This is a genomic window from Aliiglaciecola lipolytica (genome assembly GCF_018860635.1).
Taxonomy (GTDB): Bacteria; Pseudomonadota; Gammaproteobacteria; order Enterobacterales; family Alteromonadaceae; genus Aliiglaciecola; species Aliiglaciecola lipolytica_A.
The window spans coordinates 57,672-100,703 of record NZ_JAHKPT010000032.1 but is presented as its reverse complement, the minus strand read 5'-3'; the positions used below and the strand labels follow the sequence as shown (position 1 = coordinate 100,703).

Below are 43,032 nucleotides of genomic sequence, written 5' to 3'. Positions count from 1 at the left end.
CGTTGCTCGACCCAGCCTCGTCTATGTTCATAACTTTGCCCCGTAAATTCATCTTCACCGCACAAAAACGAGCGACGAACACAACGGGAGACGCAATGATAATAGGACGTATCAATAAGACTAATTTGAGATTTTCGTGACTGAGGCATAACTAACCATCCATGGTTGTTGAGTAACTGTAAGCCTAGAACATCTAGAAAAAATTACCAAATAATCATGGATGTCCATTTTATATTCTTTATAACATCTCCGATAAATTGGTAATTGAATTGGTAATACAATCACTTGCGCGTTTGGTAATATAATTGTTAACAATTGGTTGATATATTGGTTTTCATTGAGTATATTGCTTTGTAACAATAAGGCAACATCATTATAACAAGCGATCCGCAACCATATGACCTCACAAAAACCATCGGAGAACTCGATATGTCGTTGATATCAGGGCACAACACAAAATTAATTTATCAAAAAGAGCTTTTTACACTTACACCTATTGCAAAATGGGTAAAAGCTGCAGTTTTTGCTTCTGTAGCTGGCTCATTTGCGTTTTCAGCAACAGCACAAAATGCACCTACTGAAAATGAAAACAATGCAGACGACGTCGAAGTTATTAATGTCGTTGGTACTCGAAAAACAATTCAAGACCAAATCGCCATCAAACGTGAGGCAACGACTGTTGTTGACGGTTTATCTGCTGAAGACATAGGTGACTTACCTGCACTTTCAATTGGTGAGGCATTGGAATCAATTACCGGTGCTGCATCTCACCGTGAAAACGGCGGAGCGACTGAAATCACGATTCGCGGATTAGGCCCCTTCTTAAGTGCGACCCATATTAATGGTCGTGAAGCGACAAACGGTAGTGGTGACCGTTCAGTTAACTTCTCTCAGTTCCCGTCAGAATTAATGAAGAAAGTAGCGATATATAAAACCCAAGACGCCTCTATGATTGAAGGTGGTGTTGCTGGTGTCATTACATTAGAAACTCTGAAACCGCTAGATTACGGAAAACAAAGTTTTCAGGCAGAAGCTAAACTTAACTACAACCCTGACGAAGCAGACATCGAAAATTCTCTACAAGGCGACTTAGGCTACCGTGGGACTATAAGTTATGTTGACCAGTTTGATTTTGATAACGGTGCAGCCGTAGGTATATCGGTGGGTTGGCAACGTCAAGATATCAGTCAGCCAGAAGCTGAATACCGTAGTTCCAGTCCTTCAGGTACCTCTTTGTGGGCTTGTTTAAATGATCCAACTAACATGAATGAAGGGTTTTTCCGTGGCGCAGCTGGTGATTGTGAAGACCAAGTTAGCGGCAGCAGTAACCAAGGTTACAACACAGAAATTGATCCAGAAACTGGCCGAGCAATCGATGCCGATACGCCTTATGCTTGGACTGGGTCCAGCCGTAGCTTCCGTCAAAATGAAACCTCAGATGAAAGAGATGCGTTGTTTTTTGCAGTACAATTTCAACCAACAGAAGCGTGGGACATCAACTTTGACGCGCAAATTTCAGATCGTAACCAAGCCGAAGCGCGTCACGATCTAATCTTCCTACAAAAACGTGTTACCCCTGGAGTAACTGGTGAAAACCTAATTACTAACAGTGTAGGTAGTATTTTACATTGGGAAGGTGAAGATCGTATTGAATCTGCTGGTGAGCAATTCTCTCGTGAAGAAAACTATCGTGGCTACGGTTTAAACGTTGAACATTATGTGAATGATCAATTAACCATTCGTGGCGATATTTCTTACTCGCAAACAAAACGTGAAGAATTACAAATATCTAACCGAGGTAGAACCGCTGCATACCAGTCTTTTTCTTGGGACATGGGTGAGCAAATTCCTAACTTTACTCTCTCCGATTTTGACGTGACCGATATTTCAAACTTTACTGACAGTCTACGTACTCGTCTTGACCGTGAAAACGTGCGCGAAAATGAAATCACCTCTGCCCGTGTTGATTTCGATTATGCATTAAATGATGGTGCCTTCACTAGCATACAAGGTGGTTTGCGTGTTTCTGAACTGTCTTTTATCCAATACGGTGGTAGCAATGGAAACGGTTCAAGAACTGAGGTTGAATTAGATGAAACCGCAGCTAACGCAATCGACGTCCTCGAAAGCTGCCAAATTAACTTTCCAGAGTCCGGCTTCTTATCGGGAGTTTCTGACGGTGATATTGTTACTAATGTAGATAGTGACGGTAATGTTATTAGCAGTGGCACGGGCAATTCATGGGCAACATATGACAACGTATGTTTCTCACAAGCACTCACCTCCGCTGGCGGTGTAGAATTTGGATACCCTGATGTAGAGTACGAAAATCAGGGCACTATCGATGTAACTGAAAAAACCACTGCGGCCTACATGATGGCTAACTACGACACTGAAATGATGGGTAAATTCATTCGTGGTAACTTCGGTGTGCGTGTAGTCAAAACAGAAGTCAGTTCCGTTGGTTTTAGACAAGGTTACGTCTTCACACAAGACCCATTAACAGACTTATGGAGCTCTTCAGAAGCGGGAGATATTACCCGTACTGTGGCAGAAAGTGATTACACCGAAGTATTACCTAGCTTCAACTTAGTGATTGATTACAGTGAAGACATTCTATTCAGAGCCGGCGTATATCGTGGTATGTCTCGCGTAGACCCAGCAGATCTGAGTTATGATCGCACGATTGAAACCGATGATGAAGCTGAAGCAGCAACACGAGAAGAATTGCTAACGGGCGTGGATGGCTCTGGTAACCCAAGCACTAAACCTCTAATGTCATGGAACTATGATGTGGCGGTAGAGTGGTATCCTAACGACGATTCAATTTTCGCGTTTGGTTTCTATTACAAACAATTTAACGGTGGTTTCCAACAACAAACCGTATTAGAAAACTTCGTAATTGACGGTGTAGAAGTTGGATTACCGATCACTAACTCTGTCACAACAGATGAAAGTAGTGACCTGTTTGGTATAGAGATGTCGTTAGCTTACCGTTGGGATAACGGCTTTGGTGTGAAGATTGGCTATAACTACGCAGACTCAGATTATGAGTTTGAAGATGGTCTATATGGAGACACCTTCGTCACAGATCTAGATGGAGTAACGACTCAGCTTACAGAAGGTATCGTTGAGCCAGGAAACGTACCTGGATTCTCTGAGCATGTATTCAGTGGTCAAGTGTATTACCAAATCGGAGACTTCGATACCGCGCTAATCTACAAGTATCGTAGCGAGTACTTTCAGCCGTACACAAGTAACGGTACTAGACTTCGTTTCGTTGATGAAGCTGGAGTTTGGGAAGCCCGCGCGTCATACAAAATCAATAAACATTTCCGTGTAAAAGTTTCTGCAATTAACTTGTTCAGTGAACCTAAGTCTCAGGACTTCTTCACGATAGGCAACACAGGTGAAGTGAACGACTACGGTCCGCGCTTATTCGCAGGTATTAGCTTTAAATATTAATCACGCACAATGCATAGTTAGGACATACCTAACAATTAATCAATTTTGTTACCTAACTATGCAATATAAAAGAATAATTTTCAGGAGTAGAAAGCATGTTTAAGAAAAAACTTATACCCCTTGTTGTCGCCACAGCCTTGGTTGGTTGTACCGGTGATGATAAGGCTGAGTTGGATGGCAATACTCGCGGAAGTGTCGCAATCTCCGGTAGTGATTTTTTTGCCGGTGCCACACTATCAGCAACGGTGACTGATGCAGATGGAATTGATGGCGAGATCACTTATGCCTGGTCTACAGGCGTAACTGGCGATACTTATACTATTACCGAAGCAGACGAAGGTACGGTTGTCTCTGTGTCTGCTAATTATACCGATAACGCAGGTTTCACTGAAGGCGTGGGTGCATCCACTCCGATGATAAACCCGACTTTAAATGTCACTGCTAACGTAGTGAAGGGCCCTGTAAGTGGCGCAAGCTGCGACATATTTGCAATAGATGATGATGGTGCGGCAGTCTCCCCTGCACAAGCCACCGCAACGACAGCAGATACAGGTGAAGTAACCTTTAGCGACGTTCATTTTGAAGGCTACGGTCTTGTTTCCTGTACTGGTGGTACTTATACCGACGAATCAACAGGTGAAATTTTAGATGCACCAATGCTAAGAGCTGTGGTGGATGTTGTTGAAAATATAATTGATGAGAATGGCGTGGTACAGCCACCACCTACCTATGTTGTCTCTCCTTTGACTGAAATGGCGGTGCAATCAGCAGGCGCTGATTTAAATAGTTTTGCTACTGTGATTGATGCGATTAATGCCCGTTTTGGCATTCGTTTTGATGTAACAGAAGTTGCGCCTACAACAGTGGGGGTCGATGCCCTTGGTGCAGATGGAGCAGATAATGCCGACAGATATGGTTCAGTATTAGCCCTTTTGTCACAGTTAGATGCTGACGATGCCGATAAAGATTTGGCTGCGATTTTAGCTGACCTTGTTGCTGACATCGCTGACGGTACCTATTCCGAAGCTACCTTAGATGCATTTGAAATGGCGCAAACCAACCTGCAAACTACCTCCGAAGTTGCGAGTGATGTTGACGTAAGTCTACTAGACGCAATCGGTGCAGCAGTTGGTTACAATAACGATCCTGTTGTAGCAATCATCGGTGGTGTATTGAGTGCTACTGTACAAAATACTGAAACTGACACTTATACAGCGTCGGCAACAGTCACAGATCCCAATTTTGAAGAAGACGCTTTCATTGCGCAAACAGACGTCGTACTTGATTATGGAACTTTCAGTATTACCGAAGATGGTGAATGGTCTTATACAGTTGATACCACAAATGACACAGTGGCTAGCCTTGAAGTAGGCAGCTCAGTCAACGATATCATCACTATATCAACCATTGATGGTACCACTGCCGATATCGACGTTCGTATTGCAGCGCTTACTCAAGTGGTTAAAATTTCCGATACCGGTGATGACACAGGTGAGATTAGATTTGCCGTGAATAATTTACGTCAAGGTAAGCTTAGCGCGTCGTTCTCTAAAGAAGCGGCACTTGGTAGCGATGGCAATAATAAAGATGCGTATATCTCACTTTATGGCTCATCTGGAAGTTCTAGTGAGTCGCTCATTGATTTACGTATTCAAGGAAGCCAAACTGACGCTGACGGCAATCCTATCGACCCACGCTTCTTAGTGCGTAACACCGATAGTGACGATTACCCCGGCATCATGATTACTGCCCCATTCGTGGAAGAGCAGTTTTATAATGTTGAAATTGCTTGGGATTTGGACGCTGCTGAACAATTAACAGTCACTATCGACGGTGAAGTTATCGGTGGTGGTTCTTTCTCAACAGCGGCCGTTGTTGATTCAGATTTCACAGATTTAGACCAATGGTTTGCAGATGGTGTGCAAGTTATCCAATTCAGATTTGGTGATAACAGCAGAACGATTCCTTTTGGTTCTTTCTATGTTGATAACATTGAAGTGTATTCCGACACAGATGGCACTGTAAGTGTATTTGAAGATGATTTTGAAAATTATGATGAAGGCGATACATTAAATGGTGACAGCAGCCTTTACGGTTTAGCTATCTACTCTGAAGTTGTAGTATTTGATGTAGGCGATGGCTCTGCAGAGCCTACTCCTGCAGCTTTCTTCGATTTGACAGCTACTGTTGCAAGCGATACCACTGTGCCCTTAACAGGTACTGTGAGCGTGATCGATCCAGATGCAGGTGAAGCCTTTATCATTGAATCCACGATTACAGGCACTTACGGCGTGCTGACAATACTAGAAGATGGTTCATGGACTTATACCCTTGATACTGCCGATCCAACAATCGCAGCCCTTGAAGTAGGCCAACGTGAAACCGATACCATTACCATTGAATCTGTCGATGGCACTACCGCGGAACTAGTCATCACTATAAACGGTACCATAGTGGTCGACACCGGCTCAGACAAGGCTGTTAGAATCACCGACTCTTCAACTGAAGATGCGGGCGAACTGCGCTATAAGCCTGATGAAGCTATTTTGAAAGGTAGAATGACCGCAACGATACAAAGAGAAGCGGGCGCTAAGGCTGAAGACCCATCTGAAGATGCACAAATAGCGATATTTGGCTCTAGTACCAGTACTAGTAACGCAATGGCATATATCTCACTAGATATTAGTGGTGATGATTACGACCTACGCGCTGATGGTTCTTCTAGTGGTGGCGGTTCTACTGCTGGTTTCCAAGAAGGTCAAGATATTGATTTCGAAATCTCTTGGGATGCAACATCGGCAAGTGACACTGTTGCGCCACTGGTTACTGTTACCATTGACGGTCAAGTCGCCTTTGAAGGTGAGTTCTCTTCACCCAGCGCAGATCTAGGTAGCGTGCAAGGCGGAGTTGAAACTATCTTCTTTAGAATCGGCGGCACCAGTGATGTAACCGCTTTTGGTTTGCTTGTTGATGACTTTACGGTTTACTCATCAGACTCAGGTTCAGAAGTTGAAGTATTTACTGACGATTTTGAAAGCTATACAGTTGGTAACTCGTTAGATCCTAATGCAGATACTGCTGACACTGCACCAATCGCAGATGCAATCGTTGAAGCCAGTACGCCATACGATAGCAACTCATTTGAAGCTTTTGTGGTGGAAACGGGTAGTACAGAGGAAAATAGTCAGTTTGCAATTATTACTGACTCCTCGTCTGAAGATGCAGGTGAGTTAAGATTTAAGCCTGATGATGCCATTGTAAAAGGCAGATTCACCGCGACGGTACAAAGAGAAGCCGGCGCTAAGGCTGAAGACCCATCTGAAGACGCACAAATAGCGATATTTGGCTCTAGTACCAGTACCAGTAATGCTATGGCATATATCTCGTTAGATATTAGTGGTGATGATTACGACCTACGCGCTGATGGTTCTTCTAGTGGTGGCGGTTCTACTGCTGGTTTCCAAGAAGGTCAAGATATTGATTTCGAAATCTCTTGGGATGCTTCAGCTGCAAGCGATACAGTTGCCCCATTGGTTACCGTAACCATTGACGGTCAAGTCGCCTTTGAAGGTGAGTTCTCTTCACCCAGCGCTGATTTAGGTAGCGTGCAAGGCGGGGTTGAAACAATCTTCTTTAGAATCGGCGGCACCAGTGATGTAACCGCTTTTGGTTTGATGGTTGATGATTTCAAAGTGTATTCATCAGACTCAGGTTCGGAAGTTGAAGTGTTTAGCGATAGTTTTGAAACCTATACAGTAGGTAATTCATTGGATCCTAATGCAGATACTGCTGACACTGCACCAATCGCAGGTGCAATCGTTGAAGCCAATACACCCTATGATAGCAACTCATTTGAAGTGGTAGTGGGAGAAAGATAAGTTATAAGGGTGGATAACCTCCACCCAAACTTTAAACATTTAAGAGACCGACGGCCCAACCGTCGGTCTTTTTTATTTGTGTAGCGAGTCAATCTCCCTTCTTACGGATACCAACCCATGGCACGGGGTTATTCATGGTCAGTTATTCATAGCTGTTAGGGGATTTCGCCCTAGGGCGTCAAAGCATCTTGGCGGGTTGTCTAGCACACTAAAAATTTATTCGATTTAACGGCTACATTGGAGTGAATAAGTGAAGAAAAATGTTAGATTGCAAACAAAAATGCCCTCATATTTCGAGGGCACTTTTAATCGTAAAATTTCAGTGTAATGGCCTTATCTAATTCCCTTACACACCTTATTTACTATGAACATCATTCACGTTCAACAACCGCATTGTGATAAACATGTTGAACATCGTCGCAGTCTTCTAGCATATCCATAAATTTATCAAACACAGCAACATCCTCACCACTGACGGTTGATTCTGTTTGTGGGATAAAGGTAATTTCTTCAGCCTCGAATTGAATTTCAGGATTGTCTTCGGTCAATGCTGTGCGAGTACTGTTGAATTCAGTATGGGGAGCGTAAACAGTAATAATACCATCTTCACACTCAACTTCTGTTACATCCACATCTGCTTCCATTAACACTTCTAAAACGGCATCTTCATCGTCGCCTGGAAACGCAAACACAGCTTGATGATCAAACATGTGGCCGACTGTTCCTTCAACTCCCAATTTTGAACCTGTTTTTGTAAAACAATTACGTACATCGGTGATCGTGCGATTATGATTATCGGTTAGACAATCAACTATCACCATGCAGCCACCAGGACCAAAACCTTCATATCTTGCAGGCACGTAATCTTCACCTGCACCACCGGCGGCTTTATCAATTGCTTTATCAATTACATGACTAGGAACTTGGTCTTTTTTAGCTTTATCAATTAATCTACGTAGCGATAAATTGGCCTGTGGATCGGTCCCACCGTTTTTAGCTACCACATAAATTTCTTTACCGTATTTAGAATAAACTTTAGTTTTTGCTCCGGCTGTTTTCGCCATAGCGACTTTACGAACTTCGAACTTTCTTCCCATTGTAATTCAGCTCTTCTTGTATCGATTTAATTTCTATTTAAACGAATTCTACCTAAAATCGAGGGTCTAGGGCAAATGTTGTGTCGCTAAATAGTCATGAGACTGCATTTCTTTAAGCCGACTTAAACAGCGTTTAAACTCAAAATTTAATTGTCCCTGACTGTATAATTGCTCCATTGGAACAGCTGCAGAAATAATTAACTTAACATTTCGTTCGTAAAATTCATCAACCATTGCAATGAATCGTCGCGCAACGTCATCAATTTCCTTGCCCATTTGTTCAACATTAGCCAACAGCACTGTGTGGTAACATTGACTTAATTCCATGTAATCATTTTGGCTACGGGGACCGTCACATAGGGCGCGAAATTCAAACATCACTATTCCATCCGCGTCTTTAATCGAAGGGATTTTGCGTCCTTCAATTTCAATATCCCGTTTAATACCCCCTATTTCAGGTGCTAGTTGTGCGAAGTACTTATCTAAGTTTTGATTAGCAGCTTTATCTAATGGATAGTGAAATATCTCGGCCTGTTCCAAGGTGCGCATTCGATAATCCACACCGGAGTCTACATTCACTATTCGACAATTTTGGTTTATCAATTCAATCGCAGGTAAGAATCTAGCCCGTTGTAAGCCATTACGATAAAGCTCATCAGGAATGATATTGGAAGTGGCCACTAAACAAATTCCGCGAGCAAAGAGTTCTTGCATCAAAGTACCTAAAATCATCGCATCAGTGATATCTGACACAAAAAATTCATCAAAACAGATGACTTTGGTTTCTTTTGCAAAAATATTCGCAACAATCTTTAACGGGTCGCTTTCTCCACCAAGGGATTTTAGTTCTTCGTGTACACGATGCATAAATCGATGAAAGTGAATACGCATTTTATTTTTGAACGGTAAACACTCGTAAAACGTGTCCACTAAGTATGTTTTGCCGCGCCCTACACCACCCCAGAAATATAGCCCTTGGATACTCGGCTTATGCATCCCTTTACCAAATTTACTGGCAAGCTTTACTCTCCAAGTGCGTTTCTTTTGGGGCTGTGTTAGCTCATCAAATAGTCGTTGTAATTCTTTTACCGCGTTCTCTTGAGCGGCATCGAAATGAAATTCAGGCTCTTTAAGGTCCTGTTGGTATTTTTCCCAAGGCGTTTTCATATACATCCGCTAATATTAAAAATTGTTACTAAATCATCTTGAACAAAAAAAAATTGTCCGCATAGTTTGCTAAGCGAGTATGATTAAGTAAAGCATTTATACAATTTGGAGACATTATGGACTGGATAGTAGGGTTATTGCTATTGGTTGTAGGCATGATTTTAGGATTTTTTATCTCAAAATTCTTTGCTGATCGAAAATTAGCGGATCAAAATTCGAAACAAAACGAAAATACAGTTAGGGAAGTGATGGCGCAAAACGCCACTGATCACATTGGTCAAACTCGCGATATCGTAACGGCTTTACAAAATCAGTGTGAGAGTTTATCAGAACAACTTGATGCATTTGAAAGTGCGATTGAGAGAACACAGGCAGATGATGGTGAAAAGTTAACTTACTTTGGTGAACAGGCATCGGTATATATCGGTCATCAACAATCTAAGCATAAACGCAAATCTGAAAATACTGAATTTCAACCCAAAGACTTTTCAGGTGAAAGGACTGGACTGTTTACTGACGCAAAAAATAAGCAAGTCGTCGACGAGAAGTAATTAAATCTGAACTTTGCGCACCATTGTACGGTCATTTGATTCAAGAACCTGAACTAGGGATAAGCAGGGTAACTCGATAATGGTATTTTGTGTCTAGCGTCGTTGTGTCTTCCAGTAATAGTTCACTATTAACTAAGAAAACTGACTTCGCTTTATACATCAAATTCATCATCGAGCGCATATCCACTTTTCGAGTTATTAAGCAATAGCGCAGATTGTTAAGCACAATGTGTGATTGATAAACGCTTCTTATCCCGAGTTTAGGTTAACTACATTAATTTGATTTTTAGTAGAATACTTTGGAGACAAATCTACGATGAAAAAAGTTGTTAATCGTTTCATACTTACCACCGCTATTGTTGTTGGAGCAGCGTCCATCGCTATGTCGGCCAACGCCGCGTTACCATTTTTTTCTTCCGACAAAAATGAAGTGCCGACCTTGGCTCCGATGCTAGAGGAAACCACTCCAGCTATCGTCAGTATCGCAGTAGAAGGCACGCAAGTTTCAAGGCAACGTGTGCCTGAAATGTTTCGTCATTTTTTTGGTGGTTCAGATGAACAAGTTCAAGAACGACCTTTTAAAGGATTAGGCTCTGGGGTCATCATTGATGCCAAAAAAGGCTACGTAGTGACTAATAATCATGTAGTCGACAACGCCAACGAAATTACTGTCAAACTAACAGATGGTAGAGAGTTAAAGGCCAAAAAACTCGGTGCTGATGAGCAAAGTGATATCGCCTTGCTTCAAATTGAAGCTGAAGATTTACAAGCCGTTCCATTGGCAAACTCTGATAAATTGCGAGTTGGCGATTTTGTTGTAGCCATTGGTAACCCTTTTGGTCTAAATCAAACAGTGACCTCAGGTATCGTCAGTGCATTAGGGCGTTCTGGTTTAAATATTGGTGGTTACGAGGACTTCATTCAAACTGATGCGGCCATTAACCGAGGTAATTCTGGTGGTGCATTAGTTAACCTTCGTGGTGAGTTAATTGGTATCAATACCGCTATTTTCGGACCAAACGGTGGCAACGTAGGTATCGGTTTTGCGATTCCGAGCAACATGATGAAAAGCCTAGTAGATCAAATTATTGAGTTTGGTGAGGTTCGTCGTGGCTTACTGGGTGTTATTGGTCAAGATGTAGATGCTGGATTGGCAGATGCGATGAACCTTGACGTCAATAAAGGTGCCTTCGTGAGTGAAGTTAGCCCAGATTCAGCAGCCGAAAAAGGTGGCATAGAATCAGGCGATATTATCACTCATATCAACGGTTTGGCGGTTAGCAGCTTCCAGGAATTACGCGCCAAAATAGGCACTATGGGTGCTGGTTCTGAAGTTGAATTAACGATTATGCGTAAAGGCAAATCTCGTAACATTGACGTCACTCTTGGTGATGCTACTGGCGCAGTGGTTGCTGCCCGAGAAATCCACCCGGCTTTGGAAGGAGCAACCTTAACTAATGGTAAAACCGTGCGCGGTAACGATGGTGTGGTTATCTCCGAAATACAAAACCGCTCACCTGCAGCCAGTATTGGTTTGCAAGATGGCGATGTGATAGTCGGTGTTAATAGAGCCAGAGTAACTACAGTAGCTGACTTACGCAGACAAATGGACGAAGCACAGGGTGTAATAGCATTAAATGTTCAACGTGGTAAGACCTCGTTGTATTTAGTAATTCGATAGTTTATTAACCGTTTTAAGCATAACAGCCAACAAATCTGCGGCTGTTATGCTTTTATCCACCTTAGATACCTACCATCAATGATTATTCAGTGTTACTCTTAATAATCAGTCGTTTAACTTGATCTACCACGTGAAAATACCAGTCTGGCTCCAGTTTTTAACAAAATCCGTCGCTTTGGGATTAATTATCTCAGCGCTTATATTAGCATTAGTGCCAGAACTAAGACGTGGCAGTGGCTTGAGCTTTGATGTGTTTAATCGCAGCGAAGCAGAGCCTGAAAAACAAAGTTATTACGACGCAATAAGTCGCTCAGCCCCCGCAGTGGTTAATATATACAGCAGTAGTATTGATATTGTTCGACGTCGGCAAGTAAATCGCACTAGTCTAGGCTCAGGTGTGATAATGACCCAAAGCGGCTACATCCTCACCTGCTGGCATGTTATCCAAAATGCTGAAAGCACTATTGTAGGACTTCCAGACGGACGCCGTGTTACTGCTGAACTTGCGGGATATGATGAACTTACCGACCTAGCAGTGTTAAAAATTACAGCCGATAATTTACAAGTTATTCCGCAAATTGAAGATCCGCAAATTCGCGTCGGTGATGTGGTTTTAGCCATAGGTAACCCATTGAATATTGGCCAGACCATTACCCAAGGCATCATTAGTCGTTCGGGCCACACCATTACCCAAAATTTCAGAGAGTTTATTCAAACCGATGCGGTAATGCATGAAGGTAACTCTGGCGGCGCTTTGGTCGATAGCAACGGCGTTTTAATTGGTATTAATAACGCCAACTTCAAAACTTTGGATAGTCAACGCAGAGTGATTGATGTGAACGGCATCTTTTTCGCGGTACCTTACACATTGGCTCGTCGAGTCATGGATGAAATCATCGAAAATGGTAAGGCAACTCATGGACAACTTGGTTTTACTGGTGGTATCGATCCTAATCTAGCCGGCATAGTTGTTACCAACGTTGCCCCTGGAGGCCCTGCTGAATTGGCAGGTTTACAACAATACGATATCATTTTATCGATGAATCAAGTTGAGTTAGAAACATTGGATCAAACTTTCGACATGATTGCGAAAAGCCGCCCTGGTGAGCAATTAGATTTGTCGATATCTCGCAATGGTAAAGTTATCAATATTAAAGTGACGGTTGGCGAAGCTAGCACTTAACAGAAATTCAGTTATTGAAGTTAGTAAGGAAGTTTTAAACTATGGAAAATCCCTATAGCGCACCGAAAAGCGACATGGGCCAATCGTTATCCACTGACAGCACCTCAATCTTTTCACCGAATCAGATAACCTTAGGCGCTTTTATCGGTGGTCCTCTGGCCGCAGTATACTTTTTATATCAGAATTTTTCTGCTTTGAATCAGTTCGATAAAGCTCAACAAACCCTACGATGGGGGTTATCTTTGTGCTTGGTTTTTATCTGCTTATTGCCGATTATTCCTGAGAACTTCCCAAATACAGTTATTCCTATTGTCTATTGTATTGTTGCCCGTCAGATAGCTGAAAAACACCAGTGCAGTAAACAACAAATAATCGAAAGTGATTTGTTTAGATTTCAATCCAATTGGCGAGTTTTGGTTATTACTGTTACTGCACTAATACTGTTAATGGTATTGGTCATACCGGTGATTTTCGCGTTTGAAATGTTCAGCGCCTAACGTGGTTAACTGATACGTTGTATGTTGGCGCCCAATTTGGTCAATTTAGTCTCGATATGCTCGTAACCACGATCTAAATGATAAATTCGATCGACTATGGTTTCGCCTTTAGCGACTAAGCCGGCAATAATCAAGCTGGCAGAAGCCCGCAAATCAGTTGCCATTACTTGTGCCCCAGTAAGCTGCTCTACTCCTTCACAAACCGCGTTATTGGTTTCTAGGGATATTTTAGCGCCCATCCGCTGTAACTCTGGTACATGCATGAATCGGTTTTCAAATATAGTTTCAGTCACTACACCAGTACCGTCGGCCACACAATTTAACGCCATAAATTGCGCTTGCATATCCGTTGGAAATCCAGGATGAGGAGCGGTTTTAATATTGACACTTTTAGGGCGTTTACCATGCATATTCAATGACACCCAGTCTTCACCAGTTTCAATATCAGCTCCGGCCTGAGTTAATTTAGTCAGCACAGCATCTAGGGTATGTGGTGCAGCATTCGTACAGCGGATATTTCCCCCTGTTACTGCCGCAGCAACTAAAAAGGTCCCAGTCTCTATTCGGTCTGGTAAAACCCGATAGTGACAGCCTTGAAGACGTTTAACGCCGACAATTTTAATACTGTCGGTACCCGCTCCTGTGATTTTCGCTCCCATGCGATTTAAACAATTGGCTAAATCTACAATCTCAGGTTCTCGTGCGGCATTTTCCAACACGGTTTGACCATCAGCCAATGTCGCCGCCATCATCAAATTTTCAGTCGCGCCAACGCTGACAATATCCATGAAGATATGCGCTCCTTTGAGACGCCCATCGACTTCAGCACGCACATATCCCGCATCGACGCTGATCTTAGCGCCCATCTGTTTTAAGCCTTCAAGATGCAAATTCACAGGACGAGCACCTATGGCGCAACCTCCAGGTAAAGATACGTTGGCTTTACCATACTTGGCTAACAAAGGGCCAAGCACAAGAATTGATGCGCGCATGGTTTTTACCAACTCATAAGAGGCGGTCATATTGTTAATCTTACTCGGGTCCAATTCTAACTCTTGGTTATCATGACGTTGCGCTTTTACGCCCAAACCACCCAGCAATTTGATGCTAGTGTTGATGTCCCTAAGGTGCGGAACATTGTCAAAAAAACAAGAAGAGTCCGCCAAAATACACGACATTAATATTGGTAGCGCGGCGTTTTTCGCACCGGATATCACCACATCCCCATGCAACGCAGGGCTGGTATTTATACTAAGTTTATCCATGATGCGCGAAGTTATTGGGGCACATTGAACATACGTTCACGTTGCCATTGCTTTTCGGAAAAGGTTTTTATGGAAATAGCGTGCATAGTGCCATCGGCAATTTGCTCTTTTAACGGGCCATAAATAAATTGCTGCTTTTTAACTCGACTCATGCTTTCAAATTTATCGCTTACAGCAATAATTTGAAAATGGGAGCCTTCACTAGTTACATGAACTTCGGCTAATTCCAACTGCTCTTTTAGCAGATCTGCTATTTGTTGATTATCCATTTGTACTCTTTCGATTGATAAATTTCGGCTATTGTATCGACAAAATAGTGCTAACGTTGCTTAAATTGGCAAGTTTTATTAATCCTTCAGGCAAGTTAAGCAATTCTAGAGGCACATTTTCCGATTTACAGTTTTTCGATAGCCGCATAACCCAGGCCAATCCAGCTGTATCAACCTGATTCACTCCGGCAAAATCGACCTGTAGTGTTGATGCGTTTGTCTTACAGGTTTGAATGTCACTTTGTTGTTGCGGCCAACACTTCATTACCGTATCGCGATTTAAATCACCTTTTAAATAAAAGGCGCCGCTATTACTTGTTGTAACTTTAATCGCGTTTGATTGCTCAGCCACTTAAGCCTCTTTCTTTTCAAGCGAAATAGGTTGTTCTATTTTCTCACGCATTAACTCAATGACTTTGTCGATGCCTTGTTGACGTAAAATGCTTTCGAATTCACTTTGTTTCGAAGACAACATACTGATTCCCTCAGCAACCATATCGTAAGCTTTCCATTCGTTGGTTTTTCTGTCTTTTCTAACTTTAAACGCAATCTTAATGTCTGGACGTTTTCCGTCTTTTACTATGGCTCGAACTGTCACGCTGCGCTCATCTTCAAAATCAGACTCAGGCTCGAACTCTACAGTTTGGTCGTCGTAATAGCCCATAGCCACTGCATAAGTGGTGACCAGGTATTCTCTAAAAACAGCAACGAATTCTTGTAGTTGCGCCTTTTCAGCTTTAGTAACGTATTTACCTAATACCTTGAACGCAGAAAACTTATAGTCAACATGGGGTAACAATTCTTCTTTCATGATCACCCGCAATACTTCCGGATCTTCAGAAATTTTTTGCTTTTCACGTTTGATGCGGTCAAAAGTCTGAGACGCAACATCTTTTACCATGCTGTATGGGTTAGTCTCATCAATGGTTTGCCCGTGAGCATTTAAACCAATCGTCAACAATGCGATTGACGCTATCTTTATTAAAAACCTGTTTCTCATAATTTTTCCCAACGAGATTGGCAGCTTAGTCACTGCCTTTACTAAATAAAAATTGACCTATTAGATCTTCTAAAACGAGCGCTGATTTGGTGTCGGCAATATAGTCACCATCAGCTAGATTTTCGATATCATCGATAGTGAACCCCGGTTGAAATCCCACATACTGCTCGCCCAATAAACCAGAGGTTAAAATCGATGCTGAACTGGTTTCTGGAAATTGGTTATAGGTAGTAGAAATACTCAAGGTAACTACGGGTGTAAAGTCTTTTGGATCCAATTTAATTTTCTCGACTCGACCAATCACAACGCCGCCCACTTTTACCGAAGAACGCTCTTTTAAACCACCAATGTTGTCAAACTTGGCATACAGGGTATAAGTATCTCCCTGCCCCACAGAACCTCGACTGGCTACGTTTAGTGCTAACATTAGTGAGGCTGCAATCGCCATTGCAACAAACAATCCAACTAATACTTCAACTTTCCTTGATGTCATGCTCAATTCCTCACTCTATTCCAAACATAATTGCGGTTAAAACGAAATCTAATCCAAGTACAGCCAATGATGAATACACTACGGTTTGTGTTGTCGCTGCACTTATTCCTTCCGAAGTAGGCACTGAGTCGTATCCTTTGAAGATAGCGATCCAGGTGATCACAAACGCAAAGAAAACACTTTTAATGACACCATTCATCACGTCTTCGTTCCATTCAACGGTAGACTGCATGATTGACCAGTAACTTCCCACGTCAACACCAAGCCATTCAACACCAACTAAGTGTCCACCTAAAATACCTACCGCACTAAAAATCATAGTCAACATCGGCATTGATATTAAACCAGCCCAGAGCCTAGGAGCGACTACTCGACGTAGCGGATCAACGGCCATCATTTCTAAACTACTCAGTTGTTCTGTGGCTTTCATCAAACCGATTTCAGCGGTTAACGCCGAACCAGCGCGGCCAGCAAACAGCAATGCTGTAACAACAGGTCCTAGCTCTCGTAAAATAGACAAGGCAACCATAGGGCCTAAGCTACCTTCAGCACCATAATCAACTAAAATAGTATAGCCTTGCAGCGCCATAACCATGCCAATAAACAAACCAGAAACGATAATAATGGAAAGTGACTGCACACCAACCACGTAAACTTGTTTTATCGTCAATGAGATATTTTTAATTTGAGGGGCAGCTAACACTGCTCCCATAAGCATACCGGTCGCTCGCCCAATGGCTGCAAATCGATCAAGTGTTGATTGTCCAAGTTTTGCTAACCAATCCACTAACTCACTCCTAAAAATTCTTGCTCCAGCGATTTCGCTGGATAGTGGAATGGCACAGGTCCATCTGCTTCACCACGTAAAAATTGTTGCACTAACGCTGAGTCGCTTTGCTTAATTTCCTCAGGAGTCCCTGAGCCAATAATTTTCTTTTCGGCCAGAATGTAAACATGATCGGCGATACTCATCACTTCTTTTACATCGTGGGTTACCACCACACTGGTCAAATTCAACGCGTTATTTAATTCTTTAATCAGTTTAACCAGTACACCCATAGATATCGGATCTTGTCCGGCAAAGGGTTCATCGTACAAAATCAACTCAGGATCTAATGCAATAGCCCGAGCAAGCGCTGCTCGACGCGCCATTCCGCCAGATAATTCACTGGGCATTAAATTGACTGCACCGCGCAGCCCTACCGCTTGAAGTTTTAATAAAACAATGGTTTTAATTAAATCCTCAGACAAGTTACTGTGTTCACGCAAAGGATATGCAATGTTGTCGAAAACACTGATATCTGTAAATAAAGCACCACTTTGGAACAACATACTCATCTGACGGCGAACATGAAATAATCGTTTACGGCTCATTCCTGGAATGGATTCACCACGAAATTGAATATCACCACTGTTGGGGCGCAACTGCCCACCAATCAGTTTTAAAAGCGTTGTTTTACCGATCCCACTAGGACCCATTATTGCCGTGGTTTTCCCTTCTGGTATGTGTAACGAAATATTGTCGTAAATTACACGGTTACCACGTTTAAAGGTCAAACTATCTATTTCTATTAAATTTTTCACCGAAACTCCGAGTGGCCTGGCTGAGTAGACACGACAAACACCTAAAATGTTTCAACCGATGCGACGATTTGAGGCCATTTTATCGTTTTTCAAGGTTAATAAACAATTATTCCACTCAAAATGACCAAAATTAATCACGCTATTTAAATGAATGATAACAGTATAGATTATGGGGCGTTATTGACTAACTGCTTCGATTTGTAACAAAGCGTAACGCAAAACGAATTGTATCTGTTGTTGTGGCTATAATATTTTAGATAACACCTATTCAGCCTTGATATAAATTGATAGGTCACAATATCTTGATCAAAGATTGTAAATACAAAGTAAAGGTCCGTTTAGATAAGTAAAATTATGGCTTATCTGAGACGATAAATTATTATTGTAAAGTCATTAGGAATTACATATGTATTTTGCGATAATCATATCATTGTTTTTTAAAGAAATAGTCAAGTGATATTAGAAATCCTTATTTTTATAGCCGGTCTAGCTGTTCTTAGCTGGAGCGCCGACAAATTTGTTTATGGAGCCTCAGCACTCGCCACCAACATTGGCGTTTCGCCCATGGTTATTGGGTTAACAATAGTTGCCATGGGCTCATCTGCGCCTGAAATAGTTGTCTCAGCGACAGCATCTTTAAATAATAACCCTGATACCGCTGTCGGAAATGCCATTGGTTCTAATATTACTAATATTGCCTTGGTACTGGGTATAACCGCGATATTAAAGCCATTGATGGTTTCAAGCAGTACGATTAAGCGCGAACTTCCTGTTCTGTTATCTGTGACTTTGTTGGCCGTTTACTTTTTAGCAGATGGTCATTTAAGCTTTATTGAAGGTTTAGTGTTAATCGCTTTATTTGTGTTTACTATTGGGGGGTTAACCTGGATATCTCTAAGTGCTGAAAAAAATGATCCATTGCACACAGAAACCGCCGATGAAATTCCCCGCGATGTACCGCCATCAAAAGCTATTTTTTGGGTTGTTTTAGGGCTTATCTTCCTCCCCTTGAGCGCGCACTTCATGGTTGACTCTGCTGTTCATATCGCAAGATACTTGGGAATGAGTGAATTACTTATTGGGTTAACCATTATAGCGCTCGGTACTAGTTTACCGGAATTGGCAGCCTGTATAGCCGGAGTATTGAAAGGCGAAGACGATCTCGTATTAGGCAATATCATTGGTTCAAACATTTTCAATATTCTTGCCGTATTGGCTATGCCTGGACTTATATCCCCAGGAATAATAGACGAAAATGTCGCCAATCGAGATATGTACGCCATGTTATTCGTGACCGTCTTACTTATTTTATTTAGTTTTAATATCCGAGGCACAAGGCAAATAAACCGTTGGGAAGGTGTAGCCTTCGTCGTTTGTTATCTAGCCTATTGCGCATTCTTGTTTATTTAAATAAAGCGAATTAACTATGTCTTCAGATTATATCGCATCGGCACTTAAGGTTTTGGAAATAGAGTCTAAAGCGATTCTACAGTTGCGAGAATATATTGATGAAAGTTTTGAAAGAAGTTGTCAAATCATTCAAAACTGTAAAGGAAAAGTGGTTGTTTGTGGCATGGGAAAATCAGGTCATATCGGCCATAAAATTGCCGCCACGCTAGCCAGCACTGGCACCCCCGCCTTTTTCATGCATCCTGGGGAAGCTAACCATGGTGATTTAGGGATGATAACCAACCAGGATGTGTTGTTGGCTATTTCTAACTCTGGTGAAACGGCGGAGTTACTGAATTTAATCCCCGTGGTTAAACGAATGGAAGTCCCCATCATTTCAATGACAAACAGTACTACCAGCTCGTTAGGTAAACACTCTGATGAAGTACTGTGTATTAAGGTAGAACAAGAAGCCTGTTCGTTAGGGTTAGCACCAACCGCCAGTACGACTGCGACTTTGGCAATGGGTGATGCATTAGCTGTAGCATTATTAAACGCCAGTGGGTTTACCTCTGCCGATTTTGCGCTGTCTCATCCAGGTGGAAGTTTAGGTCGTAGGCTGTTATTAACAATTGCAGATATCATGCATACAGGTGATGAGTTACCCTTAGTGAAATTAGATCAAACCGTGCGCAATGCTTTGTTCGAAATTTCTCGAAAAGGGCTAGGAATGACAGGAATAATAGACGAGACTGGCAAGTTGGTTGGGATTTTTACAGATGGTGACTTGCGCCGCATCCTTGACGATAGGATTGATATACACTCAACCCCAGTTTCTGAGGTAATGACAGCTAACAGCAAAACGGGTCGACCGGAAATGTTAGCAGTTGAAGGACTTAATTTGATGGAGAAATACAGTATCAATTCAATGTTTGCAGTAGATCATGAAAATAAGCCAGTTGGCGCATTAAATATGCATATGTTACTAAAAGCCGGAGTTGTTTAGTGTCAATTATTGAAACCCTTTATGGTCCAGTTAATAACCATTTCATTAATAAGCTTAGTAAAATTAAATTACTGGTGTGTGACGTAGATGGCATCTTCTCTGATGGCAGCATTTTTATGGGAAACAATGGTGAAGAACTTAAAGCGTTTCATACACTTGATGGCTATGGCGTAAAGTCAATGTTGGAAATTGGCATTGATGTGGCAATAGTCACTGGTCGCCAGTCCGCCATTGTGGAAAATAGAATGTCAGCCCTAGGCGTGTCTCTGATCATTCAAGGTGTCGAAGACAAAAAGACCGCAGTACATAAACTCAAAACGGGATTAAACCTGAAAAAAGAGAATATCGCGTCAATGGGTGATGATATGCCTGATGTAGGTATGTTTGAACAAAGCAGTGTGTCGATCAGTGTTCCTAATGGCCACCCATATGTGAAATCAGTGGCAGAATATGTCACTAAAACAACTGGTGGTGCTGGCGCAGTGAGAGAAATCTGTGATCTAATTTTGTTTGCCAACAACAAATTAAATCGTATTTACGGTAGTAGTGTATGAATCGTATCACCCTAAGCATTGGCATCTTGTTTGTGCTAGTCTTGATGGTATATGTGCCAGGGTGGATGGGTTCAGATCCAGAACAGACAGATTCTAGTAATGAAGATTCCTGGCAGCCTAATTATCAGGCGAGGAATATGCGCAGCACTCTTTACAATGAAAACGGCGAAGTGAATCATCAGGTATTCGCGCTTAAAATGGAACATTATCAAATCCTAGGCTTCACTTTATTCAGCCAACCTAAATACACCATCTATGTTTCCGATGAGCAAACGCCTTGGCATGTAGAAGCTGAGGAAGGCACGCTGTATGAAGATAATCGAATTCAATTAGAAACTGATGTAGAGATTAGAAGCCTCGATGAATCGGGATTTGTGCAAACAATCAGAACCCAGTTTTTAGAAATTAATTTAGTCGATAAAACAATGATGTCTGACGAACCGGTTGAGATAAACGGGAAAGATTTCATTGTTAAAAGTAACGGTTTTGTAGCAAATTTAACTACACAGGAATATGAACTTAAAAATCATGTGCAAACTCAATATGCGCCGCGTTAGCGCTTTATTTATTAGCTTAATGTTCAGCGCCGCTATTATTGCCGGTGAGAACGATTTTAGCTTGCCAATCAAAGTTGACTCAAAGTCGAATTTTTTTGATGGCAAAACCAAAACGTCGATATTTAGAAAAGACGTCAAAATCACCCAAGGTAGCCTTGAAATTTTGGCTGACGAAGTCGAGGTTATTGCGGGTTTAGGGGAAGGTAAAGAAGTTTTTATTGCTCGTGGTAAACCAGCAAAATACAGCCAAACCCTCGATGATGGCAGTAATATTAGTGCCGCGGCCAATGAAATTAAATATGAAGTATCGAATCGTACTCTGACACTCAATGGTGCAGCCGAATTAAATCAGGATAGTAGCCTTGTTAAAGGTGAATCGATTCAATTTAATATGGAATTAGAGCAATTGATAGCAGAAAGTGACGGCAACGCAGAAGGCGGTGTCACTGCCATTTTCCAACCAGAAAGCATTCGCAATCGGCAAACTGACGACACTAAAAAAACTGAAGAAGAGCAAGACAAGTTGCAGGATGAAAAACCTTAATGGCAACGTTAAAAGCGACCAATTTAGCGAAGTCTTATAAATCTCGGCAAGTGGTGCGAGATGTAAGCATTGAAGTTTCTACTGGACAGATTGTTGGCCTGTTAGGTCCCAATGGTGCAGGTAAAACGACCACCTTCTATATGATTGTTGGGTTAGTGCCACTCGATAAAGGCGAGATTTATATTGATCAGACCGAGTTAACCTTACAACCCATGCACATCCGTGCACGAAAAGGTATTGGGTATCTTCCTCAAGAATCATCTATATTTCGTAAATTAACCGTTTACCAAAATATCATGGCAATTTTGCAAACCCGAAAAGAATTAAGTTCTGATCAGCGAGAAGAGCAAGCGGATGCATTATTGGATGAATTCAATATTAACCATATTCGTAACAGCCTTGGCATGAGTTTATCAGGCGGGGAGCGCAGAAGAGTCGAGATCGCTCGTGCATTAGCGGCCGCCCCTGAGTTTATTCTATTGGATGAACCCTTTGCTGGTGTTGACCCGATTTCAGTAAACGATATAAAAAAAATAATTCAACACCTACGCGATAGAGGTATTGGTGTATTAATAACTGATCATAATGTGCGTGAAACGCTAGACGTGTGTGAAAAAGCGTATATTGTGAGTCATGGTGAATTGATAGCTTCTGGAACCGCAGAAGAAGTTTTAAATAATCAACAAGTCAGAGATGTATACCTTGGCGAGCAATTCAAGCTATAGTAGAGGTATGTTGTTTTTAACCAAAGCTTTGTGGCTAAACAAGTAAGAATAAAAAAACTAAATGAAACCCTCGTTACAATTAAAATTCAGCCAGCAACTAACAATGACGCCTCAATTGCAACAGGCTATACGTCTATTGCAATTATCAACGCTGGATTTACAACAGGAAATACAGGAAGCGTTAGAATCGAATCCACTTTTAGAAGTAGAAGACGGTTCAGATATCCCTACTGGGGATTCCGCTTTAGCAGACAGTAATGACAAGTTCTCAGAGGAGACGGTATCCGCAAGTTCTGATTCCATGGATACAAACGAGGCATTAGAAAAAGCAGATATCCCAGACGAATTACCCATAGATAGCACATGGGACGAATATATCAGTGCCTCCTCAGCCCCCGCCTCAATAAGCGGTGGTAGTGGCGGCGATGACGACCAAATTTTCCAAGGTGAAACAACCGAAAATATTCAAGATCACCTATTGTGGCAGATGCGCTTAACGCCTTTTTCTGAAGTTGATACTGCCATAGCAATCGCAATTATCGACTCTATTGATGAGTCTGGTTACCTCACTATCAGCACCGAAGATGTTCTTGCTAGTCTCGACCATGAAGAGGTTGAACTTGATGAGGTGGAATGCGTTTTAAAACGTATTCAAATGTTCGACCCTATTGGTTCAGGCTCAAGAAATCCGCAAGAATGTTTAATGGTACAAATGAATCAATTTGCACCTGACACCCCTTGGTTAAATGAAGCTAAGTTATTGATCAGCGAATATGCTGACTTATTAGGCAGTAAAGATTACCGAACTTTAATGCGTAAAACTCGTCTAAAAGAAGACGAATTACGAGAAGCTATGCGGTTATTGCAAACACTCAATCCACGCCCTGGTAGTTCATTGTTAATCGGTGAATCTGAATACGTCATTCCAGATGTTTCAGTGATGAAGAAAAATGGTCGTTGGCAAGTTGAGCTAAATCCCGATAGTTTGCCTAAGCTGAATGTAAATCAGCAATATGCGGCAATGAGCCGGAACGCTAAAAACACCAGTGATAGTCAATTTATTCGGTCGCATATGCAAGAAGCCAAGTGGTTTATAAAAAGTCTAGAGAGTCGTAATGACACTTTACTCAAAGTCGCAAACTGCATTGTTCAGCAGCAGGTTGGTTTTTTTGAGCATGGACCTGAAATGATGAAACCAATGGTGTTAAATGATGTCGCAGAAATGGTAGATATGCATGAATCAACTATTTCCCGTGTTACCACACAGAAATATATGCATACGCCTAGAGGAATTTATGAACTTAAATACTTTTTCTCCAGCCATGTAGCAACTGATTCTGGAGGAGAGTGTTCCTCAACGGCAATTCGCGCATTAATTAAAAAACTCGTCGCAGCAGAGCTTCCTACCAAGCCTCTTAGCGACAGTAAGATTGCTGATCTACTGGCAGACCAAGGTATTCAGGTCGCCCGTAGGACAATAGCAAAATACCGGGAGTCTTTATCGATCCCACCGTCTAACCAACGCAAGAGCCTGCTGTAGGCTCAACAACAGAAGGAATACGCTAATATGCAAATTAACCTTACTGGCCATCATGTAGAAATTACAGATTCTTTGCGAGATTATGTAGACAATAAATTTACAAAGCTAGAAAGGCATTTTGATCATATCAACAATGTCCATGTCATTCTTAATGTCGAGAAGCTTAATCAAAAAGCTGAAGCGACAGTTCATCTTAGCGGAGGCGAAGTATTTGCAACCTCAGAGCACAACGATATGTACGCAGCAATTGACGGATTGATAGATAAGCTTGATCGACAGGTAATCAAGCACAAGGAAAAAATTAAGCGTCATTAACATATATTAGATTAATTAATGGAAATTAAAGACATCCTTTCCCCTGACTGCACAAGTTGTGCAGTCCAGGGGACAAGTAAAAAACGAATTCTTGAAACTATCAGCCTGATAGCGGCAGAAAAAATCGATGACATTGATCAGACAACGATTTTAAATAGTCTGGTTAGCCGCGAAAAGATGGGCAGCACAGGAATCGGGAATGGTATTGCATTGCCACACGGTAGACTGTCGGGTTTAAAGGATGTGGTCGCAGTTCTAATCACCAGTGATCCTTCTATCAACTTTGACGCTGTGGATAATTGTCCTGTGGACATATTTTTCGCAATTTTAGTACCTGAAGATAAAGCCGCCGGACACCTGCAAACCTTAGCAACCATCGCGACAAAATTAAGTGATAAGGAAATTCTGAAACGTATTCGTCGTGCAGAAGATAATGCTCAGTTATACGAGGCAATCGTTGCATGAAACTGATAATTATTAGTGGCCGCTCTGGTTCAGGAAAGTCTATTGCACTGAGGTCTTTAGAAGACTTAGGTTACTATTGTGTCGACAATATCCCAGTTAACCTATTACCGACTCTAACCCATACGGTTATGGATGAATATGACCAAGTGGCCGTGAGTATCGATGTTAGAAACCTTCCCAAGGTACCTGGTGAATTAGTCGAAATTCTTGATTATTTGCCTGCCACTTGGGACATGACCATAGTCTATTTAGATGCCAGTGATGACATGCTGATAAAACGCTTCAGCGAAACTCGTCGACTGCATCCGTTATCTCGTCAAAACAAATCTCTTTCGGATGCGATTCAGGCAGAGGGTCAACTGTTAGCCCCTATTGCGGAACGCGCCGACTTATATCTAGATACAGACAAACTTTCGGTGCATCAATTAGCTGAATTGGTTCGAGAGCGAATTCTAGGCAAGAAAAGCTCTAGGCTAGTTTTGGTATTTGAATCCTTCGGTTTTAAATACGGCATTCCTAAAGACGCCGATTATGTATTCGATGCGCGATTTTTACCTAACCCACATTGGGAGCCAGACTTAAAGCACCTCAGTGGATTAGACTCTCCGGTCGAGATATTTTTAGGCTCACAGCCAATAGTGACGAAATTTATCTGGCAAATTCAAAATCTCATTTCAACTTGGCTTCCTCATCTAGAAAGAAACAATCGTAGTTACGTGACAGTAGCAATCGGTTGTACTGGAGGCCAACATCGCTCAGTTTATGTTGCTGAGTCACTCGCTAAAACATTTTCAGCGTCTCACCCAGATGTTCAAATAAGGCACCGAGAGTTAAATCGATGAATCGATTTGAAAAGCAAATAGTCATCGTTAACAAACTTGGATTACACGCAAGAGCGGCTACTGAATTAGTCAAAGTAGCCAATCAATTTGATGCCGTTGTTACCCTAGTTCAAGGGGAGAAATCGGCTTCCGCAAATAGTGTATTGGGCTTGATGATGTTAGAAAGCTCCCAAGGCAAAGAAGTTAACGTCATTAGCGAAGGAGTCGATGCTGAACACGCCCTTGCCGCGATTGAAAAACTCATCGTTGAGAAATTTCACGAAAACGAATAGTTAAGCAATGTGCAAATAATTGCTGACCTGCTGCCCTTAGTCCTCTAAACTATTAGTATTAGTAGTTTTTTCATTGAGCTGCATATTCATGGCAGAAGCATTAGAGGTTAAACACGCCCAACGACAACTGAAGGCTATCAATCAAGCCTTGGCCAGTGGTCGCTTTATGCATGTCCGCAAAACAATTCACGACATGCCAGCTTGCGACATCGCCCTTCTTCTAGAGTCTTCCCCAAGCAAATCAAGAACTGAACTGTGGGAAATGTTGGACTCCGATTTTTATGGCGATGTATTAGAAGAACTGTCCGAAGATGTACGTAATGGCATCATCGGACAAATGCTTCCAGACAAAGTTGTTGATGCCCTAGAAGACATGGAGATTGATAACTTAGCGGAAACGTTAAGCAGTTTACCGCAATCGGTCTCAAAAGACGTGCTGAAATCGATGGATGAGCAAGACCGTCAGCGCGCAGAAAAAGCCCTTTCTTATGGTGAGGATACCGCCGGGTTCATTATGAATACCGATACCATCACCCTACGCAGCGATGTAAACATTGATGTAATTCTGCGTTACTTGCGACTCAAAGGTGAAATTCCAGAAAGCACTGACACATTTTATGTTGTGAGTCGAAATGACACCTTAATTGGAACTGTACCAGTCACTAAGCTTCTAACGGCTCTGCCAGACTCCAGTATAGAAGATATTATGGATGAGGAAGCTGAAGCCATCCCCGTTGATATGCCAGAAACAGAAGTGGCAAAATTATTCGAACGCTATAACTGGCTGTCAGCACCGGTAGTCGATTCTAGCCGACAACTATTGGGTCGTATCACCATAGATGATGTAGTGGATATTATTCGCGAAGACGCCGAACACTCGATGATGAGTATGGCCGGTTTGGATGATGAAGAAGATACCTTCGCCCCGGTATTGCAAAGTACGCAGCGGCGTTCAGTATGGTTGGCCGTAAATCTAGTAACGGCACTTCTTGCCGCAGCCGTAAGTGATCTTTTTGAAGCAACACTAAGCCAAATGGCAGTGTTAGCTATTCTCAATACAATTGTCCCAAGTATGGGCGGAGTAGCAGGCAATCAAACACTAACCTTGGTTATTCGTGGTATGGCGCTAGGCCACGTAAGTGCTGATAACTCAAGATGGTTGGTGAGCAAAGAATTAGCCATTGGATTTTTTAATGGTGCGATTTGGGCGGTGTTAATTGCATCGGTCATTGCCATTTGGAAACAAGATTGGATGTTAGGAGGAGTCATTGCCTTTGCCATGATGATCAATATGGTTGCCGCTGGTTTAGCCGGAGCAACCTTACCATTGGTAATGAAAAAGTTGAAAATAGATCCTGCCCTAGCAGGAAGTGTAATTTTAACCACCATTACTGACGTCGTAGGTATTTTTGCCTTTTTAGGTACTGCCACTTTAATGCTTGTTTAGTTTTAGGAAATAAAACGATTAAATCGATTGCACAGCTCGTCGTATACATTGGCATAGCCTTGCTTGCTTTTGCGGGGAATTCAATTCTATGTCGTTTGGCGTTAGCAGACTCAAGTATAGATGCCACTTCTTTTACCTTAATCCGCTTAATATCTGGCGCAATTATGCTTATCTTAATTTTGCTGATAAAAGGAAACGTCAATCAAATTAACAACAAAGGCAGTTGGCCGGCTAGCTTAGCGCTTTTTATATATGCGGCAGGGTTTTCCTACGCATACATTGAGCTTGATACGGGGGTAGGGGCGTTAATTTTATTCGCTTGTGTACAAATAACCATGTTAGTCATCAGTTGGTATTATGGTGCGCGATTAACCTTAGTTGAATCCTTGGGTGTGTTAGTCGCATTTGCCGGTTTTATTTATCTTGTTTCGCCTGGAGCAAACTCTCCTTCGATTTTTGGCGTTACACTAATGGCATTGGCAGGCATAGCTTGGGGATGTTATTCAATTATTGGTAGTCGCTCTGCAACGCCATTAATAGACACAAGCTCTAACTTTATAAGAGCATCGGTTATTAGTTTAGTGCTAACTCCAGTGTTATTTATTGAATCAAATCAATTACAAACAATGGGCGTGGTTTACGCCTTAGCATCAGGCATGATCACATCAGGAGTTGGTTATGCCATCTGGTACAAAGTGCTCCCACACATTCGCTCAAGTGTGGCTGCGGTGTTGCAACTCAGCGTACCCGCAATAGCAGCCCTAGGTGGATTGTTGTTATTAGAAGAGCTACTCACGATGAAAATGTTAATTTCAAGTGGCGCTATACTCGGTGGTATAGCGCTGGTGATTTACGGCAAACAACAGCAAACAAGCTAATTAGTCATTCAAACAAGGTTCAATTAATCTAATCTTCTATGTTTTCGCAATATAATCCTGCGCTTTATGCCTAACAAAGCGCAGCTTAGTAAGTTAACAGCCGCAATTGACTATAGATGATTTACCCAATAAGTTAATCATCTATATTTTGTGAGCTTAGCCAATCGTTTAACTTCGCAGTGTCCTGCTTTTCTGCCATTTCGAGCTCTTCTACCCAATCATGCACGTTTTCCCACCAGGTTGGATGGTCACCTTGCTGAATACGATTTGCGATTTTTTGCACTCGAGCAAGGCCAACAGAACCGGCTGCACCTTTAATTTTGTGAGCTTGAGAACACACTTCTTCTTTGTCATTTGCACTCAAGTTTATATTGAGTATTTCCATATAATCAGGCATGTTTTCTTGGAACACTCCGACACTTGTGCGCACCATTTCATGACCGATAGTATCCACCAGCATTTGTAACAAATCTAAATCTAGAATAGATTCTAATTCACTGGGTTTTGCTTCTTCTACGGAGAACTGCGGGATATCTTTTTGATCAACAAACAAGTTGTTAAAGACTTCAATTACCCGACTCTTTTTAATCGGTTTGGCAATAACATCATCCATGCCGTTATTTAAATATTCTTGACGGGTTTTAATCACATTTGCGGTCAATGCCACTATTGGAGTTTGTTCCACTAAACCTTCTTCATGTAATATTGATGCAACATTGAATCCCGTCATATCAGGTAGTTGAATATCTAACAATATTAAATCGTATTGCTTTTCACGGGCCATTTTTAATGCGTCTTGGCCGTTCATAGCAACTTCCACAGTTTGCCCTAGCTTCTCTAATAAAGCTTTAGCCACCATAACATTGAGTTCTATATCTTCTACCAACAGAATCTGCAAGCCATGAACCAAAAGCTCTTGTAACTGCAAAGGTTTATTATTAATAGTAAGGGGCAACTCGACTGTAAAGCAGGTACCCTCACCTACTACACTATTCACTTTAATTTGGCCTTTCATCAGACTGACCATTTCTTTACAGATGGCCAAACCAATACCGGTTCCCGTTGCCGATTGATGATCAGGATGATTAACCTGATAATACATAGCGAAAATCTTATCTAATTCTGTTTTTGGAATACCAACACCAGTATCTTTAATCGTAAATTTGACCGAACTGATACCCGGTTTTTCTTCTGTCGCTTCAACCGTTAAGTTGACCTTACCTTTTTGCGTAAACTTAACCGCGTTAAATAGTAAATTCCACAAAACCTGACGTAAGCGCGTACCGTCTGCTTCCACTTGGAAAGGCAGAGGCTCAATAATTTGCGTTTCAAAACGCAAACCTTTATCAGCCGCTAGCAATTGAATGATGCTACCTAATTCGTTGGTAAACTCTTTCAATGAAACCGTTTTAAGGGATAGCTCTAACCTATCGCGATCAAGTTTGTCTAGATCAACTATATCATTGAAGATATTCCCTAAGGTGATACCGCTAGCATAAATAGTACTTACCCAAGCAAACTGCTCATCCGATAAGTTTGTGTCACGCAGCATTCGGCTAAGACCGACAATACCATTTAAGGGAGTACGCAATTCATGGCTAATAGTGGCAATGAAGGCCGTTTTATCTTTGTTCGCTTTAGTAACAACGTTTTCGGCTTGTTTACGTTCCGTAATATCGCGGCCGAAAGCAAGTAAACCCAGACGCTTACCTTCTTTATCGTAAAAAGGAACCTTACGCATTTCATAATAACGACGACGACCATCTGCAAATCTTAACCACACTTCTTCGGTAATACTGGCATTGGTTTCTAAAACTTCATGGTCACTAGCCACTACTTGACGAGCAAGATCTTCGTCATACACTTGATGGGGAGTTAGACCAATTAGCTCTTCTTCGGTCTTTCCGGTCATTTGTTCTGCGACCCGGTTACAGCCAGCAAATCGACCTTCTTCATTACGATAATAAATTAAATCGGGAGAGGCATCGATTATAGAACGAAGTAATGTAGACAGACGTTTAGCCTGGTCTTCTTGCTCAGATTTTTTATTAATTTCTCTTTCTAAATCGTGAAATACAATCTCTCGTTCCAATTGCGCATTTTTACGTTGTTCAATTTCGTAATTAAGTTTTTGTACCGATAACTGCAATTCATGATTTCGCAGCACATCTTCTTCGCGCATTAATTCAAGTTGTTGCACGGCTTCTGACAAACTATCTCTTGATTGCTCCAATTGTTTTACCAACTCAGTAAAAACAATTAGTACCCAAGGCGCACTTAACATGGTCAAGATGATCGCACTAATGAAATCCTTTATTTCCACTTCACCACTCATAATTATGCGTATTACATATGAACCGCAAATGGTGAAAGCCAATGTTAGTAAAACAAAAAATATGCTTATTTTGAGTGTACCGAAACGGATAACGAATCGCGCTACGCCGATGGCCCAAGATTCAATTGGAGCTTTTGAATGCATTTCTAAAATCTCTGTGTGAGTAGAAGACCAATGCTATCAAGAAACACTACCGTAGGTGAATGTTTCAATTAAATTAATGTTAAATAAACTGAATTTGTAACCCGCGCAGATGTCAAAAGACTTATTAACTGGGTTTTAAGCAAACTAATCTGTACCCAAGCAAACGAGTAAGTTTGACATTCCTAGGCCCTTGAATTGGTTTACACAGCCATGATTGAGTGAATTCTGAATTATCCAGAAACATCAATGTGTTTAATATTTATACTGCAACTGAATTACCAATCGAAACAATATGATATAAATTATTCTTAGCTAGTTCTTTACAGTTATGCAGTTTAATTAAATAATTATGCGGTTAGAAAGGACCAATAAAGTGGGTTGTTACAAAAACCACCAAATAATAAACGTATTGTTAACAAATGTTCATCTATTTTCAGCCTTTTTGAAGTGATTTACTTGATCAAAATGAATTCTGTAAGTATTTGATTTATATTGATTTTATTATCATGAATTGTTAAACAATGGAAAAATTGAATGATTCGCTCGTTGCGCGGATTGATTTCTCCCTTTAATGTCGGTATTTTGTCAGACCGCTTGGCTAAAAATTCATAAAAATTCGATAACCGGCTGGTACCCTCAAACAAACGACAAGAAAACAACATAAACCAGCAACGAGCAAAACTGACCACAGAAGTCAGGCTCAGTGCAGCTAAATACCAACATTCTAGTTGGCATGTACAACCTTTCTCAGCCAAAGGTTGAAGGAGTTACGTTAATGAGTTTGTATAACCCAAATGATTCAAAAGACAACTGTGGTTTTGGATTAATCGCCCACACTGAAGGTGAAGCTAGTCATAGACTGGTTACTACCGCAATTGAAGGCCTCGATCGCATGCAGCATCGTGGTGGTATTGCTGCGGATGGTAAAACCGGAGATGGTTGTGGATTGTTGTTGCAAAAACCAGATGAATTTTTCAATCTGATTGCAGCAGAAAATGGTTGGAAATTAGGCAAAAAGTATGGCGTAGGAATGATCTTCCTAAACCAAGATACAGAAAAAGCACAGATTGCTCGCCAAACAATAGAAGAAGAATTGTCCAAAGAAACCTTAGCAGTGGTAGGTTGGCGAGAAGTGCCAGTTGACCATTCGGTTTTAGGTGACCTTGCAGCCCAAGGTGTACCAAAAATGGAGCAAGTATTCGTCAATGCTCCTCCAGGATGGCGTAAAAGAGATTTAGAACGCCGCTTATTCATGGTTCGAAGACGGGTTGAAAAAAGATTAGTCGAAGACAGCGATTTTTACATTGCCTGTTTATCTGCACTAGTAACTATATATAAAGGCTTGGTAATGCCGAAAGATTTGCCAAACTTTTATTTGGATCTTGCCGATGAACGCTTAAAGTCCGCCATTTGTGTATTCCATCAACGTTTTTCTACGAATACATTACCTAAATGGCCGTTAGCGCAACCTTTCAGATTTTTAGCACATAACGGTGAAATCAATACCATTCGTGGTAATAGAGACTGGGCACAAGCCCGTTCGAAAAAGTTTGTAACACCGTTATTGCCTGATCTCCAAGATGCAGCTCCTTTTGTAAACACTGAAGGGTCAGACTCATCTTCGTTAGACAATATGCTGGAATTGTTTTTAGCCGGTGGTATGGATTTGTTTAGAGCCATGCGTTTGCTTGTTCCACCAGCATATCAAAATAACAGCACCATGGACGACGATCTTCGTGCGTTCTATGAGTTTAACTCAATGCACATGGAACCTTGGGACGGCCCTGCTGGTATCGTTATGACCAATGGTCGCCATGTGGCCTGTAACCTCGATAGAAATGGTTTACGTCCTGCCCGTTATGTATTAACCAAAGACGGCTTTATTACCCTTGCCTCAGAAATTGGTATTTGGGATTACAAGCCTGAAGATGTGGTTGAAAAAGGTCGTGTTGGACCGGGCGAAATGCTTGCTGTTGACACATACACAGGTAAGATTTGGCGCTCCAACGAAATTGATGAAGAATTAAAAACTCGCCATCCTTATAAAGAGTGGATTGATCAACACATCAAACACCTCAAGCCGATTGAAGAGTGTGACGCCAGCCAAATTGGTAAACGTGCCTTTGATGACGACATGATGAGCACCTATCACAAGCTGTTCAATTACAGCTACGAAGAAAATCAGCAAATCATTAAAGTGCTTGCCAATGATGGACAAGAAGCGGTTGGCTCTATGGGTGACGATACGCCTATGGCTGTTATGTCATCGAAACAGCGCACTGTATATGACTACTTCCGTCAGCAATTTGCTCAAGTAACTAATCCACCAATTGATTCATTACGGGAAAATCACGTAATGTCGTTGGCGACCTGTGTCGGTCGTGAACAGAACGTCTTTAGTGAAACATCGGGATATGCGAATCGAGTATTATTTAACTCACCGGTATTAATGTATACCGATCTGAAACAGCTGCGCGAATACGATTCTGAATATTATTATTCCGAGATTATCGATTTGAATTACCTTCCTGAAGAAGGACTCAAAAAGGCAATTGAGCGCATTTGTAATGAAGTCGAATACCTAGTTAAACAGAAACGTGCTGCGTTTGTAATATTATCAGACCGTAATATTAAGCAAAACAGATTGCCTATACCTGCAGCTATGGCTGTTGGAGCAGTGCAGCGCCGTTTGATTGAAAAATCACTTCGTTGTGATGCCAACATAATAGTAGAAACCGCTTCAGCTCGTGACCCTCACCACTTCGCAGTGTTGATTGGTCTTGGCGCAACGGCTGTTTACCCATTCTTAGCCTATGAAACCATTGAACAAATGGTAGAAGAAGGTGAAATTGAACTGACCGCAATGCAAGCCACATTGAATTACCGTAAGGGTATCAATAAAGGTCTGTATAAAATCATGTCTAAAATGGGTATCAGTACTATCGCTAGTTACCGTAGCTCAAAATTATTTGAAGCTATCGGTATTAACAAAGAAGTCACTGAGCTATGTTTCAAAGGAATCCCAAGCCGAATACAGGGCACTGGATTTGAAGACTTTGAACAAGATCAAATTAATTTGAATCGAATTGCTTGGTTGAAGCGCAAGCCAATGTCTCACGGTGGACTATTAAAATACGTACACGGTGGCGAATACCATGCCTATAACCCAGATGTAGTTACCACTTTGCAGGTAGCGGTTAAGTCAGGCCGTTATGAAGATTACCAAGCTTATTCTGCGTTAGTAAATGGACGTTCACCGTCACATTTTCGTGACTTACTTGAACTGAATCCAGATACGGATCCTATTGACATCAGTGAAGTGGAGTCGGCGGATAAGTTATTCCCGCGTTTCGATACGGCAGCGATGTCGATTGGTGCACTTAGCCCTGAAGCACATGAAGCACTGGCTATCGCCATGAACCGTCTAGGCGGACAGTCCAACTCTGGTGAGGGTGGTGAAGATCCAGCACGTTTTAACACCGAGAAAAATTCGAAAATCAAACAAGTGGCTTCAGGTCGCTTTGGTGTAACACCACATTATTTGGTCAACGCTAATGTTATCCAAATCAAAGTTGCACAAGGTGCTAAGCCCGGTGAAGGTGGTCAGCTTCCTGGTGATAAAGTAAATAATTACATTGCAGAGCTGAGATTCTCAGTACCAGGTGTAACACTAATATCACCACCTCCGCACCACGATATCTATTCAATTGAAGATTTAGCGCAGCTTATATTTGACTTAAAACAAGTTAATCCTAAAGCGCTTATCTCTGTGAAATTGGTTTCCGAGCCAGGGGTTGGAACTATTGCAACGGGTGTTGCTAAAGCTTATGCCGATTTAATTACAGTATCAGGTTACGACGGCGGTACAGGTGCGAGTCCGTTAACCTCAGTAAAATATGCAGGTAGCCCATTTGAACTTGGTCTTGCAGAAACTCAGCAAGCATTAGTAGAAAATGGTTTGCGTCATAAAGTTCGAGTGCAAACTGATGGCGGTCTTAAAACCGGATTAGATGTAGTTAAAGCGGGTATTTTAGGTGCCGAAAGTTTCGGTTTCGGAACGGGTCCTATGGTTGCTTTAGGCTGTAAATATTTACGTATTTGTCATCTGAATAATTGTGCAACAGGTGTTGCAACTCAAGATGAAAAACTGCGGGATAACTACTTTATTGGTTTGCCTGAAATGGTGATGAACTACTTCAAGTTTATTGCGCAAGAAGTACGTGAAATCATGGCCTCTATGGGAGTGACTAAGTTCGAAGATTTAGTTGGCCGCACAGAGCTATTAAAAGTGATTGATGGTATTACTGCACGGCAAAGAAAACTCGATTTGAGTCCATTATTAGTGAAGCCCAAAGAAGGCTCACATACTAAGCTGTTTTGTTCAGAGGACGCTAATGCCCCCTTGGATGAAGGTTTATTAAACAAACAAATTTTAGCCGCATCACAAACTGCGATTAGCAAGATGTCTGGCGCGAACTTGTCGTTTTCAATTCGCAACACAGATCGTTCAGTGGGCGCACTTGTCTCTGGTGAGATTGCTAAACAGCATGGAAACCAAGGGATGCATGATGACCCAATCAAAGTGCACCTCACGGGTACCGCTGGCCAAAGTTTCGGAGTGTGGAACGCAGGCGGCTTAGAAATGACTCTTTGCGGTGACGCTAACGATTATGTGGGTAAAGGCATGACGGGTGGTAAATTGGTTATTTTCCCACCTCGCAACATTACTTTTGACCCTCATGTCAGCACTATCATGGGCAACACCTGTCTATACGGCGCTACAGGCGGCAAGTTGTTTGCAGCAGGTAAAGCCGGTGAGCGTTTTGGTGTGCGTAATTCGGGTGCCATTGCAGTAATAGAAGGCGCGGGTGACAACGGTTGTGAATATATGACCGGCGGCATAGTAGCGGTTCTAGGAAGTGTAGGCGTGAACTTTGGCGCAGGTATGACCGGTGGTTTCGCGTATTTATACGATGAATTCAACGACATCGAACACCGCGTTAATGGTGAACTTGTAGATATAATGTCAATTGAAGAAAAGGGCATATTATCTGAGCATTTACGTGGTTTGATTAACCAACACTACGAAGAAACGGGTAGCGAGCATGCGCTTATGTTATTAACTAATTTTGCCGAGCAATTGCAGAAATTTAGATTAGTAAAACCTAAGACTAGCGACGTGAAAAATCTGCTAGGCCACATAAGTCGGTCAACAGCAGAATTACGTATTCAGGCTCAGTAGAGGTAGGGTTAAAAAATGGCTAAAAATGTATACCAATTTGTAGATGTAGAAAGAATTGATCCTCCGAAGAAGCCCATTATTATGCGCAAAGAGGACTTCGGTGAAATCTATCAACCACTTTCTCAATCTCAAACTGAAGGACAAGCAGATAGATGCTTGGACTGCGGTAACCCTTATTGTGAATGGAAATGTCCAGTTCATAACTATATCCCTCAATGGCTAAAACTAGCCAACGAAGGAAAAATTTTAGAAGCAGCAGAGCTTTCTCATCAGACTAACAGTTTACCGGAAGTCTGTGGTCGAGTTTGTCCACAAGACAGACTTTGTGAAGGTGCATGTACGTTAAACGACGATTTTGGCGCGGTAACTATCGGAAGTATTGAAAAATATATCACCGACACTGCGTTTAAAATGGGTTGGCGACCAGATATGTCAGGTGTGATTAAAACTGACAAAAAAGTTGCCATAGTCGGTGCCGGCCCCGCCGGACTTGCCTGTGCAGACGTACTTGTTCGTAACGGTGTAACACCGGTTGTTTATGACAAATATGAAGAAATCGGTGGACTATTAACCTTCGGAATTCCTTCATTCAAGCTGGAAAAAGACGTGATTAAATTACGTCGTGAAATATTTACCAATATGGGTGTTGAATTCATTTTAAACACTGAAATTGGCAAAGATATTGAATTTCAACAGTTAATGGACGACTACGACGCGGTATTCCTAGGAATGGGAACTTATAACTCCATGAAAGGTGGATTTGAGAACGAAGGTGTTGCGGGTGTGTACGAAGCTCTTCCGTTCCTAATTGCCAATATTAATCGAGTGATGGGGATTGAAAAACAAGCATCAGACTTCATCGACATGAAAGGTAAGAAGGTTGTAGTGTTAGGGGGTGGAGACACCACCATGGACTGCGTACGCACATCTATTCGTCAAGGCGCTAGCTCTGTTACTTGTGCATATCGCCGTGATGAAGAAAGCATGCCAGGCTCTCGCCGTGAAGTGGTTAACGCCAAAGAAGAAGGCGTGCAGTTCCAGTTCAATCTACAACCTTTGGATATCGCAGTAGACGAATCAGGCAAAGCCTGTGGTGTGAAGCTGGTGAAAACAGAAATGGGTGAACCCGACGCACAAGGGCGTAGACGTCCTGTTGTAGTTGAAGGTTCTGAACACGTATTAGAAGCCGATGCGGTTATTATTGCCTTTGGTTTCCAACCTAGTCCTGCCAATTGGTTTGCCGATTACGGCATAATATTGGATGAAAAAGGCCGTGTTCGTGCGCCCGCTAAAGGTCGCTACCCGTTCCAAACATCAAATCCAAAGATATTCTCTGGTGGTGATATGGTACGTGGTTCTGATTTGGTGGTTACCGCCATTGATGAAGGCCGTAAAGCAGCCGATGGCATCATGGATTATCTAGGTGTGTAATTTGTTTTAATTAACATCTAAATGAAGCAAAACAAAAAAGGGCCAAAAGGCCCTTTTTTATTGATTTTAGAAATAGCGTTTATTTTATCCAATACATCATTTGCGAAGTGGACAGCATAAACTCTAGTTTCTGATCTGTGCCTAAGCGCACCTTTAAACCATGTGAACTAGGTTGTCCGATTAACCCAGGACTACTCCACCGAATTTTTCCTTGTGACGATAGCTTTTTAATCTGATACAGATATTCCTCCGGAAAAATATTATTATTTATTCGTTTAGATGTTGTGACAAATATATCCTGGTTTGTCTCTGAGGTTGGGTCTATCGCAAGATCATAAACTTCACTATCGACTTTATTACGGGCAACTTCTGTAAACCTATTATCGTTTAACTCATACACCACTAAAGTTTGAGAATAGGATGAATATTGTTCTGCTTGCAAACATGCCAGTTCCAATTCTGCATCACTATCAAAATTGAACAATTCTATTCTCATACAAGATTCGTCAATGAAAGACTGCTCTGAAAAGAAGCTACCATTGGTTGTTAGAAACGACATCTTGTCACCAAATGAAACTAGGACTACCCCTGTATCATTAATGCTAGTAGCAACGAAGTCCCGAATAGAATGATCAAATGTATAATTCGCTATTATCGATTGATTTTGCACATCTACCGCTTTCAAAGCTTGCCCATCGACATACACAGCATCGTCAAACCCATCGTCATTTAGATCTTTAGCGCGAATGATACCAATATCAGAATTGTAATCACCGGCTATCTGCCAGATAGTGCTGTAATCAGAAAGTTGAATAACAGAGAGTGCGCCATCGTATAACTCGGTGCTTGGTAAAAATATATCACCAAAACCATCGTTATTAAAGTCAGTAGTAACCGCATAACGATTATTACTCCAATTGGAAGAAATCTCGTCACTCAACAAAAACTCGCCGCTTTCATGCAAAGACAAAACACGTCCTCCACCATAACCATTCAACGTTGATGGTACGAAAAACACCGCTTTTTCATCATTATCTTCAATCTTCGACCAGCCAGCACTGCTAAAGTAATCCAACTGCACTGCACCGGAAGTGTCTTTAACGGTAAGGCTGTCTCCATCAATATCCGCTACTACAAAGATGTTCTGTCCTGAGTGGGTAATACCTGTTCCCCAGTGCAGTTCTAGCTGTCCATCGTTGTCAGAATCACCACTGACAAGAGAGCTAGAGCCATGATCTTGGGAATCAACTTCCCACAATTTAGAGAGGTCATTATCGATCAAATTGTAAACCGTAATATTGCCCCATTGGCAATCACCAACAACAAGCTCATCTATCCCATCATTGTTTAAATCTTCACTTAATAAAGTGCAGGTATTAAAGTTGTCAAAGCTATACAACTGAGATTTATCTACCGCCGAATACAGACTTATATTCCCCCAGTTATCCGCGCCAGCAATTTCAGCAATACCATCGCCGTCAAAATCACCGGTGGTAAGATGACTATCTCCGAATTCAGTGCCGTTTAGCCACTGATTTTGCCAAGTAATTGCATCATAAACACGGCCGTTATTTGTCACTAACTCCAAGTTACTGTCAGCGTCGACGTTGGCAAATTCAATTTGTTTTGCAGAGTCCAAATTAGTAGTGAAAAGTGTGACATCAGGATTATTTAACGACACCACATGCAATTGAACTGTATCTGAATAAGTACTTTGTGCACTAAGAAATGCGATTTCTAGCGTTCCGTCACCATCGATATCAATTACCGAGGCAAAATGCAGGTAGTCAGTTGTTTCAAACAAAATGCTAGCCTGCTGATCGAGCTCGTTAATGACACTCACCCCTCGTTCAGTAATAACAACAATTTCTTGTTGGGCATCATCATCCAAATTTGCTTTAAGCACCTGGACAATTCGTCCATCAGTAGGCAACTTATAGGGGTATACCCATTTTTGTTGATATTTTTGTTCATTAAATTCAAGCAAGAAAAGGCTATAAAGATTATCAGTTGATAGAATTTCATTTTTGGTGTCGCCATCAAAGTCGGCTATTTGTATGGATTTACTATTAGTGGGGACGGTTATGCCTGAACGAGCTAACGGCATATCTTCCTCGGCCGACACTTCAATTGGCACAACTATCCTTTCGGGCGTTGTCTCGTCATCATTCGGCAGTGAGAAAGTAAAATCATAAAATTGTTGTGAGAATGAGAAATCGCTAGGGACATGCCAAGTGACCTGTCCAGCGGTATCAATAACCGCACCTTCAGGACCAACAAGTAGGTTAGCCGCAGCTTCATCAACACCTAGATCAGGGTCATATGCGGTAACGTTAAATTTCACCACATCACCTGCTCGAATATTTTCCGGCACGTCACTTACGCGCAATTCAGCTGGAGCATCTTGAATGTAAATTTCTATTCCCACGCCTTCGATGCTATTGACTCCGTCCGAGACAACCATCGCAGCTTTAACGATATCACCATAAACAGCTAGATATGGAGGGAAGGTGTCAGCGGTTTGCTCACTGACGAGAATGTTATTGATGTACCAACGGTAACTAAGCGTTAAATCCTCGCTGCTATTGTCTGGATCATTGTAAAATCCCGGAGAAAGGTTAATTGCAGTAGTTGTGGTTATTTCGTCGTAATTATTCAGATAAGGTCTATCTACAGTGGGAGGAATTGACATCATCTCCACTGAGACTAATGTTTTAGCAGTGACTGACCCGTACAACAATTCGCTGACATTACTAAAATAAGTACCAATATCGTAAGTACCGTCAGAATCAGTATCTTCCAAATAACGAATAAAATTGCTGCTCAGGTCTGAACCAAAGTCGAAGGCAACCAACTTGTCGGCTTCTAGCAATACGCTACCAGAACTAAGAAAAGGTGGGGTGCCGACAGCGTCTTCCAAACTAAATGCTATTTTACCTTCTTCACCTATGAATAACTCCCCGGTTAAATCAAATGAATCTTGGTAGTCGACAGTGACAACTTCTAATTGAGCATCCATTAATAATTGCTGGTCATCGATAATAAACAGGACATGTTGATGATTTTCTAGGCTGTAATTTTGGTCATTATCATATTGCGAAGAGTAAAAATCTGAATACCCGGTTAACTTGATAGATTGCTCATCAAAAGTCCAACCTAAATTATCGAAGTAATAGGTTATATCGACCTCTGTTTCGGTCAATGTTTGAATACTTAAAGCAATACTACCGGTAATTGGAAAACCATTATCAACGTCATTACAATTAGTATAGGTAATGGCCAAGTTCCCTTGATAAGCACTATTCAATTTTCCTTTATACTTAGCTGTACCTTGGTAATCACAGGCAAATGTAATATCAATATTGCCGTTGCCATCCATTTGATCCGTGAAATTATCATCAGCAATGAACGGAGTTTCAGTGGCATCATCATCAAATAAGTACTTAAAAGCCCGTTGGGCAACGTCAAGGTTGATACTTGCAACGTTTTTTTGGCCGGTATATCGAGAGCCCATTAACTCGGTAGCAGCACTTTTTAATTCAGTTGCTGAATAATCTGTCGCATTAGCAATAACTTGGGTAGGTGTGGGCGTATTATTAGTGGGTCCACCTCCTCCTCCAGAGTTGGAAGAATTGCCCCCATCTCCACCTCCGCCACCACCACAGGCGGACAGAGCTAAAAAGCTAATCAACAAAAAAGACGAGCGACACGATAGCAGCATAATTTTTCCTTAAAAACACTTCACACAGCATTAAACGGTGAAGATGCAGCACGCATTCCCTTACATTTACGCTGATTAAAATCCATCAAAATAGTAAATCAATAATAATATTAACACTAGTGATTATTAGTTAAGCCTATTCTTCCTTAGCAATTTGTCTCAGTGCTTGTTCAAACACATCCACTGGTTGGCCGCCACTAATAAGGTGTTTATTATTAACGATGACGGCGGGCACCGAATGTATACCGGCTTGCTGGTAGTGGGCTTGAGCCGTTCTAACATCTTGTTCGAACTTATCGCTATTTAAAATTGCCGATGCTTTTTCACGATCTAAACCAACTTGTTCAGCCACCTCTAACAATTGTTGATGGTCACTTGGATTACCTGATTGTTTGAAGTATAGATCGAACAGCGCTAGTTTTAATTCTGTTTGTTTTCCGTACTCTTGCGCCCAATGGAGTAAACGATGAGCGTCAAAGGTATTGAAGATACGTCCCCCTCCCCGATTGCCGAACTCATAACCCACATCGAGACCTCGTTGTTTAATGGCTTCTCGATTTTGCTCTGCCTGCTCCATACTGATGCCATATTTTTGGGTGATATGCTCACCAATTTCCTGACCTTCTGGCGGCATTTGCGGATTAAGTTCAAATGGCTGCCAATCAATATTAACGGTTATCTCTGTTGCTAGATTTTCAATCGCTTGGGAAAGTGCTTTATAACCTATAATGCACCAAGGGCATGATACGTCTGAGACTATGTCTATCTGCATATTTTTCAAATTTTTGATCCTTAATAAAATAAATTGCTGGGTGAGATTTAGGAATGACTATGATGGTGACCACGAAGTTTGGCTGCACATTTGCGGCAGGTGAAGGCCGTCGTGTCAATGCTTAACAACAAAATCACCGCAAAGCCTAATCCCCAAATAATCGCTAATGGGCTTAGCGGTACTGTAAAATTAAAGCTTTGGAAAGCTTCTAGCCTGAGTTGTTCGTCTGCATCTTGCACTAGATGCCATGCCTGTTTAAGGGGATGTTGAGACATTGCGGTATACTCGGCCTCTAATAGTTCAACGCGCTGGTAAATAGAGCTGATACTAATAGCATCCTGCTTAAATACAGGATCGTTACTTTCATTATAATAGGCGATGAGTTTTTTTATATTGCCACTAAAATACCTATCAGCAGTGAATTGAAAGCCCGCAAGGTTATGTTTAGCTTCGAGTAAATGGGCTTCAACGCGCTGTTGATATTGCTGCATAAAACCGGGAGTTTGAACACCGAGCAGCACACCACTAGCGAACAGAAAGAGCCGTAGGTAATCTGCAAATTGTCGTACTAACCATCTGATCATACTGACTTACTCAATTGTATACGTTAAAAAAAGTCAATCGTCTTGCTCCCATCCCCGCCAACTTCTATAGTGTGACAAGATGTTTATATATGACAGGTAAAAAGCAGTGAAGTTTAGTTTAACCTTAAAAAGGCTCCCA

36 protein-coding genes (1 of these 36 cut by a window edge) are annotated in these 43,032 nt (G+C 41.7%); 22 read left to right on the top strand and 14 right to left on the bottom strand.

The window, feature by feature from the left end; all coding sequences use genetic code 11:
• A partial coding sequence (locus KO530_RS17475) for a Type I secretion system protein TolC (RefSeq protein WP_216049456.1) occupies positions 1-149 on the bottom strand: 149 nt, incomplete at its 3' end.
• 280 nt (positions 150-429) lie between these two features.
• On the opposite strand from KO530_RS17475, the gene KO530_RS17470 reads away from it, so the two are divergent.
• Together KO530_RS17470 and KO530_RS17465 are read left to right on the top strand one after the other, a co-directional pair.
• Positions 430-3,465 (top strand): TonB-dependent receptor, encoded by a 3,036-nt coding sequence (locus KO530_RS17470; protein WP_216049741.1) that lies wholly within the window; start codon positions 430-432, stop codon positions 3,463-3,465.
• A 95-nt stretch (positions 3,466-3,560) separates the two neighbouring features.
• On the top strand, positions 3,561-7,343 hold the full coding sequence (locus tag KO530_RS17465) for a VCBS domain-containing protein (protein WP_216049740.1): 3,783 nt from the start codon (positions 3,561-3,563) through the stop codon (positions 7,341-7,343).
• Between the two features lie 371 nt (positions 7,344-7,714).
• On the opposite strand, the gene KO530_RS17460 is transcribed toward KO530_RS17465, so the two are convergent.
• Entirely contained in the window at positions 7,715-8,440 is a 726-nt protein-coding gene (locus tag KO530_RS17460) for a YebC/PmpR family DNA-binding transcriptional regulator (RefSeq protein WP_216049739.1), read from the bottom strand.
• Between the two features lie 66 nt (positions 8,441-8,506).
• Positions 8,507-9,613, bottom strand: coding sequence for a cell division protein ZapE (gene zapE / locus KO530_RS17455; RefSeq protein WP_216049738.1), 1,107 nt, complete (start codon positions 9,611-9,613; stop codon positions 8,507-8,509).
• A 110-nt stretch (positions 9,614-9,723) separates the two neighbouring features.
• Here zapE and KO530_RS17450 point away from each other — a divergent pair, with 110 nt between their 5' ends.
• The 4 genes from KO530_RS17450 (at position 9,724) to KO530_RS17435 (ending at position 13,519) form a co-directional block, all read left to right on the top strand.
• The gene (locus tag KO530_RS17450) at positions 9,724-10,158 is read left to right on the top strand and encodes a ZapG family protein (protein ID WP_216049737.1); all 435 of its coding nucleotides are present in this window, start codon (positions 9,724-9,726) and stop codon (positions 10,156-10,158) included.
• 316 nt (positions 10,159-10,474) lie between these two features.
• Positions 10,475-11,839, top strand: coding sequence for a DegQ family serine endoprotease (locus KO530_RS17445; protein WP_216049736.1), 1,365 nt, complete (start codon positions 10,475-10,477; stop codon positions 11,837-11,839).
• 136 nt (positions 11,840-11,975) lie between these two features.
• Entirely contained in the window at positions 11,976-13,022 is a 1,047-nt protein-coding gene (locus KO530_RS17440; protein ID WP_303501252.1) for a trypsin-like peptidase domain-containing protein, read from the top strand.
• 41 nt (positions 13,023-13,063) lie between these two features.
• Entirely contained in the window at positions 13,064-13,519 is a 456-nt protein-coding gene (locus KO530_RS17435; protein WP_216049735.1) for a hypothetical protein, read from the top strand.
• 5 nt (positions 13,520-13,524) lie between these two features.
• On the opposite strand, the gene murA is transcribed toward KO530_RS17435, so the two are convergent.
• Genes murA through KO530_RS17400 form a run of 7 tightly spaced genes read right to left on the bottom strand, consistent with a single transcriptional unit; the run spans position 13,525 to position 18,130 of the window.
• Positions 13,525-14,784: a UDP-N-acetylglucosamine 1-carboxyvinyltransferase gene (murA, locus tag KO530_RS17430; protein ID WP_216049734.1), complete on the bottom strand. Its 1,260-nt coding sequence runs from the start codon at positions 14,782-14,784 to the stop codon at positions 13,525-13,527.
• Positions 14,785-14,795: 11 nt separating this feature from the next.
• The gene (locus tag KO530_RS17425; RefSeq protein WP_216049733.1) at positions 14,796-15,053 is read right to left on the bottom strand and encodes a BolA family protein; all 258 of its coding nucleotides are present in this window, start codon (positions 15,051-15,053) and stop codon (positions 14,796-14,798) included.
• Positions 15,054-15,081: 28 nt separating this feature from the next.
• Positions 15,082-15,405 (bottom strand): STAS domain-containing protein, encoded by a 324-nt coding sequence (locus KO530_RS17420; RefSeq protein ID WP_216049732.1) that lies wholly within the window; start codon positions 15,403-15,405, stop codon positions 15,082-15,084.
• Positions 15,406-16,053, bottom strand: a complete 648-nt coding sequence (locus tag KO530_RS17415) for an ABC transporter substrate-binding protein (RefSeq protein ID WP_216049731.1) — start codon at positions 16,051-16,053, stop codon at positions 15,406-15,408.
• Between the two features lie 25 nt (positions 16,054-16,078).
• Positions 16,079-16,546 carry an outer membrane lipid asymmetry maintenance protein MlaD gene (mlaD, locus tag KO530_RS17410; protein WP_216049730.1) on the bottom strand — a complete coding sequence of 156 codons (468 nt, stop codon included), beginning with the start codon at positions 16,544-16,546 and terminating at the stop codon, positions 16,079-16,081.
• A 10-nt stretch (positions 16,547-16,556) separates the two neighbouring features.
• A complete protein-coding gene (gene mlaE, locus KO530_RS17405) occupies positions 16,557-17,333 on the bottom strand; it encodes a lipid asymmetry maintenance ABC transporter permease subunit MlaE (RefSeq protein ID WP_216049729.1) in 777 nt (258 codons plus the stop codon).
• Positions 17,333-18,130 carry an ATP-binding cassette domain-containing protein gene (locus KO530_RS17400; RefSeq protein WP_216049728.1) on the bottom strand — a complete coding sequence of 266 codons (798 nt, stop codon included), beginning with the start codon at positions 18,128-18,130 and terminating at the stop codon, positions 17,333-17,335. The genes mlaE and KO530_RS17400 overlap by 1 nt, the downstream gene beginning before the upstream one ends.
• Before the next feature lie 453 nt (positions 18,131-18,583).
• Here KO530_RS17400 and KO530_RS17395 point away from each other — a divergent pair, with 453 nt between their 5' ends.
• The 13 genes from KO530_RS17395 to KO530_RS17335 all read left to right on the top strand — a co-directional run bounded on the left by KO530_RS17395 (position 18,584) and on the right by KO530_RS17335 (position 28,664).
• Positions 18,584-19,540: a calcium/sodium antiporter gene (locus KO530_RS17395; protein WP_216049727.1), complete on the top strand. Its 957-nt coding sequence runs from the start codon at positions 18,584-18,586 to the stop codon at positions 19,538-19,540.
• Positions 19,541-19,556: 16 nt separating this feature from the next.
• The gene (locus tag KO530_RS17390; RefSeq protein ID WP_216049726.1) at positions 19,557-20,525 is read left to right on the top strand and encodes a KpsF/GutQ family sugar-phosphate isomerase; all 969 of its coding nucleotides are present in this window, start codon (positions 19,557-19,559) and stop codon (positions 20,523-20,525) included.
• Positions 20,525-21,079 (top strand): 3-deoxy-manno-octulosonate-8-phosphatase KdsC, encoded by a 555-nt coding sequence (gene kdsC / locus KO530_RS17385; RefSeq protein ID WP_216049725.1) that lies wholly within the window; start codon positions 20,525-20,527, stop codon positions 21,077-21,079. The genes KO530_RS17390 and kdsC overlap by 1 nt, the downstream gene beginning before the upstream one ends.
• Positions 21,076-21,636 carry an LPS export ABC transporter periplasmic protein LptC gene (gene lptC, locus KO530_RS17380; protein ID WP_216049724.1) on the top strand — a complete coding sequence of 187 codons (561 nt, stop codon included), beginning with the start codon at positions 21,076-21,078 and terminating at the stop codon, positions 21,634-21,636. The genes kdsC and lptC overlap by 4 nt, the downstream gene beginning before the upstream one ends.
• Complete coding sequence (gene lptA, locus KO530_RS17375) at positions 21,623-22,180, top strand: lipopolysaccharide transport periplasmic protein LptA (RefSeq protein WP_216049748.1); 558 nt, start codon at positions 21,623-21,625, stop codon at positions 22,178-22,180. Before lptC ends, lptA begins: the two co-directional genes overlap by 14 nt.
• Positions 22,180-22,905 carry an LPS export ABC transporter ATP-binding protein gene (gene lptB, locus KO530_RS17370; RefSeq protein WP_216049723.1) on the top strand — a complete coding sequence of 242 codons (726 nt, stop codon included), beginning with the start codon at positions 22,180-22,182 and terminating at the stop codon, positions 22,903-22,905. The genes lptA and lptB overlap by 1 nt, the downstream gene beginning before the upstream one ends.
• Before the next feature lie 61 nt (positions 22,906-22,966).
• Positions 22,967-24,445 carry an RNA polymerase factor sigma-54 gene (locus tag KO530_RS17365; protein ID WP_216049722.1) on the top strand — a complete coding sequence of 493 codons (1,479 nt, stop codon included), beginning with the start codon at positions 22,967-22,969 and terminating at the stop codon, positions 24,443-24,445.
• Between the two features lie 27 nt (positions 24,446-24,472).
• On the top strand, positions 24,473-24,760 hold the full coding sequence (gene hpf / locus KO530_RS17360) for a ribosome hibernation promoting factor (RefSeq protein ID WP_216049721.1): 288 nt from the start codon (positions 24,473-24,475) through the stop codon (positions 24,758-24,760).
• Positions 24,761-24,778: 18 nt separating this feature from the next.
• A complete protein-coding gene (gene ptsN / locus KO530_RS17355; protein ID WP_216049720.1) occupies positions 24,779-25,225 on the top strand; it encodes a PTS IIA-like nitrogen regulatory protein PtsN in 447 nt (148 codons plus the stop codon).
• A complete protein-coding gene (gene rapZ / locus KO530_RS17350; RefSeq protein WP_216049719.1) occupies positions 25,222-26,067 on the top strand; it encodes an RNase adapter RapZ in 846 nt (281 codons plus the stop codon). Before ptsN ends, rapZ begins: the two co-directional genes overlap by 4 nt.
• Entirely contained in the window at positions 26,064-26,339 is a 276-nt protein-coding gene (locus KO530_RS17345) for an HPr family phosphocarrier protein (RefSeq protein ID WP_216049718.1), read from the top strand. Before rapZ ends, KO530_RS17345 begins: the two co-directional genes overlap by 4 nt.
• Positions 26,340-26,427: 88 nt before the next feature.
• Positions 26,428-27,786, top strand: a complete 1,359-nt coding sequence (gene mgtE, locus KO530_RS17340; RefSeq protein ID WP_216049717.1) for a magnesium transporter — start codon at positions 26,428-26,430, stop codon at positions 27,784-27,786.
• A gap of 59 nt (positions 27,787-27,845) precedes the next feature.
• Positions 27,846-28,664 (top strand): DMT family transporter, encoded by an 819-nt coding sequence (locus tag KO530_RS17335; RefSeq protein WP_252729345.1) that lies wholly within the window; start codon positions 27,846-27,848, stop codon positions 28,662-28,664.
• 133 nt (positions 28,665-28,797) lie between these two features.
• Here the strand turns inward: KO530_RS17335 and arcB are convergent, their stop codons facing one another.
• Positions 28,798-31,143 (bottom strand): aerobic respiration two-component sensor histidine kinase ArcB, encoded by a 2,346-nt coding sequence (arcB, locus tag KO530_RS17330; RefSeq protein ID WP_216049716.1) that lies wholly within the window; start codon positions 31,141-31,143, stop codon positions 28,798-28,800.
• 775 nt (positions 31,144-31,918) lie between these two features.
• On the opposite strand from arcB, the gene gltB reads away from it, so the two are divergent.
• Both gltB and KO530_RS17320 read left to right on the top strand, forming a co-directional pair.
• Complete coding sequence (gene gltB, locus KO530_RS17325; protein WP_216049715.1) at positions 31,919-36,385, top strand: glutamate synthase large subunit; 4,467 nt, start codon at positions 31,919-31,921, stop codon at positions 36,383-36,385.
• Between the two features lie 15 nt (positions 36,386-36,400).
• Positions 36,401-37,816, top strand: coding sequence for an FAD-dependent oxidoreductase (locus KO530_RS17320; RefSeq protein ID WP_216049714.1), 1,416 nt, complete (start codon positions 36,401-36,403; stop codon positions 37,814-37,816).
• 79 nt (positions 37,817-37,895) lie between these two features.
• Here KO530_RS17320 and KO530_RS17315 read toward each other — a convergent pair whose 3' ends face one another.
• From KO530_RS17315 to KO530_RS17305, 3 genes are all read right to left on the bottom strand, one after another.
• On the bottom strand, positions 37,896-41,537 hold the full coding sequence (locus KO530_RS17315; RefSeq protein WP_216049713.1) for an FG-GAP repeat domain-containing protein: 3,642 nt from the start codon (positions 41,535-41,537) through the stop codon (positions 37,896-37,898).
• Between the two features lie 136 nt (positions 41,538-41,673).
• Positions 41,674-42,309: a DsbA family oxidoreductase gene (locus KO530_RS17310; protein ID WP_216049746.1), complete on the bottom strand. Its 636-nt coding sequence runs from the start codon at positions 42,307-42,309 to the stop codon at positions 41,674-41,676.
• A 47-nt stretch (positions 42,310-42,356) separates the two neighbouring features.
• Positions 42,357-42,893 carry a DUF2937 family protein gene (locus KO530_RS17305; RefSeq protein ID WP_216049712.1) on the bottom strand — a complete coding sequence of 179 codons (537 nt, stop codon included), beginning with the start codon at positions 42,891-42,893 and terminating at the stop codon, positions 42,357-42,359.
• A 106-nt stretch (positions 42,894-42,999) separates the two neighbouring features.
• Here KO530_RS17305 and KO530_RS17300 point away from each other — a divergent pair, with 106 nt between their 5' ends.
• Positions 43,000-43,032, top strand: the 5' portion of a protein-coding gene (locus KO530_RS17300) for a hypothetical protein (RefSeq protein ID WP_216049711.1). 354 nt of this gene lie beyond the right edge of the window; the window shows 33 of its 387 coding nt (coding positions 1-33); its start codon is at positions 43,000-43,002; its stop codon lies off the right edge, out of view.

Excerpts from the sequence above, each read along its gene's own strand:
- KO530_RS17470 (WP_216049741.1), top strand. The coding sequence starts at position 430 with ATGTCGTTGATATCAGGGCACAACACAAAATTAATTTATCAAAAAGAG.
- KO530_RS17465 (WP_216049740.1), top strand. The coding sequence starts at position 3,561 with ATGTTTAAGAAAAAACTTATACCCCTTGTTGTCGCCACAGCCTTGGTT.
- KO530_RS17460 (WP_216049739.1), bottom strand. The coding sequence starts at position 8,440 with ATGGGAAGAAAGTTCGAAGTTCGTAAAGTCGCTATGGCGAAAACAGCC.
- zapE (WP_216049738.1), bottom strand. The coding sequence starts at position 9,613 with ATGTATATGAAAACGCCTTGGGAAAAATACCAACAGGACCTTAAAGAG.
- KO530_RS17450 (WP_216049737.1), top strand. The coding sequence starts at position 9,724 with ATGGACTGGATAGTAGGGTTATTGCTATTGGTTGTAGGCATGATTTTA.
- KO530_RS17445 (WP_216049736.1), top strand. The coding sequence starts at position 10,475 with ATGAAAAAAGTTGTTAATCGTTTCATACTTACCACCGCTATTGTTGTT.
- KO530_RS17435 (WP_216049735.1), top strand. The coding sequence starts at position 13,064 with ATGGAAAATCCCTATAGCGCACCGAAAAGCGACATGGGCCAATCGTTA.
- murA (WP_216049734.1), bottom strand. The coding sequence starts at position 14,784 with ATGGATAAACTTAGTATAAATACCAGCCCTGCGTTGCATGGGGATGTG.
- KO530_RS17425 (WP_216049733.1), bottom strand. The coding sequence starts at position 15,053 with ATGGATAATCAACAAATAGCAGATCTGCTAAAAGAGCAGTTGGAATTA.
- KO530_RS17415 (WP_216049731.1), bottom strand. The coding sequence starts at position 16,053 with ATGAGAAACAGGTTTTTAATAAAGATAGCGTCAATCGCATTGTTGACG.
- mlaD (WP_216049730.1), bottom strand. The coding sequence starts at position 16,546 with ATGACATCAAGGAAAGTTGAAGTATTAGTTGGATTGTTTGTTGCAATG.
- KO530_RS17390 (WP_216049726.1), top strand. The coding sequence starts at position 19,557 with ATGTCTTCAGATTATATCGCATCGGCACTTAAGGTTTTGGAAATAGAG.
- lptC (WP_216049724.1), top strand. The coding sequence starts at position 21,076 with ATGAATCGTATCACCCTAAGCATTGGCATCTTGTTTGTGCTAGTCTTG.
- lptA (WP_216049748.1), top strand. The coding sequence starts at position 21,623 with ATGCGCCGCGTTAGCGCTTTATTTATTAGCTTAATGTTCAGCGCCGCT.
- lptB (WP_216049723.1), top strand. The coding sequence starts at position 22,180 with ATGGCAACGTTAAAAGCGACCAATTTAGCGAAGTCTTATAAATCTCGG.
- KO530_RS17365 (WP_216049722.1), top strand. The coding sequence starts at position 22,967 with ATGAAACCCTCGTTACAATTAAAATTCAGCCAGCAACTAACAATGACG.
- hpf (WP_216049721.1), top strand. The coding sequence starts at position 24,473 with ATGCAAATTAACCTTACTGGCCATCATGTAGAAATTACAGATTCTTTG.
- ptsN (WP_216049720.1), top strand. The coding sequence starts at position 24,779 with ATGGAAATTAAAGACATCCTTTCCCCTGACTGCACAAGTTGTGCAGTC.
- rapZ (WP_216049719.1), top strand. The coding sequence starts at position 25,222 with ATGAAACTGATAATTATTAGTGGCCGCTCTGGTTCAGGAAAGTCTATT.
- KO530_RS17345 (WP_216049718.1), top strand. The coding sequence starts at position 26,064 with ATGAATCGATTTGAAAAGCAAATAGTCATCGTTAACAAACTTGGATTA.
- mgtE (WP_216049717.1), top strand. The coding sequence starts at position 26,428 with ATGGCAGAAGCATTAGAGGTTAAACACGCCCAACGACAACTGAAGGCT.
- arcB (WP_216049716.1), bottom strand. The coding sequence starts at position 31,143 with ATGCATTCAAAAGCTCCAATTGAATCTTGGGCCATCGGCGTAGCGCGA.
- gltB (WP_216049715.1), top strand. The coding sequence starts at position 31,919 with ATGAGTTTGTATAACCCAAATGATTCAAAAGACAACTGTGGTTTTGGA.
- KO530_RS17320 (WP_216049714.1), top strand. The coding sequence starts at position 36,401 with ATGGCTAAAAATGTATACCAATTTGTAGATGTAGAAAGAATTGATCCT.
- KO530_RS17315 (WP_216049713.1), bottom strand. The coding sequence starts at position 41,537 with ATGCTGCTATCGTGTCGCTCGTCTTTTTTGTTGATTAGCTTTTTAGCT.
- KO530_RS17310 (WP_216049746.1), bottom strand. The coding sequence starts at position 42,309 with ATGCAGATAGACATAGTCTCAGACGTATCATGCCCTTGGTGCATTATA.
- KO530_RS17305 (WP_216049712.1), bottom strand. The coding sequence starts at position 42,893 with ATGATCAGATGGTTAGTACGACAATTTGCAGATTACCTACGGCTCTTT.